A 57,671-nucleotide genomic window follows, 5' to 3' on the forward strand; every position below is an offset into this window, starting at 1 on the left:
CGGTGGAGTCGATGGTGATGTCGGGCGAGGGCGTAAAGCGGCCAGGGACATCGAAGTTGCGGCTGTTCTGGGGCTCGTCATCTTCGGTGAGGTGAAAGTCTTCGCGCTTGAGATCGGTGACCACGTTGCCCTTCTGGTCGAGCGCGACACCGTCGAGAATGACGAGCGCGACGTTGCGGGTGATGGTGTTGGCGGCCGTGGGCGGGGGCAGCGGCGCAGATTGCTGCGGCGCGCCGCGCTCGACCGGCGCCGGCGACACGGCGGGAGCGATGCCGGCATCAGGCGGGGCGGTCGTGGTGGCCGGAGCAGGCTGCTGCGCGTGAAGGGTCGTGGTGAGCGCGAAGGCAGCGATCAGGAGGAAAGGAACGAGCAGACGGCGCATAGGACCTCGGGCGTATACGTGGATGCTGGTTGAGACACGGTGCGATGGAGGAAGTTTCTCACGATTTCTTTGAATTTGTGTTATTTCAGGGCGTGAAGGCACAAAGACCCGGGCCTCGGCCCGGGTCTTTGTGCTTTGCTTTGGAGCAGCTCAGTCCATATAGGGATCGAATTCGTTGGCTCCCGCCATAGCTACGCCGACAGGCGTGAGCGTGTGCACGACTAAGGCTAGTCGTTTGTGATCGTCACTGTTCCAGTGCGGCCTTCATAGACCATCGTGTAATGCAAAAGGAAAGTTCTGCCTATTAGGGCGCTGTGGCGCTGGCCGCCCGCCTGTAAATCCACACCAATAAATTGACCGTAAACGGTGAATTTTAATGAGGGCACGTAGAGCTGCGCTAGGTATACGTTCGCTATGTGTTGACCACCTGCACCGCCGATAGGCTGGCGATCGACAATAGGCAGATTGAGTTGTGCAGCAAGCAAATTGTCAATACAACTGACACTTGCGCCGGTGTCGACCAGCGCTTCTACCCGTTCGATGCCAGCCACAGCTAGGATCTCCGGCGTCGTCACGTCATAGTTCGGATCAAACCCGATGTCTACAAGCAACGTTGGGCCACGACTGGATAGCAATTGCGCTCCAGTCGCGCCACCCGGAACATCGTTGAACCCACACTTGCAACTAGACATGTTGGGGCATGTACATGACGGAAGCCGGTAACGCCATAGATGTGGCACCCACCTGCCGAATTAGGTACGGTCCTCTCCCAAATTTCGACACCGCATCCTGAGCTGCTTCTTCAAAGCTTACATAGTTGCCAATGAGCGCTTGATCATGAATCAAAACCCATTGGCCCATATGTCTGGCTTCAAGTCCGGGACGCATTCCTTCAAATGCCGCCAACTCGCTGTCTAGGTCTGCCATATTTGCACCTTTTCCTCTGACCATTCCCAGTTGCAATCGGACGGCCAGAATCGCCCGTGTTTGATTAGACGCTCCTAATGCAGGTGGCGCTATCATACCTCTGCTCTGAGCAAGTTGAACCGACTGGCTAACTTATTAAGCCGCCTCTTCGGTCGCAGCCACCTTAGCCGAGGCGACCGTGTAGTTTGGCTCCCCGATCTTGAAGCGGGCAAAGCGGCGGACCGAGATGTTTTCACCGAGCTTGGCGATCTTCTGCGCGATCAGTTGACCGATGGTGAGCGAAGACTCCTTGATGAAGGGCTGCTCCAAGAGGCAGACTTCCTCGTAGAACTTCGACATCTTGCCTTCGAGCATCTTCTCGATGATGTTCGCGGGCTTGCCTGTGGCGGCGGCCTGGGCACGGTAGATTTCCTTCTCCTTCTCGATGTCGGACGGGGTGACTTCGTCCTTGCCGATGAAGCGAGGATCGACCGCGGCGATGTGCATCGCGATGTCCTTGAGCAGCTCCTGGAAGTCATCCGTGCGCGCGACGAAGTCGGATTCGCAGTTGAGCTCGAGCAGCACGCCGATCTTGCCGCCGGCGTGGATGTAGGTACCTACGGCGCCTTCATTGGTGGACCGGCTGGCCTTCTTGGCGGCAGACGCCATGCCGCGCTTGCGCAGCACAACGAAGGCTTCTTCCATGTCGCCCTTGGCTTCCTGGAGTGCCTTGAGGCAGTCGCCCATGGGGGCGCCGGACTTTTCGCGGAGTTCTTTGACGAGCTTGGCGTCGATCTTTACGGCTTCAGTGGTAGACATTGCAGTAATTCTTTCTCGTCCGCATTGCAGACGTGTAAATGCTGAGAAACGTGTAAAAAAGGGCGCGGGTTCGATGCCCGCGCCCCTGTTTTCCTTGAGGTAGCTTAGGCGGAGATGACTTCTTCGAGCGCGTTCGGGCTGGGCTCGTCGGAGGTCGGCGCTTTGCGGATACCGCCGCCAAGAGCTGCGTTGAGGTCGATGACTTCGTCTTCTTCAATGATGTCTTCGATGGAGGCTTCGGCGATGCCGGCAGACTCGTGGATGTCGCTTGAAACTTCTTCGTCGTCGCCGAGGAAGTGCGCTTCGGTCATGACAGGCTGCACATCGGAGAACTCGTTCGCGAAGGCCTTGTCGGAGATCATCTGCGTGCCCTCGTAAGCCGAATCAGCGATCTTCGTGGTGAAGAGGCGAATGGCGCGGAGAGCGTCGTCGTTGCCGGGGATCACGTAGTCAACAACCGTGGGATCGCAGTTGGTGTCGACGACTGCAACGACCGGGATGCCAAGCTTGCGGGCTTCGGCGACGGCGATGGCTTCGTTGTTGGAGTCAACGACGAAGAGGGCGTCGGGAAGGCGGCGCATGTTCTTGATACCGGAGAGGGAGGTCGAGAGAGCCTTGCGCTCGCGCTCGAGCTTGATGACTTCCTTCTTGGTCAGCAGGTCGTAGCGACCGTCGACTGCCATCTCATCGAGCTCCGCGAGGCGCTTGACGGACTTCTGGCAGGTGACCCAGTTGGTGAGGAGGCCGCCGAGCCAGCGGGAGTTGATGTAAGGCATGCCCGCACGCTTGGCCTCTTCGGCGACGGCATCCTGCGCCTGGCGCTTGGTGCCGACGAAGAGGATGACCTTGCCCGAGGAGGTGAGGTCGGTGACGTACTTGGACGCTTCCTTGAACATCTTCAGCGTCTTCTGGAGGTCGATGATGTAAATGCCGTTGCGCTCGCCGAAGATGTATTCCTTCATCTTGGGGTTCCAGCGCTTGGTCTGGTGGCCGAAGTGTACGCCGGCTTCGAGCAGTTCTTTCATTGTGATGCTGGCCATATGAGGCTCCTGTTTATAGACCGGGCCGGGGAAAGACAGCTTCTAGCCATTAGCTTCTAGCTCCTAGCTAAGAGCAACGTGCTAAGGGCAAAGCGCCGGACGCGGCTGGTCTGGATTGATCCCTGGCAATGAAGCGTCGGGAGATTGAGTTCCTGTCCCGGGCGGTGCGGTGATCCCGGGGTTGAAGCGGAGGCCGGAGTGAATAGTGAGTAGTGAACAGTGAGGTAAAGCCTTACTTCACTATTCACCTGTTCACTATTCACTCCGGCAAAGCGATTAGCGCTTGCTGAACTGGAAGCGAGCGCGAGCGCCCTTCTGGCCGTACTTCTTACGTTCCTTGCCGCGAGCGTCACGGGTAACCATGCCACCGGCCTTGAGGGCCTTGCGGAGTTCGATGTTGAACTCCATGAGCGCGCGGGCGATGCCGAGCTTGACGGCGTCGGCCTGGCCATTGACGCCGCCACCCTTGACGGTGGAGTAGACGTCGAAGGTCTCGTTGATCTCAGGAATGCCGAAGGGAGTCTTGGCCGCGACGCGCTGCGCCGGGGTAACGAAGTACTCCTCAAACTGCTTGCCGTTGACCGTGAACTTGCCCGAACCGGGGCGAAGGAATACGCGAGCGATCGCGCTCTTTCTGCGTCCCGTGCCGTAATACTGAACGAAATCCGCCATGTTGAATCCTCTTGTGGTGCCGGGGGTGGTGGCCCCCTCAAATCTTTGTGCTTCGAGAGCTGTTAGCTATTAGCTCTTAGCTGCCTCTTGCCGACCGTATCGCTCTGCCTTACCTGACAGCTAAGAGCTAACGGCTAAAGCTTGCCTGCCTACGCGAGCTCGAGCGCCTTGGGCTGCTGAGCGTGGTGCGGGTGCTCGGAGCCCTTGTAGACCTTGAGCTTGGTGCCCATCTGGCGGCCGAGCTTGGTCTTGGGGAGCATGCCCTTGATGGCTTCCTCGAGGATCTTCTCGGGACGGCGGGCGAGCAGCTTGACGAAGCTCTCTTCACGCAGGCCGCCGGGGAAGCCGGTGTAGCGGCGGTAGAGCTTCTGGCCGGCCTTCATGCCGGTGAGGTGGATCTTTTCGGCGTTGATCACGATGATGTGATCGCCCATGTCCATGTAGGGGGTGTAGAGCGGGTTGCGCTTGCCGGCGAGAATGCTCGCGGCGACCGAAGCCAGGCGGCCGAGGGTCTTGCCCGAGGCATCCAGCACAAACCATTTCCGCTCAACGTTCTGCACGCTGGGAATGGTGGTGGTCTCGTTCAGATTCACTGTTGATACTCCTTCGTTCTGCCGTCTTCGTCTCGCCGAGCCCGGCTTGAAGCGCGAAGACTATGTGGGCTCAAAAAAAACCGTTGGGCGGCAGCTGAGGAACAGGCGAGATGCCCGAGCCCCAAACAGCCGGAGTGCACTGCAAATTGCGCACAGAGACCCTTGAAGCTGGGTGCTGGGGAGTGAGGATTCGGCTGGCCTGTAGTCTTCCCTGTCCTGCAACTGCGCTGTTTCCAGCGCCGGAAGACCGCATCTGCCCCGGTGACTCACCACGGTGTCCCGGTCGCCTTCGCCTTCTCGACGCCCAAAGTACGGGCACACGGAGACGAGTGCGCAGGACTGCGCGAGTGTTCAGATTAGTGCAAGTGCGGGGCGGGAGTCAACCGTTCGGGAAGCGATGTTTTGATTTTACGGGCGGAACTACCTGACGTCGCTAGAAGCTGAGGTTAGTTCGGAGGAAGAGAATCCGGTTAGCGGCGCTGGTGGCGGCGAAAGTGGGGTCCTGGGCGAGGGATTTGCCGAAGAGGGTCGAGTTGAGCACGCCGACCGGGGGCGCGGCGTTGACGTTGTTGGTGAGGTTGTTGGCCTCCACGGTGAAGCTGAGCTGGACGCCGCCCTCGTGTTTCGCTGATTTTCCGGTTCCGGTGACGTGACCGCCGAGGGTGAAGGCCCGTGTCAACGACGTGGAAAGGTAGAGCAGGCCGGGGGCGGTGCCGTAGTTAATGGGGATGATGGCCTCTCCGGCGACGGGCGTGGTGTTGAAGGTCCCATAGCGGGTGACGACGACGGAGGCGGCGGGGCTGGCGCTGGTCGCGAAGGACGGGCGGTCGTTGAAGAGGGTGTCGCCGTTGAGGTCGGTGCCGGTGGTGATGTTGAAGGGCACACCGGACTGCCAGGAGAAGTACTCGCTGGCGGAGAGTCCCCAAGGGAGAGTGAGGATTGCGCCCGAGAAGAGCTGCTGGCGGCGCCCCGCAGGCAAGCGCCCGAAGTCCTGGCCGACATTGTAGGAGTTGGAGGCGAAGACGGTGGCGCCCTGCGCACTGCCCTGTCTGCTCTGCGCAACGTAGAGGCCATAGATCATGAGTTTTGGCGTGGGGGTGAGGCGCCACGTCAACTCCCCGACCTGGTCTTTCTCGATGCCGGGCGAGGCGAACTGGTAGACGTTGGTGTTCCCACCAAAGGGCCGAAGGCCGGTACCGGGCTGGGGAGCGTTGGCGTTCTCCGACAGATACTGGTGGACGCCGCGGGCCCAGAGATAGGTGGCGCCGACGGTACCGTAGTGGCCGATGCGGCGCTCGGCTGAGAGCGTGGCGATGTCGTCGTGCGCGACCTTGAGGTTGGGGTCGACGCGATAGATCATGGGCTGCGCAGAGGTGAGGGGTACGGGCGAGGCACAGGTGGGCGCGGTGAAGCCGCAGGCGTAGATGACTTTCAGCGTTGCGGGATCGGTGATGTAGCCGCTCTGCTCGCGGATGCCGTTTTCGTGCTCGGTGGTGAGGAGGTTGTCGACCTGGAAGCGATCGAAGAAGACGCCGGCTCCGCCACGGAGAGTGAGGATGGGGGTCCTGGCCCGTCCACGGTGCGGGGCCCAGGCGATGCCGAAGCGCGGTGCGGCGTTCAGGTGGTCATCGATGGCAGACTGCGATTCGAGACGGAGGCCGTAATCGAGGGTGAGGTCCTTGCGGACCTTCCACTCGTCTTCGACGTAGACACCGAGGTCGCCGGTGGCGGCGGAGGCGCGGGGGTCGCCGACGGTGAGGTTGAACTGCGAGGGCTGGGGCTGCGCGGCGGTGTAGTCCGCCAGCGAACTGAAGATGAACTGGCCGTTGAAGGCGGCAGTCGATGTGTTGGACTCGCGGGTCCAGCGGTAGCGGACGCCGGTGCGGAGGAAGTGGGAGCGCAGATCGAGGGAGAGGGAGTCTTCGCCTTGGAGGTGGTCGCGATGATCGTTGAGTACGCCCTGCGGATCGCCCCCACCGTTGAAGGAGCCCTGCACGATGACGGTGCAGGAGGCTGTTTGCGGGGTGATGCAGGGGCCGCTGGCGGTCTGCCCGGGGCGCTGATCGAGGCGGGCGCGGACGTATTCGAAGCGAACCTGGTTGACGGTACGGGCGTTCAGGATGCTCTCCTGGGTGAGCTGCACGGTCTGCGTGGTGGAGGTGCTGGCGTAGCCTTCCGATGGCAGCACGAGCTGGCCGACACCGCCGTTGGTCAGCGTGACGCGATCGAGCTGATAGCGCATGGTGAGCATGTCGCGCTGACTGAACTGGCGATCGGCGCGGGCGGTCGCGGATTCGGTCTTCTGCGGGTTGGGGACGGCCGCGGAATACGGTGTGGGAAGCAGAGCGTTGACCGCGGCGTTGTTCTGCTGATCGTTGTAGACGCCGCTGACGAAGAAGGTGCTCTTGCGGTCGATGGGCCCGCTGAGATTGCCGTCGGTGTTAAGCACGAAGTACGAAGGCTGCGGCGAAGGGGTGAAGGGATCCTGTCCGTTAAGGGCCTGCTGCGTTCCGGAGACGCCTACCGCGCCGTGCAGCTTCGGGCCGCCGGCCTTGGACTCAATCTCGATGCGCCCGAAGCCGAGGGCGTCGTACTGCGCGGAGTAGGGGTCGTGGCTGATGCGGACGCTGAGGATGGAGCTCTTCGGCGGGATCTTCGCTCCGCTGAAGCCATCGACGTAGACGTTGGGCGTTTCGCTAAGACCACCGGCCAGCGCGAGCAATTCTTTCTGGAAGGTGCCTTCATCGCCGGAGAGCGACATGAGTTCGCGGGCGCCGAGGATCGTCGCGGTCTGGTTGTCTGCGGAGGAGGTGCTGTTGGCATCGCGGTCCACCTCGATATGCTCTTCGATAGTCGCGATTTCGAGACGGATAGCGACGGGCCGGCCGGCCTCGAGCTGGGTGTGACTGATCTCCAACTTGGTGCGACGAAAGCCGGCCGCTTCGACGATGACGTCGTAGTCGCCATCCTGCAGCGGGACGCTGAATTCACCCAGCGCATTGGTCTGGATATCGATGTGGGAGGAGGGACCGAGGATGGAGACCGCGGCATGGCGCACCCTGGCGCCGCTGGGGTCTTCGACCTGACCATGCAGGGCAAGCTCGGGCAAAGGCTGCTGACCCCATACGCTGCCGGCCGTCAGAGATATGGCGCAAAGCGATATACAACCAGCAATGACCCGGGGAAAACTCAACATGAACCCAATCACCGAGGACGCCTCCAACGTGAAGCAGCGAGGCCCAGAGATATAACACTCGCGAGGAGGCTTGGGTTCATTGTGAAGGGTAGGCAAACATTTGACAAACGTTTCGCACGGTACTGAAGGCGAGTAATTATTGCCTCCTAAGGTTCTGGAAGGTGGAATGCGGCGCGCACACGCAGGCCTGGAGCGGCCCTAGCGCATGCCCAAGCCAGGGAGAGCGGGCGCAAAAAGGCGTCTGATTCCACCATGGTACCGCCGGGTACCGCCAAGCGGTAGGACGTTGTGCCGCATGCTGAAGTTGCGGCGATCTACGTTGCGTGTGCGGGAGTTCGGAGAAGCCGGCGGAGCGCCAGAGTCAGCAGCATGGCATAGCCGCAAAGCAGCAGGATCTCAAGCAGCATGAGCACCATGGCGGAGCGGCTGCCGTGCAGCAGCAGAGCGTGAAGCTGGACGGCGGTGGGCTGACTGAGGATCGAAGACCAGAAGCTGTGCTCAACTGCGGCGACAAAGAGAAAGAGCGCATAGCCCCAGAGGAAGACGCGGCGCGACTGGACCACCGTGAGGCAGATGGGGAACAACGCCATGAGCGTATAGGTGGACCAGGACTTCTTGGAGAGCAGAAGCAGCACCATGGTGATGGCGGTGGCGCCTTGTGCCAGGAGAAAGAGCTGCGCGGAGCGCGTGTGCTCGGGGTCGAGGCCTCGCAGGACTTTGCGCGCGGAGAAAAACAACACGGCCACCACGGCGAGAGCGGAGAGCGCGGTGAGGCCATCCCAGACGGGTCCGCTGATGAGCTTGCCCAGGATCGTCTCGACGAAGAACGGCACGCAGCCGGAGCCGCGATAGTCTCCTTCGACCGTGAGGGGAATGAGGACATTGGATCCGCTAAGAGCGAACACGCCGTAGACAGCAGTGAGTGTGGCGAAGAAGGCGAGAAGCCAGAGCCACCAGCGGCGCAGCACGACCACGAAGAGCGGAAAGTACAGCAGCGCGAGGAACTTTACAACGCAGACGGAGAAGCCATAGGCGACGCCTGAGAGCGCGGTGCGCTGCTTCAACAGGAAGTAGACCGCGAGCGCGAAGAAGAGGGCGATGAGCACGTTGTCCTGGCCATCGACGGTGACGAAGAGGATGCTGAGCGGGTTGACGAGATACAGCGTGAGGGCCTGGCGGCGCAGGCTTTCGCTGAGATAGCGCTCGGGGATGGCACACCAGACGAACATCAGGGCGAGCTCGAAGGCGATGGCGAGCAGGATGATGGACTGAGGAGCGTCATGCAGGCGGATGGCTGCTGCGCCGAGGTAGGCATGCAGCGGAGCATAGCTGGTGACGAAGTCGCGGTAGGGATGCAGCCCGGCGAGCACCTTCGCGGCTTCGGGATAGTAGTAGGCGGGGATGTCGCCCCGCGGAGCGATGTGCATCGCGCCGAAGAGCAGGCCGAAGACGAGCAGTCGCGAGAGGCCGAAGAGCAGAAGGAAGAGGCGATCCCAGGCCTTGCGTCCGGCTGCCGGAAAGAGCCGGTAGCGTCCGGCGAAGACTGTCGCCGCAGCCCCGATGAGTCCAAGCGCGCCGCGCGCAACCAGCGTCTGTGTTCCTGTCATGGGTCCTCCAAGAGACACTGTAACCGCCCGAATGAGAGTAGGCGGATTTAGTGCTGGAGCTGGCCGACGCTGGGCTGCTGGCCGAGGCGGGTGCGGAGAGCCCTGGGCAGCGGCCGGCCATGGCTCTTTACGGGCGGTGTCGCCTGCTTGGGATCCAGGCGGTAGACGATGAGGAGATTGCGGTCGGGATCGTCCATGGCGGGGAAGGCAGCGACGCGCTGGATGCGATAGATGGTGGCGAGGGCATCCATCTTGTCGTCGTCGAGCTCGTTCCAGGCGACGTACCAGCCGGGGCGGTAGGCCTTGACGCGGTCGGCGAGTTCCATGGTGCCGAAGTCATCGTCGATGGACTTGAGGCCGGTCATCATGGTGAGGTCGGAGCCGGAGATGGAGAGGATGAGCTGGGGGTGCGAGGGGTCGGAGTCGACGACGCTCTTCACCTCCTGCGCGGCGTGCAGGAGGGTGTACTCGGGATGGCGGACGTAGCCGATCATCTGCACGGCGTCGGGCACGGCGATGGCCAGCACGGCGCAGGCAGCGAGGATTCCTCCGAGGATGCTGGCGCGGCGGGCTGAGGCCTGGCGGAAGGCATCGATGCCGAGGGCCACCATGCCTGTGAGCGGAGCAGCCACGACGGTGTAGTACCGGGGCTGCAGATTGTTGTGGTAGCCGAGGAAGGCGAAGTAGCCGCCGGCCCAGAGGAGCAGAGCGACGAAGACGGGGTTCGCGAGCAGGCGCGGATGCCAGAAGAGCGCGAGGCCGAGGACGATGAAGAAGGCGGGATAGAGGATGGGGCCCATCCACATGCCGTCGGCCAGCGTGTTGAGGACGACCTTCTCCAGCGGCTGCAGCATGATGCCGGTGTAGGCGTTGGCGGAGAAGAGGTAGTGGAAGTCGGCGAGAAAGTGGGGCTTGACCAGAAAGAGGAAGTACGCAAGCCACAGGACCACCGCCAGAGTGGCGGGGAACGCGGCCAGCTTGATCGCAGGGCGGAGACGATAGCCTGCGCGGGCCCAGACCATGTAGGCGATGGCCGGCAGCAGGAAGACGGCAGTGGTCTTGGTGAGAATCATCCCGACGAGAAGCAGGCCGAGCGCGATGGAAGGGAGCCAGAGCTTCCACCGTCGCAGCTGAAGGGGATGGAGTGGCAGCGGGTGCAAGTGCGAGGCCGCGACGAGGGCCCAGACCGTCAGAGCGATGAGTAGAGGCTCGAGGATTGCGAGGCGCTCAAAGGCGAAGAAGTAGGGGCTGGCGCAGAAGAACAGCACGGTGATGGCTGCGGCCAGGGGCCTTCCGGAGGCTTCGGTGCGGGGCCGGGTGTGGCGGACGATGAGGCGGTAGAAGCCGAGGATCGCCGCGGCAAAGACGCACAGCGTGAGAGCTCGGGCTGCGACGACGCTGACGCCGGTGACTTTGAAGAGCGCGAGCTCCATGAGCGGCCAGATGGGGAGAGCGACGGCAGGGTTGAAGTCTCCCGGAAAGTACCAGCTGCCGAAGAGCACCTGCCGGGCGGCGGCGTCGCCGTACCAGCCTTCGTCGGTGTATTTGGACCAGTCGACCCAGGGGGAGTGGTTGGGGAAGTCGGCTCCGAGGTGGACGAAGTGCAACGCGAAGAGGACCGCGGCGGAGGCGAGCATGAGTGCGCCGAGGACGGCGGAGAGTGGCCAGCCAGCTCGGGAGAGCTGCGGTCGATCAGCGAAGCCGGGATGTTGCGCGTGCTCCGCGTCTTGTCGGTGCTCGTCCGCCATCTTCCTCGCAGGGTGGTTGCCAGCAGTGCGACGTTCCTGCCGGAACCCCGAAGAGGGTTCCGGTGTAGCAGAGGGACTCCGCGCCGAAGGGTGTAGGCGTTCGCTGGCCTCTTTGAGGGCCGTATGAAGCGAGATTATAAGGACTTAAACGGCGGGGTCCAAGCCAGGGGTCCGTTGCCGGCATGGGAGAGAAGGTCCGATCGAGTTTCGAGTGGTGAGTTTGGAGCGATGAGTTCAACTCGTTCCTGGGATTTCCGACAGGGATTGAGCCGGGCCCAGGGCTGAGATCTCTACTCATAGGACAGCGCGTCAATCGGGTCTTTGGCTGCGGCCTTGGCGGCAGGATACAACGCGCCCAGTAGGGCGCCTCCCATGGCGATGAGGACGGCCAGGGCGACCCAATGCGGGGTGACCTGGAAGCTCATGGTGGGAAAACGGTTGTGCAGCAGCGAGCGAAGGCCGTAGGTGGCGGCGACTCCTATGACTACCCCGGCGGAGGCGAGAATGCCGGTCTCGCGCAGCACGACAGAGACGATGTCGAGCTTGCTGGCGCCCATCGACTTGAGGATGCCGATCTCGCGGGTGCGCTCCATGACTGCGGTGTACATGGACTGGAAGATTACGAGGAAGCCGATGATGACGGCAATACCGATGACGACACGCAGACCGATGTTGAAGGCCGGGACGTGCTCGGGGGTGAGCATGGAGAGGTACTCCTCGGCGGTCTGGACCTGCCAGTCCCCGAGGCCGTCGGTGGCGAGGATCTCCTTGCGGACGTCTTCCTGGAACGTCGGGGAGTCCTCGGTCTTGAGGTAGAACATGGCGGCCTTGTTGGGCGTGCCGTCGAGGTCATCCATGGTCTTCAGGGGGATGAATTTGCGGCTGCCTTTGCCGTGCTCGACGATGCCGCAGACGTTGAAGTCGTGGCCGAGGACCTTGAGCTTGTCTCCCACCTTGAGGCCCTTGCCTGAGGCGGCCTGAAGGTCGTCGATGATGACGTCGTAGGTGTCGTGGAAGGGGCCACCGGAGAGGAAGACAAAGGGTCGCAGAGCGTTATAGCTGGCGAAGTCGATGCCGGCGATGTTCTCGACGTTGCTGCTGAGGGTGAGCTTGATGTTGGCGGGCGCGACAACCTGCACATGGGGAAGGCCGCGCAGCACATCGGCGACGCGAATGTCGGCCGATGCGGCGCTAAGGTTGGCGAGGGTTCCACCGGCGCCGGGGCGGACGATCATGTCCATACCGATGCCGGTGGTCTGGGCGCGGCTGCCGTTGAGTATGCCGAACATGACGCCGGCGATGGAGAGGATCATCACGACTTCAATCGCGACGGCGAAGGCCGAGATCATCGAACGCAGGGGCCGGTGCACGAGGTTGCCCACAATCAGTTTGTTCATAGTCTCCGTTATTCCATCATGTACCGGCGTGGCCGGCGAAAACTCAGGCCCGGCCGGTGGCAGCGGTCCGCAGGGAAGACTGCCGGGCCTCCCCCTCGAGGCTGCGCGTCAGAGGGGAGCCCAGTACGCTGCCCAGGAGCGGGGCCACGTACACGCAGAATAAGATGGCCAGGCAGAGGCTGATGTTGCCGTACCAGGCGTACCACATCAAGCCAGCGACCAGGCTTTCCGGCGCGAGGTGGGCGAAATACAGCATGGGCAGAAGGGCCCAGGGTCCAGAGCGGAGGCTGCCGGCCACCATATCGGTGAGCACGAAGAGGAATATCCAAAGCAATGGAGTGAGCACCAGCACGGCTTCCCAGCCGCCGATGGCATAGGACTCGCCGAGCACACCGAAGGAGATTCCGGTGGTGAAGTCCTCGGAACCCAGGAAGCCGCCCATGCGATGGGCATACCAGTTGCCGTTGTACTGGATTTCGCCCTCGCCCTTGCCGGGGAGGAAGATGCGCGGGATCCAGTTTTCGATGTAGAAGGCGATGGGAGCGTAGCCGACGGGCTCGTGGCGGGAGGTCCAGGTGATGAGGCCGTCGTCGAACTGGAACATGGCGAGGCGATCGCCGAGGCCCAGGTTGCGACTGAAGTAACCGTGATGTCCTTCGAGGGAGACGCTGACCTGGTAGGCCTCATCTTCCTGCGCCCGGGTGTCATTGAGCGTCGCGCCGAGCTGGGCAGCGATCTCTAACCGCTGGAAGAAGCCCGCGTCCTGCGTCAGCGAGCGGCCGACCTGAGAGATCGGAGTGAGCACGATCCACATGAGCGCTACAGAAAAGAGCACCGCGACCACGTGGATGGTCCGGAGTTTGAGGCGGGCATGGATGGCTCCGATGGCCCACGCCACGAAGGGAGTGAACATGCCTTGCTTGGAGAAGGTGCTGAGCCCGATGAAGAAGGCCAGGAGGAAACCGGGGATGGAGATGGCGTTAAGGCTGCGGCGGCCGCCGCTGCGCTGCACAGCATCGACCGTCGCGAGAATGAGCCCCAACGGAAGGAAGACGTTCAACTGGTTGATGGCACTGATCAACTGTCCCGGAATTCCCGTGGGCAGCATATCCATGATGAAAATGAGCAGACCGACGAGCATGCAGCCGATGGCGCTGAACGTGAGGTTGACCTGCCGCCAGCCGAGAATGGTCCCCAGACCTCTGACGTTGCCGGTAATCCGGCGAGAGATGATCACGGCTCCCAGCAGCAGCACGGAGCCGACCGTGTAGACCGACATGGTGAGGAGGGGATCCTCGAGGTTGGTGTCGGCGGGTTCGCCGACGAGCGCTTTGAGCGTCACGGCCCCAATGACGGTAAACAGGGAGAAGAAGAACACATAAGCCCCGGAGGGTCGTTCCAGGCCGCCCGCCACGTTGAATGTGATGGCGCTGACGACGGTGAAGGTGAAGAACAGGAGGCTGAACGCGACACCCGTGTGTTCAAACTGCTGCAGCACCACGATGGCTCCAGCGAAGAGGACCGTCTTGGGGAGCGAAACCCGGGTGGGAAATTGCAGACGCATTCCCTTCCATCCTTACATATCCCTTCCCCTTCCCGGAGTCTCACAAGCTGCTGAGAGGGGGAGGGGTCGAGGAGGGGACATGTGGCTGGGCAGGAGGTCAAGCCACGGGCTAAGATGGGGCGGAGCCGTGGCCTTCCAAATCGATAGCGCTGGCATTCGATGCCGGCGAGCCGATGCCGGGAGCGACTTCGTACCCCAGGCTCGCGGAGAGGCGCGTGTCGTTCGGCAGAGATCTGCAAGTGGAGCGCGAGAGGCGCGGCATCACGTTGGAAGCCGTAGCGGAAGGCACGAAGGTGTCTTCGCGCTACCTTCGGGCGCTGGAAACCGACGACGCCGGCAACATGCCCGGGGGGATCTTCAACCGCGGCATGGTGCGGAGCTACTGCCGGTACCTGGGGCTGTCCGAGGAGGAGTGGCTGGTGCGCTTCACGGTCATCGACCGGCCTGCCCCTGAACCCGACCTGGCTGAGTTCGCCGAAAATGTGAAGCGCAGCCGACCGTCGACAGTGCCCAACATGCGACGCCGGTGGCTGGTGGTGGTGCTGCTGCTCGCGGTGCTGGGCGGAGCGGGGTACGCGTCGTGGAAGTATGTGGTGAGGCCGCGGTTACATCTTCCTCCGCAGCAGCAGCCTGGATCCTAGGCCGCGTCCGGAGGCTGGCTGCAACACGGACTTGAGGCTGTCTCTCCCCCGCCGCGCGCCCAGGCCTGCGACGAAAGTTCTTCCGAAACCACGCCTGCCGGTGCATAATCTTTCGTTAACAGGACAAGCGACGTTTTTTCACATTTGATGGCAGCCCCATGCCCTGCGGCGCCATATGAGTGTCTCCTCCTTGATCCTGGCGGGCAATCGTTAGCCCTGACCGCTCGTCACCGCGTGGGAGCAGAGAAGACCCGCCCCTCCCGGGACGATTTTCCATTTTTCCCGAACGTTTCGTTCGCTTTTCGAGGAGGCAGTAATGAAGAAGTTCTTGTCTACGTGTACGTTCGCTGTGTCTCTTTGCACAGCCTCCGTGCTCGCCGGGTCGCTCGTCTGGGGTTCGTGCGCCTACGCGCAGACCGTGACGGGCTCCATCCGTGGCACCGTCATCGATCAAACCGGAGCCGCCGTCGCGGGGGCAGACGTCTCCGCCACGGAAGTCTCGACCAACGTCGTTACGAAGACCAGGAGCGATCGCAGCGGCACCTATAACTTTCAGTCGCTACCGATCGGCAGCTATGTTGTGACGGTTTCCAAGCAGGGATTTGGATCGGTTCGGAACAGGGCGTTTTCGCTCGAGATCGACCAGATCGCCAAGATTGACGTGAAGATGTCCGTGGGTGAGGTGAGCACGACGGTCGATGTGGCGGCAGACAGCGGGTCGTTGCTGCAGACCGAAGACGCGTCGCTGGGCACGACGATTACCGCGAGCACGCTGGAGAGCATGCCTCTACCGGGCCAGAATTTCGCGACAGCAACCGTATTGGTGCCGGGTGCGGTGCTTCCGACCTACAATGCGCTGGGAAGCACCCAAGGCACGGAGCGTGTCACGTCGTTTGCCTCGTCGACGGAGCCGTCGTTCAACGGCAACCGTATGCAGACCAATAACTACATCCTGGACGGAACGGACATCAACGAGCCGCTGCAGAACACCATTGCTTACAACCCGGCTCCCGAAGCGATCGGCCAGATGCGCATCATTACCGGCAACGCCGATGCGGAATACGGCAACGTCAACGGCGGTGAAATCCTGGTCGTGACGAAGTCTGGAACCAACAAGTTCCACGGCAGCGTTTACGAGTATTACGAGAACCAGCTCTGGCAGGCCAACACCTTTGCCAACAAGTATCTGACGCCGATTGCGCCCCGGGCCAACTTCCATCAGAGCCAGTTTGGCGCCACCTTTGGCGGTCCGATCTTTCACAACAAGCTGTTCTTCTTCGTGGACTATGAGGGCTTCCGGAATACCACGGCTACATCGACTTCGGTGATCTCGGTCCCTTCGCTCAGAATGCGCAAGGGCGACTTCTCGGAGCTGCTGGGAGCCCCAACGCTTGATTTCAATCAGTCGATTCCTGCTTCGCAATACAAGCAGCTTTACAACACCAGCACCGGGCTCAACACAGCCACACCGTATGCCAACAATCAGATTCCGGTCGCGAATCCCGTGGCTCAGTACGTCTTCGCTCATCCGGAGTTCTATCCGCTGCCGAACCGCCCCAGCTCGAACGTCAACTCGCCGGACACCAACAACTATGGCGGATATAACAAGTCTGCCTATGTGAATAATCAAGGCGACATTCGAGTGGACTATGCGCTTTCGTCGAAAGATACCATGTGGGCTCGCTACTCTCGTGGCGGCGCTTACGATGATCCGATCGTATCGGTCCTATCGTTCGAGTTTCCGGGTGGGGATGACTATCCGTTCCAGAACGGCGTCCTCAACGAGGTGCACACCTTTACCTCGAACCTCCAGAACGAGTTCCGGGCAGGCTACACGCGTATCGATGATCTTTCCGGTGTGCCATTCGATAGCACAGGTCAATTTCCGACAGGGAGCGATTCGAAGGTTGGGTATCCCTATGTCAGCCCGTACCCCGGCTTCACGGAATCGAACATCTCCACCGCTGAGAAGAACATCGGCACGCTGGGCGTGATTCAGAACTTCATCGACAATGTCTTCGATTATGGCGACACAGTGACCTGGCTGCACGGGAAGCACATTGTCAAGGGTGGCGTGCAGGTTCTGCGTTACCAGGAGAACTTCTACTACGGTGGCAACGCCGGCACGATGGGCGAGTTCGTTTACAACGGCATCTTCACCAAAGATTTGACGCTGAATCCCACCTATGGAACGGGCTACGGCTTTGCGGACTTCGTTCTCGACCAGTCGGAAAATCAGCAGGTGAATGGAACCGCAGGACGCGTCGGTCAACGCCAGTATCGTATGGCGTTCTTCGGCGAAGACGAGTGGAAGTTGACGCCGAAGCTCACGCTGAATCTTGGTCTGCGCTACGGCTATGATCAGCCGATCTACGAAGTTAACAACAAAGAAGTTAACGTCGACGTGAAAAACCCGCAGAACTGCCCCAACTGCCTGCTGACTGCCGGCAAGAATGGCGCCAGCAGGGCGCTGTACAACGCGTTTCACGACCAGTACATGCCGCGCGTGTCGTTCGCGTACCAGATCAATCCGCAGCAGGTCATCCGCGGCGGCTACGCGATCACGGACGACTTCGAAGGTATGGGCAGTGCACAGCGCCTGACGGCGAACCCGCCGTTCATTTCGTCCTACTACTATCAAAGCGGCTCACCTACTGCTACAACCCCCGGAAACCCGATCAAGGTAAGCCAGGGCTTCAACGCGGGCGGGCTTAATCTCGTTCAGAGCAAGTACAACGCTTGGGACCCGAACATCAAACCGGAACTGATCCAGCAGTACAACTTGACCCTCGAGACGGCCATGGGAACTCACTTCACATGGCAGGTTGGGTACGTCGGGAATGTGGCGCAACATCTCGTCATTCCCGAACCGATCAACCAGGAAACAGTTCCGGGCAACACGGCGTCTGAGCCGTTCAGTGGTCTCGTTGGTGTTGGCGGCCAGGTCTACATGACCTCGGCGGAAGGCTATTCGAACTACAACGCCATGCAGGTCCAGCTGCGCCAGCGTCAGTGGCATGGCCTGGAGTACACGTTGAACTACACATGGGCGAAGAACATGACCAACAACCCAGGCTACTTCGGTACCGGTGGCGTCGATGGTCCCGGCACTTACCTGCAGAATGTCTACAACCCACATGCCGATTACGGTGTAGCGGCCTTCGATACACGGAATGCGGTCAACTTTGTCGGCACGTATGCGATCCCGTTCGGCCACGGCCGCGACTTTGGTTCGCAGGCGAACCGATTTGTGGACTGGGCGATCGGGGGATGGAAGGTTTCCATGAATGCCGTTATGTATGAGGGCTTTCCCATCACCATCGGCAGCTCCCAAACCAACGTCACGAATAACGGCGGTGGCGCACGTGCCAACCAATACCGTCCGCTGATCATCAGGAACCGTACGCTCCATAACTGGTTCGGTAACGACGCGACTGCGACTCCCTGCTCTACGCTGCCCTCAGTTCCCGGCCAGAATCCTGTTTGCGCGTATGGCACTGAAGTGAGCTCGGCCAACTACGGAAATCAGTATGCCTTTGGTACAGCGCACGTGGGCACCGAGCGTGGACCAGGTTTCCGGGACGTCGATGTTTCCGCGTCCAAGCAGTTCCGCACGTATAAGGAGCAGTACCTCCAATTCCGCGCGGATGCGTTCAACGTCGGCAATATTTCTTCCTATGCGGCACCGGCTGCAACGGTTTCAACGACGGCGACGTTCGGCCAGATCACTTCCAACCTGTCCCCGCCTCGTCAAATCCAGATGTCGCTGAAGTACGGTTTCTAGGCTCGATCCAACCCTACCCAAACGGCGTCCGCAGTCTGCGGACGCCGTTTGGTTTTGGGCCGGGTGGGGGATGTGCAGACCGGGTTCGTGACTTCCCTGTAAAATAAAGTGGTTCCGCTGTATCGCTCCTTCACCGGGGCGCTTGCGGAACGACCGGCCCCCTCTTGCCAAGTCTGCCGCCGTTTTCTACGCGGCGAGCGTGTGCGGCGAGTTCCGGTCGTCGGGTCCTTCGACTTCGCTCAGGACAGGTGGAATGCCTGCCTCGGCGAGCTGGACGTCCGGCTATCTCACACAGGAGCACTACGCTTTGTCGATCACCGATCGTTTCCTCTTCACTTCGGAGTCCGTCACCGAAGGCCACCCCGACAAGATCGCCGACCAGATCTCCGACGCCATTCTGGACGCCTGCCTGGCGCAGGACCCGATGAGCCGCGTGGCCTGCGAGACGCTTACCTGCACCGGCCTCGTGGTGGTTGCCGGTGAGATCACCACCAATGCGTATGTGGACGTCCAACGGCTGGTGCGCGACACGGTTCGCGAGATCGGCTACGACGATGCGCTGAAGGGCTTCGACTGCAACACGTGCGGCGTGATCTCGACGATCAACTCGCAGTCGCCCGACATTGCGCAGGGCGTGGACACCGGCGGCGCCGGCGACCAGGGCATGATGTTCGGCTACGCCACGAACGAGACGCCGGAGCTGATGCCGACGCCGATTTCGCTGGCGCACAAGCTGGCGCACAAGCTGACGGACGTTCGCAAGGACGGCACGATGGCGTACCTTCGTCCTGACGGCAAGAGCCAGGTGACGGTGGAGTACGACGCGAACCAGAAGCCGGTTCGTGTGGACGCTGTCGTGATCTCGACGCAGCATGCGGAGTTTGCGGATAAGGATCCGAAGTCGACGCTGACCAACGAAAAGCTGCGCGCGGACATCCTGGAGAAGGTCATCAAGGCCGTGATCCCGGTCGAGCTGCTGGACGAGAACACGAAGTACCACATCAACCCGACGGGCCGCTTCGTTATCGGTGGACCGATGGGCGATACGGGTCTGACGGGCCGCAAGATCATCGTCGACACGTATGGCGGCATGGGCCGTCACGGTGGCGGCGCGTTCTCGGGCAAGGACTCGACCAAGGTAGATCGCTCGGCGGCTTATATGGCGCGCTACGTGGCGAAGAACATCGTCGCCGCGGGTCTGGCGGACCGTGTTGAGGTGCAGCTGGCCTACGCCATCGGCGTGGCCGAGCCGGTCTCGGTCCGGGTCGATACCTTCGGCACGGGCAAGGTCTCGGAGCAGCGCCTGATCGAGCTGGTTCGCGAGAACTTCAAGCTGACGCCGAAGGGCATCATCGAGAGCCTGAACCTGCGGCGCCCGGTGTTCAAGAAGACTGCGGCGTACGGCCACTTCGGGCGCTCGGGCGATACCTTTACCTGGGAAGCGACGGACAAGGCCGAGGCGCTGAAGGCGGGCGCGAAGGCGGAGTTGGCCGCGAAGTAGGGTAAGGCAGTAAGGCAGTGAGTAGTGAGTAGTGAGTAGTGAAGAGAAAGGCGGGCCGCGAGGTCCGCCTTTCTTCGTTACGGTCGCGTGACGCGTTAGTTGATCGTGACGCTGAACGTCGTCGTCACGGTGCTGACACCTGAGCCGCTGGCTGTCACGGTGGCGGTGTAGGTTCCGGCGCTGCTGCGGGTCGATGCGGGCGCGGGGTTGCTCTTTGAGCCGCATCCGGTGAGGGCTGCCGTAGCGAGGACACCGCACAGCATCACCGCCATCCACTTCAACTTGCGTCGGCGCGATGGAAGCACCACCAGCAGTAGTGTCGCGAAGGCCGTCGCGCCACTCCCCAGGCTGAATCTGCTTGGAGCAGCGTCCAGCATGGCCTGGGCGGTGGTCGAGGTGATCGTGACGGTCGAGGCTGCCGTTCCTCCCGAGGCCAGCGTGACGGGGTTTGGCGACGCCGCGCAGGTGGGCTGGAACGCCGCGCTGCTGGTGGACATTGCGCACGTCAGCGTGACCGCTCCGACGAAGCCATTCGCCGAACCTGCGGTCACGACGATGGTGTTTCCCGAGGTAGCTCCGGAGGTAAAGGTGAGCGAGGGGGACCCGGCGGCGATGGTGATCGCGGGCGGCGGCACCGTGGTGGTGACCACGATAGCGGGAGCCGTACTTGCCGCGAAGTAGCTGTCGCCAGAGTATGTCGCGGTGATGCTATAGGACCCGGCAGGGGAAAAGGCCTGCGGCGCACTCGTCGCCGTGTTGCTGCTGAGCGTGACGGCAGAGCCGAAGGCCGTCCCGTTGGCGTAGAACTGCACGGTGCCGGTGGGCGCGGCCAGCGAAGAAGCCGCAGGGGTAAGTGTGGCCGTGAAGGTCAGCGGCTGTGTGGTGAATGCGGACGTGGCACTGGGGGTCAGCGCGAGCCTGGTGGTGACAGGCGCGGCGACCGCCAGGAAGTTTGCGACGTCCAGCGATCCCCAACCGGTGACCTGGTCATAGCCGGTGGTCAGGAGGTAGCCGCTCTGTCCGCCGGTGAGACTCGTCTGCGCGGGAGTGCTGTTGTTGCACATGGAAGGCACGGTCAGCGTGCAGTTGCTGACGCCGGAGGAAGCGATGGTCGCATCGTGAAACGCATTGTTGGTTGAGGCGCTCGCTGCAAGCCGGTAAAGCGCCGGGTTGATGTTGCCCTGGGCCGAGCCGGCGCGCGTGTTCCAGAGCGCCTGGATGGCGGCCATGCCGGGCGCGGCAGCCGAGGTTCCATAGAAGTACTCAAAGTAGCCAGACTCGCAGTTGAGGTTGTAGCAGCCATAGTAGCCATCGTGTCCGGAAGCTGGCAGCGAGATGTCGGGCACATCGCGGAATCCATCCGCGGGCACTCCGGTTCCGGTCTGCCAGCTAGGCTTGGGGACGAACAGGCTCACGCCGCCGCCGGTCGCGTTGATGAGCGGCGACGCGGAGGTGCCGGGTTCATTCCACGCGCCTTCGGGGATGTACCCCAGTGCCGAGGTCAGCGTCGAGGAGTTTGTGGTTCCCCAGTACGACGTGGGATTCGCTGTATCGGCAAACTCGGTGCCACCGACGCAGGTCGCGTAGCTGGAGGCGCAGAATGCATTGATGGCGAGCCTCTGAGTCGCCGGCGGTGCACTGCCGTGCGTGTCGCAGGTGGCGGCGCCGGAGTCTCCCGCGCACACGAATGCGGTGATGCCTTCGGCTGCTCCCACGGACCACAGGTTGTCCCAAGTGGTGTCGGTCGCCTGCGACGCCAATGTCTCGCAGGTGAGCCAGGACATCGTCATCACGGGATCGCGCAGCGTGTTGACGTTGTAGGAAGCCGCCGCATACAGGCCGCCGTTGGCGGGACCGGCGACGACAAGGTCGCTGACGGCTCCTGGAGCGGTGCCCACGGTGCGAATCACATCCAGCGTCGATTCGACCTGCGACGACCCGAGGCCGGGATCCACGCCGGTTGCGAGGATCGTATTCAGCGTATAGCTGCTGATGCCGGTCTTCTGCGCAAAGTCCGCGATGTCCTTCGGCACAAGGTCCGACTCATCGACGATGGCGATATGCTGCAGCTTCGTTCCGATGGCCGCGCCGGTGTTGCCGGTCGCGTAGACGGGGTTGACATCGAAGATCACGGCGAAGTCGCCGGGGGTAAGAAAATGGCTCGTCCCGGAAGAGTTGGTGACGGTGTACCCCGGTTGGGCATGGATGCTTCGGTGCTGCACCTGCGGCTCGGCGGGGATGTCCGATAGACCATTGATGGCCGCGATGACCGGAGCGAGCGCGGCCGGCACGGAAGGCTCGGTGCTGGCCGAGAGCCGCGCCGTGCCCTGCAGATTGAAGTAGCCGAAGGTGGTGCGGAAGGCGGAGCTTGCCGTCGCTACCGAGGTGGTGAACTCGAGAAAGATGCGGCTGGGCGCGACCGACTGAAGCTGCAGCCCCTGCGCGATGGCCCACTGCTTGACTGCGTCCACGTCAGCCGGCGTGGGGCCGAAGAGTGTGCCTACCTCCTGCGGCGTGAGCCAGTGGTGATAGAGCGGCGAAGCGGGATCCTGCTGGTCGGCGAGAAGCTTTTCGAACGCCGCCTGCACTGCGGGGTCACGGCGCATGACGATGGTCAGCCGCAGCGATCCATTGAGGTCAACGCTCTGCGAGGCCTGGTTGTCCGCGCGAACCCACGAGGGAAGGTGCCCATGCAGCTGCATCTGGGCGCTCAGGTCCGCAGCCCTGGCAACTCGATTCGCCTGCGGCACGGGCTTGAGCACGAGCGGGGACTGCGCCTCACCCAGTTGCGCTCCAAGAGCGAGCACGAAGAAGACGTTTCCAAAGACTTGCCGCAAAAGCGATCGACGCACGCCGACACTCCTCAACTCAAATGTTTTCGGGTGAGGAAGTTGTATCACGCGGCAAGAGAAGGGGCAGATTCTCTTGCGGGAAAGACATCAAGAGAGACAACGAAGCGGCCTTTGCTCAGAATGACGGCCCCGGGCGCGACTTCGCGGGATTCCTTCATTCCTTCGCAGAGATGATGGTGACGCGTTTGATGGTGATTGGGGCGAGGGGTTTGTCGTGGTCGTCGCGGGGAACGCGGGCTATGGCTTCGACGGCCTTGACGCTGGCGTCGTCGCACTGGCCGAAGATGGTGTAGCTGCCATCGAGACGATGGATGGGGTGCTCGGTGACGAAGAACTCCGTGTTGTTGGTGTTGGGGCCGGCGTTGGCGTAGGCCAGGCGGCCGGGGCGGTCGAAGGTGAGGCCGGGAGCGATCTCGTTGCCGAAGTGGAAGCCGATGTCGTGATCGCCCTTGGGATCGAAGGGACGGTCGTTGTTCTGGATCATGAAGTCGGGGATGACGCGGGCGAAGTGGAGGCCGTCGTAGAAGTGGCGGCCCTTAACCTCGACGCCGGTGGTGGGATTCTTGAAGGACTTCGTGCCGCTGGCGAGGCCGACAAAGTTCGCGACGCCGATGGGAGCTTCCTTGTCGAAGAGCTTGCAGGTGAGGGTGCCCATGGTGGTCTCGATGACGGCGGTGGGGCCGGTGGGCTCGGGCGCGGGCACTGCAGGGGCAGGTAGTGGAGGGATGGTGAGGTCGGCTTCGCCTTCCATCGGTGGGGCGGGTGGCGGAAGCTCCTGGTCTGCCTCCACGATGGCGACGCGGCGCAGCACGATGGGATGCTGCGGACGGTTGTCGGCACTGAGCAGCGTGTGGGCGATGTCCGTGGTGACTGGAATCGAAGCGTCATCGCACTGGCCGAAGACCACGCCGCGCTTGCTGAAGTCGGCGATGGCGTGATCGAGCACGACAAAAGCGGAGACGTTCTGCTTGCCATCCTTCACGACCGCGACGAGACGGCCGGGGCGCTCGGTGTCGAGGCCGGTCTTCTCGGGCTCGACGGCAGGGCCCGCTGAGCCCTGGCTGAAGGCCTCGCGATCGCCGCCACGGAAGCCATCGGTGACGCCAATGAGCTGCGTGGCGTCATAGAACGGCTTGCCGTGCTGCGCGACGCCGGCAGCGTCGGTCCAATCCTTCTCACCCTTCGCAAGCGCGAGGAACGCGGCCCCGGTCAGTGGGGCCTGCTTGCTGAAGAGCTTGCAGGTGATGCGGCCTGCGGAGGTATCGAAGACGGCGGTGGGGCCGGTGGGGTCGACAGACGCAGCGGGAGCGGCGTGCGAGGACGCGGGGCGATGCGTCTGGGCGAGGAGCGAGGACGATGCGAGGCATGCGAGGGTGGCAATCAGCGAGGGACGCATGTACCCAGTGATACCACCCGACAGCGCTGCGCGTTAGCGGCTTCGCCTTAGCCGCTGCGCGGTTGGCGCTTCGCGTTAGCAACTGGGTAGAAACAATGGTTGTGGCTTGGACCTGCGGTGTGAGCGCGGGACGTTGCGGAAGCAAGATCAGAAGCGGATTCCCTTCGGGAATGACAACAAGAAAAGCAAAATACAGAGGCTGTTCTGTTCCGCTGTTCTGCTCCTCTGCTGTTCTGCTGTTCCGCTGTTCTGCTTCTCTGCTTCTCTGCTTCTCTGCTTCTCTGCTATCCAACGATGGTGCGGAGCATTGGCGCGTGGGTGAGCGTGTTGTGCAGGATGCACTTTGCGACGGCGGCCTCGACGCCCTTGCGGTGGGCTTCGGTGAGTGGCTGAGGTGTCGTCACATGCATGGTGATCTCGCCGAGGCGGGCGGGGTTCTTCACCTTGTCGGCGTGGGCGGTGACGTGGGTGCCTTCGAGCGGGAGCTTGTGTCGCTTGAGGTAGTCGACAGCGTAGTAGGCGGCGCAGGCTCCGAGGGCGCCGAGGAAGATCTCGGGCGGCGTCATGGCCTCGTCGTAGCCGTGGTTGTCCTCGGGCTGGTCGCTGTAGAGGACGTGGCCGCGGGTGGCGATGGAGAACTGCACGTCGCCCATGTGTTGGATTTCGATCTTCATCGGGTCTTTCCTTTACTTGCGTTCGCGAGGACCGCATCCAGATGTTGGCGCACCATTTGCCTTGCCCGGTGCAATCTCGACTTCATTGCGGCCAGTGTGATCCCTAGCTGCTCCGCAGTCTCTTCTCCGCTGTGTTCCTCGAGGTCGCGGAGCACGTAGACCCTGCTCAGGTCTTCGGGCAGCGTTTCGATGGCCGACCGGACCGCATGGCGAAGCTGCTCGGCGGAGGCTCGCTCTTCGGGCGAGCGCTGCGCGTCCTCAACCGGCTCCCATCCCTGCTCACTGAGCTCTTGCAGCGAGAGTGCCTCGTGGATGCGCTTCTGCGACTTGAGGTGGAAGCAGAGGCGGCGTGCGATCTGCGCGAGCCAGGCTCCGAAGGCGGCGCGCTCGCGCAAGGTTTCCAACCTACGGAAGGCGGAGAGCAGAGCGTCGGTGAGGACATCTTCGGCATCCTCACGGTTGCCGCAGAGCCGAAGCATCTGGCGGTAGACCTGATCGCGATGCTCTACCGCCAGACCCTCAAACTCTGCGTCCGATGCGTTTGTCATGTTCCTGAACGTATGCGGTTCCAGGGCATGCGCGCAAGCGCGTTGCCCATGAGACAGATATCCGTTGCGCCGGCGACGATAAGTCCACAGCCCACGAAGCCGGTGAGCAGCAGCCAGCGCGGGCTAACCAGCACGGCGAGGATTGTGCCGGCCAGCACCAACAGACCGGCTCCGAAGCGCACCTGGCGCTCCAGCGACCAGGTGGAATAGGTGGAATGTGAGACAGGCAAGTCCTCTCGCAGCCAGGCGTCCATACCGCCGTCGATGACTGCAGCCTGAATGCCGCGGCGGGCGAGGCGCCGTTGTGCGAGCCGCGCACGCGTGCCGCTCTTGCACAATAGCGCGATACCTCCCTTCGGCAGTTGCGCGAGGTCGCGGTCGATCGTCTCCAAGGGGCGGTGGAGGGAGCCCGGCACACATACGGCCGCGCGTTCGCTGGTGGATCGCACATCGACGACTGTCCACTCCGGACTTTTAGCTTGGGCTGGCTGAATCGAATCCATGGCACCGTCTCCGCGTATCTCTCTATGAGGGAAGAGGGCTGGCGGAGCGAAAAGGATTCATCGTGCGAAGATGCAATACGCCGGCGTTGGTGCTCAACGGGAGCTTCGCGTTCGCAATAGTTGAGGGAAAGCGGCGATTCCGTAGGATGGATCCCCATGACCCCGCTGATTTCGCATCTCACTGAAGAGTGCTCCGTTGTGAGCGCAGGGGTATTTTTGTGCTGATTCAATCCGAGTTCGATATTCAATTTCATCTTCCTCATGCGACCGCGATGATCGCGCTGCTGCATGTGCATCCGTCCATCGAGCCGATGCTGGTCACGGACGACCGCATCCTCGTGGAACACATTGGCCCCTCCAGCGAGGGCGACGCCGCGCGTGAGCTTGCCGTGAACGAGTACCTGGACAGCTTTGGTAATCGCTGCTCGCGCTTCTTTGCGCCGGCGGGAGCGATCCGGCTGAGCGGCAAAAACATTCTTCAGTCGTCCGAGATGCCAGACCTGCAGGGCTTCGGGCTGCTGGCGACTCCGGTGCAGGATCTTCCGGCGGAGACGCTGCAGTTTCTGCTCTCCAGCCGCTACTGCCAGGTGGATCAGTTTGGCGCGATTGCGCAGGACCTGTTCTCGCACATGGGCACGGGCTGGGCGCTGGCCGCGGCGATCCGCGACTGGGTGCACACGCATGTGGCCTTCGACTACAAGACGGCGCGGCCGACCAAGACGGCGATGGATGTCTTCACGGAGCGCATCGGCGTGTGCCGCGACTTCCAGCACCTGGCGGTGACGCTGACGCGCGCGATGAATATTCCGGCGCGCTATGTGACGGGGCAGCTCGGAGATATTCGCATACCCTACTCGGGCATTGGGGATTACAGCGCGTGGTACCAGATCTGGCTGGACGGCCGGTGGTGGAACATGGACGCGCGCCACAACCAGCCGCGCCTGGGGCGGGTGCTGATGGCTGTCGGTCGCGATGCGGCGGATGTGGCGATCACGACGAGCTTTGGGCGCGCGGACCTGAAGCACTTCTACGTGGAGAGCAACGAGCTGGACGCGGAGGGGCGCATTATTGTGGCTCCGGGCGCGCCTCCTCCGGCGATTGCTCCGGCGGCGTTGTAGCGGGCGGTTCGTCCAACGAGCCGAACCTCAGAAATTGAAACCGGCGTGCAGGGTGATATTGCGATTGGCGGAAGGGTTTCCGCCGAAGTTGTTGCCGATGGCGATGGACTTCCCAAAGTAAGGCGAGGTCAGGACGCCCACGGGTGCGGCGCGATTGACGTGGTTGAAGAGGTTGTCGGCCTCGACCCCGAAGCGCAGGCGGTATTTGGGATCCCCAGGCTTGGGGGGCTTTTCTCCGGCCTTGACCGCGGGCGGCGCAGGACGCGGGCCGAAGCGAAAGTCGCGAGAGATGCTGGCCTCCGTATAGACCACACCCGGCGCCCTGAATGCGTTGAAGGGGATGATGGTTTCGCCGGGCTGGGGCGCGATGTCGAAGTTGCCCCAGGGCGTCTGACGCAGTGAAGCCGCCGGGGTCGCACTGGTGGCGAACGACGGGCGGTCGTTGTAGATGGTGTCGCCGTTGTTGTCCGAGCCCGTGGTGATGTTGAAGTAAGAGCGCGAGCGGACGGCGAGGAACATGTTCACATTGAAACCCAGGCCGGGATGCGCATTGAAGCCGGTGTAGAGCTGGTGCGGCGAGTAGCCTGTGATGGGGCCATAGTCCTGGCGCACATTGTAGGAGTTGGAGACGAAGCTGGAGCTCGCGAAGCTGCCGGTGTCGCTCCTCTGATCGCCGTGGCCATAGAAGCCCCAGGCATTGAGCCTGGAGCCGATGTTGAGGTTGCCGTTGATGCTGAACGAGTGGCCGTCGGAGATGCCGTCGGACGAGTACTGGTAGATGTTTTGCGTGCCTCCCATCGGGCGGACACCTGTGCCGGGCTCGGGAGCGTTGATGTTCTCGGAGTCGAACTGGTGGATGCTGCGGCGGCGGTAGTAGGAGACGTTGAGGCTTCCATACTTGCCGAAAGCGTGCTCGGCCGAGATCATGCCCTGGTACGTGACGGGCGAGGTAAGATTGGGCGCGATGCGGTAGGGCGTTGAGGTGCTGGCGTTGAGATTCTTCACAGAGTCCGCACCGGCAGCGAGGTTGGTGAAGTAGAAGTTCACCGGGCTGGGGTCGGTGGAGCTGGCAGCCGAGAGATTGTAGGTGGTCTGCGTGACGCCGTTCTGGCGCAGGGACTGGAGCAGATTGCCTGCGGGGAAGCGGTTGTAGAAGAGACCGAAGCCTCCGCGCACGACGGCCAACGGCGCTTTGGCTTTGGGCCTGGTGATGGCATAGGCGAAGCCGAGGCGCGGGGCGGGATCGAAGCTGTCGGGGATGGCGGTTTGCGACTCGAGGCGCAAGCCGTAGTTCAGCGTGAGGTTCTTGGAGGCTTTCCACTCGTCTTCGGCGAAGAAGCCGAAGTCGGCGGTGGAGAGCTCCGCGGCGGCTGTGCCCTTGGCGTACTGGAAGAGCGTGGGCCGGGCGGCGGGGAGGAGACCCGTCACACTGCTGTTGGAGCCAAGGGCAGCAAGGGCTTGGGTGTAGGTGGCGATGTCCGGAAAGGTGAACTGGCCGTTGTAATTTGCGTTGGAGAAGTTGGCATCGCGGGAGTCGCGGAAGCGCATGCCGGCGCGGATGAAGTGCTTGCCTTCGGAGATGGAGAAGTACTGCTGCACCTCCCACTGGTCCTGGTGGTCGTGGGTTTCCTGGGACTGCGCTCCGCCGCCGGTGAAGGAGCCCTGCACGGTGACGCTGGGCGCGGTGGAGTTGGGGCTCTGGTTCGTCACGGTGCGGATGTATTGCAGTGCTGAATCGAGCACGACGTGTGCGTTGAAGATGTGTGTGTCCGAGAGCTGCAGGATCTGCCGGTGTATGGTGCTGCTGGTTCCTGCCTCCGCGAGGACGAGCTGGCCTACGCCGCTGTTGATCGTGGAGGTGTTGTTGAACTGATAGCGGCCGATGAAGGTGTCCTTCTTGCCGAACTGGTGGTCGATGCGCTCACGATAGCTCTGCCAGTGGTTCTGCGTGGGCACGGCCTGCGTGACCTGCACGGGCAGCAGCGTGGAGGGATCGACCGTGGTGGCGTTGATGCTGGCGTTGCTGTTGGTGTTCTGTACGAGGACGTTGAGATAGAACGAGGTGCTCTTGTTGATGGGGCCGGTGAGCGAGCCGAAGAGGTTCTGGGTGTCATACGCGGGCAGGTTGCCGACGATGTAGGGATTGCGCGAGTTGAACGCGGAGTCGCCCCAGTCTGTGTCGAGATTGCCGTGCAGCTTGCTGGCGCCGGGCTTGGTGAAGATCTCGATGCGCCCCATGCCGAACTGGTCATAGGCCGAGGAGAACGGATTCTGGTTGATGCGGATCTCGCGGATCTCATCCTTGGGCGGCATCTGTCCACCGGAGAAGCCATCGACGTAGAGCTGCGGAGGATTGCTGGGATCGCCGCCGGACATGGATTCGAGCTGCTGCTCCATCACGTTGGGATCGTCGGAGAAGGTGTCGAGCTGCTCGTTCTTGAAGACCAGCGCGGAGCGGTTGGCGTCGGAGGATGTGTCCGCTGCTTGCGAGGCATCGACTTCGACCTCCTGATCCGAAGCCGCGAGGAGCTTGAGCGAGAGCGTGGTGTTGCGGCCGGCGGCAATGACGATGTTGCTGCGATTCAAGGTGCGGAAGCCATCCATTGAGACCGTCAGCGAGTACGTGCCGGGGACGACCGCGATGCTGAAGTGACCGAGAGCGTCGGAGACTGCATCGGCATCAGCCTGATCGGAGTGGAGATGGATCGACGCGTTGGGAATCGCTGCGCCGGTCGCGTCGAGGACATCGCCGGAGAGTACGGGGAGCTTGGCCGCGGCTGCGGGCAGAGCAGAGGCCAGGACTGGGGGCTTGGCCGTCTGCGCTGGTGCAGGCGGCGGAAAGTGGCAGGAGAAGGCACACACCAGCAGCAGCGCGCGGGGAAGACGCGTGGGGAGGTTCATAGGTGGTCCAGGCACCGTTTCTGGAAGCTCGTTGCTTCCTGCTTAGACCTCAGTGCCCGTCACACGTTAGTCCGATGAATAAGTCTTTTTACGGGCGAATCCTCTGCCCGGTTCCCAAGCGCTCGGGTTTATTTTGCGCTCGCATTTCTTTTCCGTGAACGCGGCGCTCGATCAATCGGCGGTGGCCGAAGGCGCCTTTGCATTGATGGAGAACTCCGCCCAGGGACCGGCCTTCATGTCATGCAGGATGGGCTTCTGCCAGGCGAACTCGGGATGCGCGGCGAAGAATGGCGCGGCGAGGAAGTCGTCGCCGCAAGGATGGCCGGCGCGCACGACCATGGTCATCTTCGCGGCCATGGCATCGTCCATCACCTCGCCGGTGACGGCGCCTGACGCGGAGTAAGGAGGATTGCCCCAGACCTTCTCGCCCTCGGCAGAGAGTTCCTCGTGCCCACAGAGACTGCGCTTGCCGATGCCGATCTTCTTCTCGTAGCTGTCGTAGTGGTCGGAGAGGAATGCCTCGGCGAGCGTGGCGTCGAGCTTGCCGTGGTGCTGCTGCATGAACTCTTCGGCGCGAACGCGGCGGGCGTTCATGCTGCTGGTGAGGTCCTTCGGGTCGAAGCCTGGCGTGTCGTCGCGGACCAGCTCGGGATCGGCTGCGAAGTTGGAGCTAACGAAGTAGCCATCCTTGCGGCGGGTGAGCGGGGTGTGCTTGAGGCCGAGCTCGAGATAGGCGATCTCGCCGGTCTTACGATCGCCGACGAGCCAGGAGTTAGCATAGCCGCCGTTGTTGCCCTTACGCATGATGGCCGCGTAGTCATCGATCGTGTTGGCATACTGCAGCGCCTTGCGCGAGCGATCGAACTCTGCGATGCCCTTCGCATCGAAGCCAGCGGCCATGGGCAGCGTGGTCTCGGTCATCATGATGCCGGAGGAGTTGACGCCGAAGTCGTCCTGGCTGGTGATGACGCCTGGAAGGCCATCCATCAGGATGCGATTGCCGTGCTGCGGCTGGATATCGAAGACGACGGTCCAGCGCTCGCCTTCGGCGTAGCTTGACCAGTTGGAGTGCGCGATGACGATCTTGCCGTCTTTCGTGGCTGAACCTGTTGCGATGAAGGCGCTGCACTTGCCCGGAGCTGTGGCTGCGGGAGGATTGGGCTTGTTCTCCTTCTTGTTGAGCGTGGGGATGTAGTAGCCGCCGATTTCGATATCGCCGTTGAGCGCGACGAGGTCCCAGAGGTCGAGGCTGGAGCCGTGGGCCTTGAGGCCGGCGGCGATACCCTTGAGCTCGTCCTTGTACTCGGCATCGAGATGCGGCCAGAGCACGGTGCGGCCGGCTTCGCGGAAGAAGGTCCAGTCGCGCTGATACTCATGTGGAGCTTCGACCTTATAGACGTTCACGTTGTCCTCGATTTGGCGGGCGAGGAGATAGCCATGCTGGAAGCCGACCTGCTCGGGCGTGCCCTGGAGGTGCACGTAGGTCCAGCCATCGTGCTGGAAGGTGTAGCCGCCCTTGAGGCGCGCGTCGTCGATTGAGGTTTTATCAGCGCGAGAGGTAAGCGAAACGAGGCAGAGGACACCGACGGCGAAAACGAGCGGGAGTCGCATGAGAGAACCTCAAGGGCGCGAGGCGCCGGGGCAAAGCTGAGCAGCGTGCCCGAAGTATATCCGGGGGCTTCTGGAGTTCGTGTGGAGTTCATGTGGAGGCGAGTGGGCCCGCTAGTAACTTTGAATGCACCTACTTTGTTTAACGCACCTACTTTGAGTGCAAGGGGCGGAGTGTGGCGCGGCGTGGGCTCGCGCAGGATACTGGGTATGGCGACCGCGATCCTCTTCCCTCACCTGCTGACGATGCCCAATCCTCGACAGATCTCGCCCGATGAAGACCGCGCCTGGCAGCAGGTGCTGGCCCGCGATGCGGGCGCAGAGGGCAGCTTTGTCTATGCCGTTTCTTCCACTGGTATCTTCTGCCGGCCAACCTGTCCGAGCCGCAGGCCGCTGCGGGAGAATGTTCGCTTCTTCGCGTCGACCAGCGATGCAGAGGCTGCGGGCTTCCGCGCCTGCCAGCGTTGCGAGCCAAAGCGCGAGGGAGCGAAGGAGGATCCTCATGCGGCAGAGGTGAAGCTTGCGGCGAAGCTTCTTTCCAGCAGCGGCGGCGAGGCGTTTTCGCTCGACGAGCTGGCAACGAAGGTTGGGCTGAGCCGCTTTGCGCTGCTGCGGAGCTTTCAGCGCGTGCTGGGAGTGACTCCTGCGGAGTATGCGCGGGAACAGCGACGCGAGCTGCTGCGCGACACGCTGCAGAGCGGGGAGCGCAGCGTGACGGAGGCGGTGTATGACGCGGGCTTCGGTTCGGCGAGCCGGGTGTATGAGTCGGTCGACGCCACGCTGGGGATGAGCCCCACGGCGATGAAGGCCGGCGGCGCGGGCGAGACGGTTCGCTATGCGCTAAGTGATTCGCAACTGGGCCGCGTGCTGGTGGCTGCTACCGAGCGTGGGTTGTGCGCGGTGCTGTTTGCCGACGACGATGCTGGTGCGATTGCCGAGCTTCGCGAGCGCCTGCCGCAGGCGACGTTGATCCATGACGATGCGGCGCTGCAGGATGCACTGGCGACGGTGCTCGCGCGACTCAGCGAGTCGCCCACGGCGGCGACGCTTCCCTTCCACGTGCGCGCGACGGCGTTCCAGCAAAGGGTGTGGCAGGCGCTGCTGGCGATCCCGCGGGGCGAGACTCGAACGTACGCGCAGGTGGCTGAGGCGATTGGATCTCCGAAGGCGGTGCGGGCCGTGGGCACGGCTTGCGGAGCGAATCCGCTGGCCGTGGTGGTGCCGTGCCACCGCGTGGTGGGGGCAACGGGCGAGCTGACGGGCTATCGCTGGGGCAAGGAGCGCAAGCGGAAGCTGCTGGCGATGGAACGGGACGAGTGAGGGCGATTCGGCTCCGTCGCGCACGGCCGGGGAGGCAAGGGACTGCGCGCCGCAGCTACAATCTGTAGCGTGCGCAGCCTGCGCGCCAATCTCTAGCGCGCACGGCGCGTGAGGGTCCCTCCCCGATGAAGCTTCGCCCTGTTCTGCTTGTACTCGTGATCCTCAGCGTCTTCTACTACCTCTCCACGCGGCTGTGGCCCAGCGGTGCGCTGGCCGGGCTGGTGCACCACGGCAACGGCACGGTGACCAACGCGGTGGCCGGCCCGCTGGGCAGCTTCTCCCTCACCGAGGCTTCTGCCGCGCCGGAGTTCGACAGCGAGGAGCAGCAGAACATCGCCGTGTACAAGCGTGGCACGCCCTCGGTGGTGAACATCACCAGCGTGCAGGTGGCGTGCTGCGACTTCTTCCTGCGGCCTGTGCCCGAGGAGGGCCAGGGTTCGGGCTTCATCATCGACAAGGACGGCCACATCCTGACGAACAACCACGTCATCGAGGGCGCGCAGACCGTCGAGGTGACGCTGTGGAACAAGAAGAAGTACAAGGCCACGGTGGTGGGTGTGGACTCGAACCATGACCTGGCGTTGCTGCAGATCAAGGGAGTGCCCGACCTGCAGCCGGCGGTGCTGGCGGAATCGCACAACCTGATGGTGGGCCAGAAGGTGTACGCGATCGGCAACCCGTTTGGCTTTTCGGGCACGATGACCAGCGGCATCATCTCGGCGATCCGGTCGGTGGCGATGCCCTCGGGCAACAAGATCGAGGATGCGATCCAGACGGATGCGAGCGTGAACCCGGGGAACTCGGGCGGGCCGCTGCTGAACTCGCGCGGCGAGGTGATTGGCGTGACGACGATGATTGCCTCCAACCCCAATGGCGGCGCGGAGCAGTCGGCTGGCATTGGCTTTGCCATCCCCATGTCAACCGCGAAGGCGGTGCTGGAGGACTTTGCGAAGTATGGCCGTGCGAGGCGGCCTTCGCTGGATATCGTAACGCTGCCGATCGGCCCGGATCTTGCGGCGCAGATTGGGCTGCCTGCGGATAACGGCATCCTGATCGAACGCGTGCTGCCGGGAGGCGCTGCGGACAAGGCCGGACTGCGCGGCGGCATGCAGCGGGCGATCATGGGCAACACGATCGTGATGCTGGGCGGAGATCTGATTGTGGGCTTCGATGGCCAGGCGATCGAGTCACCGCAGGATCTGCAGGCGGCGATGAACTCGCACCGCGCGGGCGATACGGTGACGCTGACCGTCTTCCGCGGGAGACAGAAGGTGGAGACCAAGGTGACACTGAGCGAGGCGCGTGAGGTGCTGAGCGGGCATAGCACTTAGACAGCAGAACAGCAGAACAGCAGAACAGCAGAACAGCAGAACAGCAGAACAGCAGAACAGCATTGGACGAGGTACTGCGGTGATTGCGCTGCCTCCACGGCGATGTTGTTCGCAGACGTAGAACGGCCCGGACGATTGCTCGTCCGGGCCGTCTTATTGCTGTGTGGAGGTTAGAAGAACAGCTTCGCCGAGAACTGCATCTGGCGGGCCGTGTAGAGGCCGTTATTGGTGCCGGAGACAGCGCCGAACGTCGATAGGCCTGTTGCGGTGGAGGGAACGATGCAACCTTGCTCCACAGACCCTGTCGGGATCGTGGTTGCAACGCACTTCGCCGTTGTGCCGGACGTGTTGCCTACACCGCTGATGTAGGTGGAGTACTGACCCTGAACACCGGTGACAATCTTGTGATTGAGCAGGTTGAAGGCATCTGCCGAGAACTGCAGGTAGATCTTCTCGTAGATGGGGATGTTGCGCGACAGGCGGGCATCGAAGTCATTGAAGCCGGGTCCGATGAGGCTGTTGCGTCCAATCTGCGGAGGACGGCCGGTGGTTGCGCTGCCGGAGCTGGAGCTCATGGCGCCGCCATAGATATTGCCCAGGTCGCCGTAGCTAGACGCCACGGTATTGCCCGAGTAGACCGTACCGCTCATGCTGGCAAAGATCGGCTGGCCGCCAGAGGCAATCTCCGAGCCGGAGAACGTCCACTCATCGAGAGCGTACTTGACGATCTTGTTGTTCTCGAAGAGGTGGGGTTGATAGACCATGGTGAGCGTGAAGCGGTTACGGATGTCGATATCCGAAAGACCGTTCTCGCCGCGGACATTGTTGGGATCCAGGACCGTGTTGCCACCGTAGAACGTTCCGCTCGATCCTTCCACCTGATTAGTGTCGCTGGCGTGCGCCCAGGTGTAATTCAGGATGGCTTCGAGGCCGTTGGAGAAGGGCCGGCGCACGGTTGCCGCCAACGAGTTGTACCAGGTATTCGCCACTGAGAAGCCGGTGTTGAAGCTGGACAGTGACGTATTGATGCGATCCGATTGCAGATAGACCGGGACAGTGAGGACGCTGGTTACGTTGTTGTTCGCGTCTTCGACGGCGTAGGAGCGGATGCCGTGCGGGGTTTGTCCAACGAGGTTGGCGTCAAGGAAAACGGGAAGGCGCATACCGCGCGTCGCGACCCAGCCGACCGAGAGCGACATTTTGCCGGGCAGAGCCTGCTCAACCGACAAGTCCGCTTCGTGCGCGTAGGGCGGAACGAAGTTGGGATCCAGGCCGTGGAAGCTGTACGACGGGGTCGCACCGAGAGCGGTAACTGCCGGAGCGTTGCTGCCGGCGGGATGGAGCGCGGTGGACAGTGACGGACCCGTGGGCTGGAAGGGAAGGTTGGGGAAGAGCAGCTTGCTGCCTGCGGCAGGAACCGAAGAGCAGTTCTGGGTCGGGGTCGTTGTACCGACGTAGCTGCAACCGCCGTAGTTGTAGTTCAGTTGGACGACGCCGTTTTCCACGCGATCCGCGTAGTAGGTGCTGCCCTGGTTGAGAGCTGAGAAAAGTCCATATCCACCGCGAACAACGGTTCCGGTGTAGGGAGACCAGCTGAAGCCAACGCGCGGCTGGACGCGGCTGGTGTTCTTGATGGTCTGGGTGTACTTGGTGGACAGGGGAGCGAACAGGTTGTTAACCAGTCCGGGAGGAGGCGTGACCTGGATGTCATAGCGGACACCGGCCACGATCTGGAACTTCGGGCTGATCTTCCAGGAGTCCTCGGCGAAGCCGTCGTACATCTTCATCCAGAAGTCGTCCTTACCTTGGGTGCCAGCTGCTGTATTCACCTGATCGACGGTCTGCACCAGGGTCGAGTAGTGATAGCCGGCGTAGGGATCGGTGTCGCCGGGCTGTCCGGCGTAGGAGTCCAGCAGCCACGACTGGAAGTTCTGCGTGGAGCTATTGCCGCCGTAGGAGTAGATACCGCCGCCCTGGAAGAGGTTGATCATGACTTCGTGGACGAAGTTGAGGTCACCACCGAACTTGAAGGTGTGATGGCCGATGGTGGTGGAGAAGACATCGGTGAACTGGATGCGATGCTCATCGGGCTCGGCGATACGCGGCAGAGCGTTGGGCATACCGTAGGTCGCGACACCCATGCCGACCGAGGGGCCGGAGGCATTGGCGCCCGCAGTCTCGAGATCACGGCCCCACTGGGCGTGGATCTGGTTGACCGAAGCCTTGCCGATCTGGGTGGTGAGGCCGCCTACGAGGAAGCGCTCGTGATAGCTGGTGGGACCGTTGGTCGAGGGCGAGCTGTTGGAGAAGGTGTTGGCCGTGTTGTAACCGTAGGTCGAATCGAAGTCGACAAAGTTGAAGTCGACAAAGAGGTCATTGCGCTTGTCGAGGTGATAGTCCACCCGCGGGAAGAAGAGATTTTCCTTCTGGAAGCGTGAGGGAGCTCCAATGGCGTTGGCCAGGAGAAAGTTGATGCCCGCAAGGCACTGCGTGGGGGTGATGCCGGTGGTTCCGTTGTAGCCGTAGATCGTATTGCCGGCGATGGGGCATTGCGCCGGGCTCACTACGCTGGTGAGGGCATAAGAATTGGCGCTGACCGTAGCCGTAACCGGTGTTGTGGAGATCGTGTTGGCGTCAGTGTAGAGGGCCTTGCCGACGCGACGGAACCCGTCATAAGTGAAGAAGTAGAAGAGGCGGTCCTTGATGATGGGTCCGCCGACCGAGCCGCCAAACTGTTGCTGCTGGTGGGTGGGCTGGGTCAGCAGGAACGGGTTGCCGCCGTTGTGCAGCGCCTGGAACTTGTTGTACGGATCGAGAGCATTCAAATCCGGGTAGCGGAGCATGTAGAACAGGTCGCCGTGGATGGCATTGGTGCCCGACTTGGTGATGGCGTTGACCTGACCGCCGGCGGCCTGGCCGAACTCGACGGAGTAGTTCGAGGTTTCGGCCTGGAACTCCTTGATCGAGTCGATCGAGTATACGTACGGTGCGCCCGAAGAACGGCCGCGGGCTTCGGAGAACAGCATCTGGTTGTTGTTCGAGCCGTCCACATAGTTCTGGTTGTAGAGGCCGCTGATGCCGTGGAAGCTCACGAGGCCGGAGCCGCCGTCCTGCACCACGTTCGGGGTGTTGAGGACGAATGCGCTCCAGTTGCGGGTCGCAACGGGAAGATTCTGCAGAAGCACGGGATCGAAGGTCTGCGAGACTTCGGTCTTCTCGGTGTCCAGGATCGGGGTGTCCGCGGTGACGTCGACTGCGGTCGAGACCGAGCTCGTGGTCAGCTTCGCGTCGATGGTGAGGATCTGACCAACGGTCAGCTGGAGGTTCTTGCGGTCCAGGGTTCCAAACGACGGCGCAGAGATGATGACTTCGTAGCGGCCGGGGATCAGAAAGCTCGCGGTGTAGATACCGGCCGAGTCCGTGGTGAGGCTGCGGACGATACCTGTGTCGATGTTCTTGACGGTCACGCTGGCATTGGGCACCACAGCGCCCGAGGGGTCAGTGACGGTGCCGACGATATTGCCGTTACCGGAAGTCTGGGCGTGGGCGGCGAACGTGGCTACAGCAGCCAGCGTCAACGCCGGCAGAACCGCGCGCAGTCGTTTCGTGAAAGATAGGGACATAGTTGGAGGGACTCCTGTGAAACTGGCGTAAGACTGCAAAGGCGAAAGCCAAAACATTACTGCCGAAGTCGAAAGTTCGCTTCGGCAGGTAAATGCGATTTAGTGATTAGTTAAGAGCTTCGCCGACGTGAGAGGGCTGTGTCAAGAAGGAACAGACCGCATGAGACGAAGATTGTCCGGCTTTTGATTCAACTGCAAAAAACAAGCGGAGAACTTGCGGAATCGACAGTTCCGGTCGTTCCGGAGTTCGGGAACGGGCTGAATGCCAACCTGTCTGCCTGGGGGGGCGATCGGGAGCGTCGGACTGCGAGGAGAGTTACTGCAGCGTCTTAGGAATTACCGCGAACTGCAGCAGGATCTCGAAGGGGACGACCTCGAGGGTCGCTTCGTGGGTCGCTTCGAGCACCACGGGGCAGGCCGCGCCGGCACGTTGCACCTGCAGCCAACGAGCGGCGCATACGCACCAGCGGTCGCCGGGCTTGAGGCCGGGAAATCCAAACTGCGGAGCCGGGGTGATAAGGTCGTTGCCGAGCCGGGCAGAGGCTTCCAGAAACTCCTGCGTGACGACGCAGCAGACGGTATGCATGCCCACGTCGGCGGCACCGGTGTTGCAGAAGCAGTCGCGGTAGAAGCCCGTTACGGGGTCGGAGCCGCACTGCTCCAGCGGCTGACCGAGCACGTTCTTCTGCGTTGAGATTGGCTGCCTGGTGGCTTCCATGATGAATCCTGGCCGCACAGCGGCGCGAGCGCCGGAGATGCGGCGAAATACCCTAAAAGTGCGGCTGGAAAAAGATAATGCCGAGAACACAGCTGATGCCAAACGCGATCAGCAGAAACATCCAGTTCTTATCCAGCCAAAGCTTCTTGTCGGCCTCGTGACCCATGCAAATCCTCCGATGGAACTCCGATGGTTTGATGCTACCTGAGTCTGCTCTCGCGCTCCAAGTGTGAAGCTCAGGAACCCGCCTTTGCGACTGGCGTTAGACTTTCGCGCGGAAACGGTTGGCGATGGCGAACTCATCGCGCAGTTCCGGCGTGCGGAGGTTTTCGCGCAAGTGGGCGAGGCGCTGCTCTAGGGCCAGCAGCGTGGCGGCGATGTTGTCCGTGTTGGTCATCGCGATGTCACGCCACATGCTGTAGGGGCTAGAGCCGAGGCGTGTGGTCTCGCGCAGCGCACGGCCTCCGATGGCCTGGACGGCGGCCATGCCTTCGGGGTCTTCGGCAAACTGATCCTGCAGCATGGCTGCGAGGGCGGTCGAGAGCATTTGCGGCAGATGCGAGACCCAGGCGCAGGTGATGTCATGTGTGGCGGGGCCAATGTCGCGGACGGTCGAGCCGATCTCGGCAACCCACCTTCTCCAGACCTGCTGGAGTGGGCCTTCGTCGCCAAGGGGCACGAACAGCCAGGTCGCGCCGCGAAAGAGTTCCGCTTCCGCCAACGCTGCGCCGCCGGACTCCTTGCCGGCCATCGGGTGCCCGGGCAGAAATCGCCCGCGGCCGGGCCCGTTGTAGAGCGTTGCTGCAAGCTCGCAGACCGTCAGCTTGGTGCTGCCGACGTCGGTGACGAGCTGGTGTTCGCCGAGGACGGGTGCGAGGCGCTTCATCCAGTCGAGGATGGGAAGCACGGGCGTGGCGAGCACGTAGATGTCGGCGGCGTTGGGCTGGAGGGCTTCGTCGCTGGAAGCGAGCACGCGATCGAGTGCGCCAATCTCAAGCGCCTTGGCAGACTCGGAGGGATTGGCGTCCCAGCCGATCACTTCGCCCTCGAACGACGCGAGACTCTTTAGCGCCAGCCCAAGGGACGCGCCGATGAGGCCGGTGCCGAGGATGAGAATGCGGGCCATCAGAGGTTCCTCAACACATCACGGCGAGGGATACATTTATGCTCAGCGACGGAGCGCACGATGCCGTTGAGCGTTCCAACCTTCAGAGGCTTATGCGCAGGTACTGAGATCGTGTGTCCAGCAGGAGTTTGTGTTCTAAGGACGATATGGCTACCAGTCTGATGGACGATGGTGTACTCCCAGTGCCGAACCAAGTGATCCGCAAGGTCGGCGCCGAAGATGTTGCGAGGAGTCTTCACGCGACGGCGAGAACCTCATTCTTGCGCAGCATGAGGCGGACCGTGGAAGCCCGCTCGTCGGCGGGGGCATCGAAGAAATGCGCCTTCGTCGCGTCGAGCACATTTTCTCGAAGCTCTTCCCAGGTGTCCCCTTGCGTGAAGATGCTCTCGCCGACGGCCTCGGCGCTGTAACCGCCCTCCGGTTCTTCTGTCACTTCGAAGACGAGCTCTCTCATAGCAATCATCTTATTCCGCGTTTCGCCTATGAGTGAACTTGCGCGCGTCGGCTCCGCGGTAGTCGCCGGCGGTGTGGCCTGCGCCGCGGAGGACGTACTTGTAAGTGGTGAGGCCTTCGAGGCCGACGGGACCACGCGCGTGGAACTTCGAGGTACTGATGCCGACCTCGGCGCCGAAGCCGTAGCGGAAACCGTCTGCAAATCTTGTGGACGCGTTGTGGAAGACCCCCGCCGCATCGACCTCGCGCAAGAAGCGCTCCGCGGCCTCGGGATCTTCCGTCAGGATGCTCTCGGTGTGCGAGGAGCCGTGTGCGTGGATGTGGCCGATGGCGTCGTCGAGCGAGCTGACGACGCCAAGCGAGAGCTCGAGCTCGCCGTACTCGGTGTGCCAGTCGTGCACGGGCGATACCTCCATACCGCGCAGGATCTGCTGCGCGATGGCGTCGCCATGAAGCGTGATGCCGTGGGCGCGGAGGTGCTCGGCGAGCTTCGGGAGGAACTCGGTTGCGATCTCGCGGTGAACGAGGACGGTCTCGACGGCGTTGCAGGCTGCGGGGTAGTCGACCTTGGCATCTTCGATGACGCGCAGCGCGAGCTCTTCGTTGGCGGCGCGGTCGACATAGATGTGGCAGACACCTTCGCTGTGGCCGAGCACGGGGATGCGTGAGTTGGCCATCACGTACTCGACCAGCTGCTTGGAACCGCGAGGGATGACGAGGTCGACCAGGTCGTGCATCGCCAGCAGCTCATTGGTGCGTTCGCGGCCGAGGACGAGAGCGATAGCGTCGGCCGGAAGGCCAACGCTGGTGAGCGCACCACGAAGTACATCGACGATGGCCGAGGCGGTGTGCTCCACTTCCCTGCCAGGCTTCAGAAGAACAGCGTTGCCACTCTTGAGCGCGAGTGAAGCGATCTGGGTGACGGCGTCGGGGCGGGCTTCGAAGATGACTGCGAGCACGCCGAGGGGGACGGAGATCTTGGTGAGATGAAGACCGTGGGCGGAGCCAACGAGGGGATCGGCGTCGTCTAGTTCGATGGCATCGAGGGTGCGGCCGAGGGGATCAGGCAGCGCGGCGACGGAGCGCACCTGGTCAACCATCTCGGCGAGCTTGCCGGCGTTGAGTTTGAGTCGCGAGAGCATGGACGCGGGTATCTGCGCTGCTGCGTCCTCGGCAAGGCGGATGTCTTCTGCGTTGGCCGCGATCAGAGTCTCAGCGTTTGTGACAAGGGCATCGGCCATGGCTTCAAGGGCTTGGTTGCGCTTGTCCGTGCTTAGAGGGGCGAGGATTCGCGAGGCGCGCTTGGCGCCCTCGGCGACCGCGCGCGTGGTCGCGAGGCCACCGGAGTTCTTTGCGGCGGTGATCACCACGGATCTCCTTCGAACGCTCCCACCGGCAGCGCGGCGAAGCGTGTGCCGATGTTGCGGCCAGCGACGATCTGATCCAGAACGCCCGGAGTGCGGCCGTTGGCGATGACCACCTGCTTGCCTGCGCGGAGGACGATGCGTGCGCTCTCGAGCTTGGAGGTCATGCCTCCGCGGCCACGGCCGTTGCCACCGTCTGCCAGCGCGAGGATCGAGTCGTCGATGACGTCGACATGCTCGATCAGCGTTGCGCCCTCGGCGTCGGGGTTGCGATCGTAGAGGCCGTCGACATCGGAGAGCAGCACGAGCATATCCGCACCGATGTGCTTGACGAGCAGCGCGGAGAGCTTGTCGTTGTCGCCAAAGATCCGCTCGGGCTTCGCAGCGCTGCTACCCTGCTCCAAGGGTCGATCGAGCTCGATGGTGGAGACGGTATCGTTTTCGTTGACGATAGGAATGACGCCCATGGTGAGCAGAGCGTCCAGCGCAGCGCGCAGGTTGGCGTGCCGCAGCGGATCGCGGAAGTCATCCTCGGTGAGCAGGACCTGCGCGATGGGGCAGCTGAGCCGATCGAAGACGCTGTCGTACAGCGCCATCAGGCGCGACTGACCGATGGCTGCGCACGCCTGCACCTGCGCCACCTGCGTGGGCCGCTTGTGGAGACCCAGGCGCTCCATGCCAAGACCGACGGCTCCGGAGCTGACGACGAGGACTTCGAGGCCATCGGCGCGCAGGGCGGCCATCTGCTCGACGAGCCCGCAGAGCAGACCGAGGGCCACGCGGCCATCGGGCCGCATGATGACATTGGTTCCGAGTTTGACGACGATGCGGCGCATAAGAGCTAAACTTCTTCCTTATCCAACAAGATCTTGATTAGCTTATGAAAGCTTTAGACGAACGGACACTCCGATGTGGTCGCTAAGCTGGGGGACGTGGAGCTTCTTTTCTTGATTCCAGATGTACGTCTCTGAGTGCAGAGCGCTTTCGAGAAATCGGTTCGATATTGCTATGTGGTCTATGTTCTCTGCGATACCGCACGTCAAATTGGTGATTCCTAATTCCAGAAAACAAGCGAGGATCTTATCCTTGCTTGTTTTCGTGAAGTTATCCAGCCTGTTGAACTGAACATTGAAATCTCCAGCGATGCAAACACCCTTGGATCCTGATTCACTTATCCGTCGCCAATCATCTATTTGGTCGTCCACATTTTGGCTGGGATGTCCAAGGATCCCGACTACCGTCCCATAAACAAGAAGTTCTCCCTGTTCAGTATTGACGCTGACACAGGCGCTAGTAAAAGCATTAGAGACTTCTACCTTAGTCGCGGAATGTGTTCTCTTTACCCACACTGTAGCCCGATTTTCACCAGTGGTGTATTCGCCCTCTTTGCAGGGCACCAATTCTTCTGAACGGAAGCCTATGAAATCGTCTCCGGGGTTGATGCAGCTGTTGGTTTCGGTCAGAATCAGGATATCGGCATTTATTTCTTTCAGCTTTTCGAGAATCAATTCATTCTTTCTCGAAAAAGTCTTGGGCTGCTTTGGCCGCTCAAGGTTCCATGTAGCAATTTTCATTGTGCGCCCTCACCCTCGCGATCTCGCCGCCGCCTAACGAATCGTCGCAACCGCGATGGAACTCTTACCTCAGCGGCTAAAGCCGCACTCCATTAGAGCTCCGGTGTCACGGCTGAAGCCGTGACCTACCGTCCGTGCCACGCGATTGAGCAGGACCGCATGTTATGCATGAACCTTTTCGACTGCCGGAGCGAGCTTGCGATCGACGATCGGCGCGAGCTGCTTGAGCTTGCTCATCAACTGATTCAGCTGCTCGGGGAAGAGCGACTGGGCGCCGTCGCTCATGGCCTTGTCGGGATTGGGGTGCATTTCCATGAGCAGGCCATCTGCGCCGGCGGCGACTGAGGCGAGCGCCATGGCGGGCACGAACTCGCGTTTGCCGACGCCGTGCGAGGGATCGCCGAGCACAGGGAGATGCGTGAGCTTCTTGAGCACGGGGATCGCCGAGATGTCGTACGTGTTGCGGGTGTAGGTCTCGAAGGTGCGGATGCCGCGCTCGCAGAGCATGAGGTCGTAGTTGCCGCCGGAGAGGATGTATTCGGCGGAGAGCAGCACCTCCTCGATGGTGGCAGCGATGCCGCGCTTCATCAGCACAGGCTTGCGCACGTTGCCGAGCTCGCGGAGCAGGTTGAAGTTCTGCATGTTGCGTGCGCCGACCTGGAAGCAGTCGATGTACTCGAGCATGGGCTCGATCTGCGAGATCTCCATGACCTCGGTGATGACGAGCAGGCCAAACTCATCGGCGGCCTCGCGCATGAGCTTGAGGCCTTCAATGCCCATGCCCTGGAAGCTGTAGGGCGAGCTGCGCGGCTTGTACGCTCCGCCGCGAAGGAACTGGCAGCCTGCAGCTGCAACCTGCTTCGCGCTGAGACGGATCTGGTCGCGCGACTCGACCGAGCATGGGCCGGACATGACGACGACTTCTTCGCCGCCGACGACTACGCCGTTGGGGAAGGTGATGCGTGTACCTTCGGGGCGGAAGCCACGGCCTGCGAGCTTGTAGGGCGAGCTGATGCGATAGGCCTGATGCACGCCGGGGAGCACCTGGAACTCGGTGACCTCGAAGTGCATGGGGGTGCCCACGCCAGCAAGAATCGTCTGCGCTTCGCCTGTAGTGCGGTGCACGTTGAAGCCCAGCTCCACCATGCGCTCGATCACCGTTGTGATTTGTTCATCCGTTGCCTGGTCGTGCATTGCGACGATCATTGCGTTGTCCTTTTCTTTCTGTACCTCAGCGGCTAACGCCGCGATCTCGGTTTCGGCGTTTGTGTCACGGCTGAAGCCGTGACCTGCCGTTCGTGCTGGGGTCGGCGCTGACACCTAGCGCTGGTTCTGGCGGGGGATGTAGGGCTGCTGCGGATGGCGCTTGTCCTCGCCAGGCTTCTGCAGCGTGCGCATGACGTCCATCACGCGCTCGTAGATGTCCTGGATCTGCGTGCCGGAGAGCGATTCGGGCTGGCGGCTGGCGGCCTTGGCACGGGCACGGTCATAGACGACCTGTTCGCGCTTGGGCTCGTAGACGGGCGATGCGGCCTGTGCTTTGAGCTTGCCGATCTCGATGGCGGCAGCGGCTCGTTCGCAGAGCAGGGCCACGATCTGCTCATCCAGTTCATCGATCTTGTTACGCCAGTCTGCGATCTCCATGCCGTTCCTTGCCTCAGAGCCTTCGTGGCTCGCGGTGTGATGGCGCGGGCGGTGCCGCGCGAAGGTTGTTGCTGTGATTCGAGGATACGAGGTCTGACTGCTCAGGACGTGGACTTTCGCGTCCTGTGGCGTACTTCGAGCGATCATACGGAACCTCCGCGAAGGCTGGCGACAAAGGCGCCGACGGCTGCGGGTGCTTCCGCCGCGGGAGTCTTCTCGATGAGCCCAACGATGGCGGAGCCGATGACGGCGGCGTCGGCGAACTCGCCTATGGTCTTCACGTGCTCGGGTGTAGAGACGCCGAAGCCGAGCGCGACGGGCAGCGTGGTGAACTGCTTGATGCGCTGGACGAGTTCCTTCGCGCCAACGGCGAGCTCCTGCTGCGTGCCCGTGATTCCGGTGCGGGAGATCGCGTAGACGAAGCCGCCGGAGTTTTCGGCGATGGCTTTGAGGCGGGCGTCGGGCGACGTGGGCGCGGCGAGGAAGACGGGCGCGAGGTTGTGCTCGTGCATGACGCGGAGGTAGTCAGTGGCTTCCTCGACGATCATGTCGGTGAGGAGGACGCCATCGGCTCCGGCTTCTTTGGCGGCTTTCGCGAATGCGTCCATGCCCATGCGAACTACAGGGTTGAGATAGCTGAAGAGGATGAGGCCAGCGTTGGGGCGCGCGGCGCGGATCTCTTTGCAGATGCCGAGGACGTCGGTGAGGCGCGTACCTTTGGCTACGGCACGCTCGGACGCGCGCTGGATCACAGGGCCGTCGGCGAGAGGATCGCTGAAGGGTACGCCGAGCTCGATGACGTCGGCGCCGTTGTCGATGGCGGCGATGGCCATGTCGCGCGTGGTGGCGAGGTCGGGGTCACCGGCAGTGAGGTAGATGACGAGGCCGGGTTTGTTTGCAAAATTGATAGGCATAACCGTGCAAGCTCTTAGCTGTTAGCTCCTAGCCTTTAGCTAGAAGCTAGGAGCTAAAGGCTAGAAGCTCCTTCCAAACTCATCTCACTGCGCAGAATCCCAATGTCCTTATCACCCCGCCCGCTGACGTTGACCATGAGGATCTTGTCCTTACCCATCTTCGGAGCGAGCTTCATGGCTTCGGCTACCGCGTGGGCACTTTCAAGCGCGGGGATGATGCCTTCGGTACGGCTGAGTACCTTCACGGCTTCGAGCGCTTCGTGGTCGGTGGCGGAGGTATAGGTCGCACGGCCGGAGTCGTGCAGCATGGCGTGCTCGGGGCCGACGCTGGCGTAGTCGAGGCCCGCTGAGACGGAGTGCGTTGCCGCAATCTGTCCGGCGTCGTCCTGCAGCACGTACGAGAACGTGCCCTGCAGCACGCCGGGGACGCCGCCGGAGAATCTTGCTGCGTGCTCACCGAGCGCTGTGCCTCGGCCACCGGCTTCTACGCCAATGAGCTGCACGTTCTTGTCGGGGATGTACTCGTAGAAGGCGCCGATCGCGTTCGATCCACCGCCGACGCAGGCGACGATGGCATCGGGCAGGCGGCCTTCGTGCTCGAGGATCTGACGCTTGGACTCCTTCGAGATGACGCGATGGAAGTCGCGCACCATCGTGGGATACGGATGCGAGCCGAGCGCGGAGCCGAGGATGTAGAACGTCGAGCGGACGTTGGTGACCCAGTCGCGCATGGCTTCGTTGATGGCGTCCTTGAGGGTGGCGGAGCCGGAGTTGACGCCGCGCACCTCCGCACCGAGCAGGCGCATGCGGTAGACGTTGGGCTCCTGGCGGCGCATGTCTTCTTCGCCCATGTAGACGACGCACTCGAGGCCGAAGAGCGCGCAGACCGTGGCCGTGGCGACGCCGTGCTGGCCCGCGCCGGTCTCCGCGATGATGCGCTGCTTGCCCATGCGGCGCGCGAGCAGAGCCTGCCCCAGGGCGTTGTTGATCTTGTGCGCTCCGGTGTGGAGGAGGTCTTCGCGCTTGAGGTAGATCTTCGCGCCGCCGAGGGTTTCGCTCAGGCGCTTGGCGTAATAGAGCGGCGTGGGGCGGCCGACGTAGTCCTTGAGCAGCCCATCCAGCTCGGCGTGGAAAACAGGATCGGCCTGGGCGACCGCGTATGCCTGCTCAAGCTCCTGCAGTGCGGCCATGAGCGTCTCGGGGACGTAGCGGCCGCCATAGATGCCGAAGCGGCCAGGCGTGCTGGCAGAAGGGAGAGAGACCGGACTGGTGAGCTGGGCGATGCTCATTGCGTACCTCAGGGGCTGAAGCCCCGATTTATTGGCCGGCTGAATGTCACGGAGACCCTGGGCTAAAGCCCAGGGCTACCAGCCGTGACCTGCCGTTCTTGCGTCCACGGGATGAGCGTGAGCGACGTTCGTTGATGCAAAACAAAAGCCGCAACCTTGGAGGGGTCGCGGCTCGGGGGCTTGATACAGAATCCTTGCTGAGAACTTGTCAGCGCAGGTTCAGACCGCCGCGGCCGCTACCGGAGGCCAGTAGCGGAACGGAAAGAAAAACGGGCTGAACGTCTTGCACATTGCGAGTAGCCTACACCCGAGCCCCGAAACACGGCAAGAGGTTGCCCCGGAAATAAGTGTTTTTGGTGCATCCGGCGCGGCAAAGGCGGGCATCGGACTCTACTGTTGCGGCCGTCGCCAGAGGCGCCCCAGGAAACAAGAGGCGCCCGAGAAAGACAACCCACGACCGCCGCATGGAGGGTACTCCGATGAAGATTTCTCTTGTTGCAAAACGAACCTTCGCCATAGCCGTGGCTTCGGCCACGTTGGCGCTGCCTATGACGATGAACGCGCAGGAGTCGCACGAGGATGCCGTCGCGCAGACTCATCGCCACGATGCACGACATCACACCAAGGCCAAGTTTGTGGCCGGCGGCGCGGTGGGTGGCGCGCTTGTCGGTGCGAAGGTCGGCGGTCCGGTGGGCGCGCTGGTGGGTGCCGGCGCTGGCGCGGGTGCGGGCTTGGCCCTGAACAAGGCACATCGCCACCACGAGGTTAAGCAGCGCGAACACTACGGTGATCCGTATCAGCGCTAATTGCGGCCTGGTTCTTGAGTACTGAAAAGCCCGACCGCGCATGAGGCGCTGCGGCAATCGAGTGGCGGTTTCCTAAGTCTTTAGGAGCCGCCATTCGCCGTTTGTGAGCTCGACGTTCATGGTCTCGGTATTCTTCACGCGATGCGCGTCGTCGTAGGCGCGGAAGTTCGCCATCTTCTCGCGAGGCGTCCACTCTGGATAAAACAGCGTGTGGCGCAACGCCTGCATGAAGTGGCCGTGTGTGAAGAGCAGCACATGCTGTGCGTCATCGCGCGCGGCGAGTTTGGCCAACGCGGCCTCCGTGCGGCCGAGGAGGTCGCGGAAGTTCTCCGTGCCTTCGGCGTGACGGAAGTCGGGATCGGCCCTGCGCCAGAAGCGCTCGACCATCTCGAAGGTGTCCTCAGCGCTATCGGAGCCCCAGTAGGCCGGATCCCAGAAGGTAAATTCGTGGATGGGCCAGGTCTCGACGGGGACGTCGGGAAACCGCGCGATGGTGGGCGCAGCGGTCTGCTGCGTGCGCAGGTACGGCGAGACCACGATGAGGTCGGGCGCGGCAGGCCACTTGGCGGCCAGAATCTCCGACTGCTTTTCACCCAGGTTGGTCAAGGGGATCTCAGCGAAGCCGCCATCCCATTGGCCGATGTTGGCCATGCTCTCGCCATGGCGGATAAACGTTGCGCGGCGCGTCAACGCGCTGGCCGCACCGGAAGCCCGGTCCATATCAATCATCACAGCTTCAAGTTTACGACGCGGGCTTTACGACGCGTAGCCGACCTATTTTGCGTGACGCGCGTTCACGAGGAACTCGCGCAGCTTGGAAGGGTCTTTCTTGCCGGGGGTGATCTCGACTCCGCTGGCAACGTCCACGCCCCAGGGAGCGAAGGCGCGAATCGCATCCGCGACGTTCGCGGGGTTGAGGCCGCCGGCGATGAGGATCTGGCCGCCAGTCTGTGTCTGGACCTTGCGCACCAGCGCGGCGGTGGCGTCCCAGTCGAAGGTCTTACCGGTTCCACCTGAGGTGCCGCCGTGCGAGGCATCGAGCAGAGCGGCGGTGATCGCTGGATGTGTGAGCGCCTGATGCAGTTTTGCGCGCAGCTCTTCCGGCGTGGTGTCCGCAGCGACGTCGATGACCTGCAGCAGCTTGAGCTTGCCCTCGGTGCGTGTGGCGATGGCGTCGAGGAGTTGCGGATCGAATGCACTGTGGAGCTGAACCATCGTGAGACCGGAACGCTCGGCGGCATCCACGATCTCGTCAGCGTCGGTTGTGGTGAAGACTCCGACCTTCTCCAAGTTGTCGGGCAGATGCGGCGTGATCGCCGCGACCTGATCGACCGTGACGATGCGCTTGCTGGGAGCGAAGACGAAGCCGACGGCGCTCGCGCCCAGCTCAGCGGCGAGGGCGGCATCTTCGAGGTTGGTGTTGGCGCAGATTTTTATGAACATGGAATGCGAGATGCGAGATGCGAGATGCGAGATGCGAGATGCGACCAAAGCTAGAGGCTAGGAGCCAGCAGCGAGAAGCTCCTTCAGTCCTTCGCCCGGGTGCTCCCGTCGCATGAGGGATTCGCCGATGAGGAAGGCTTCGTAGCCGGAGGCGATGAGGCGGTCGACGTCGGCGCGGGTGCGGATGCCGCTCTCGGCGACGCGAACGACGTCGGAGGGGATGTGCTGACCGAGTTCGCACATGCGGTCCATGGAGACCTCAAAGGTGCGCAGATCGCGGCTGTTGACGCCGATGCACTCGCAGCCGAGGGCCTTGGCACGCTCGAGCTCGTCGGCATCGTGGACCTCGCAGAGCGTGTCGAGACCATAGCGGCGCGCGGCTTCGCGGAGGGTGAGAAGTTCTTTGTCCGTAAGTGCGGCGACTATGAGGAGGATTGCGTCGGCATGGTTGGCGCGGGCTTCGAGGACCTGGAACTCATCGACCATGAAGTCCTTGCGCAGGCACGGGATCTTGACCGCGGCGCTGGCGAGACGGAGGTTCTCGAGCGAGCCCTGAAAGAACTTTTCGTCGGTGAGGACGCTCAGCACGGCGGCTCCGGCGGCTTCGAGTTCCTTTGCGAGAGCTGCAGGATGGAAGTCAGCTCGGATGAGGCCTTTCGAGGGTGAAGCTTTCTTCAGTTCGGCGATGACGCCGATGCCTTCGCTCGCAGCCTTGGCGCGGAGGGCCTTCGCGAAGCCGCGCGGGATGTGGGCCGCGGCGGCGCGTTCCATCGCGGCGAGATCGGCGGAAGCCTTGCGCGCGGCGACGACCTCGCGGGTGTGCGCGAGGATCTCGGGCAGGTACATGGTCTTCGCCGGGTTCGGAGCTGCGGTCGCGGAACTCATCTCTTCGATGCTACGGCAAGCTGGCGTCTGAGTGCAGCCCCGGGCCTTTGAGGGATCCGGGCACTCGGTGTTGGCGGAGGCAAGGGCAAGAACAGTTGCTGTAGAGGTACGAGGTATCGAGCGAAGAGCCAGGAGTGAGGTGTTGTTGAGCGGCGAGGTTTCAAGCTATGAGCTGCGAGGAAAGCCGAAGCGGCGAGACAAAAGAACGCGGCGAGCTTGTGGGCTCGCCGCTGTTGCTTTCACTACTCTGTGTCCTGCTACTCCGCCGTTGTGCTGCCCTTAGGCCTTGCCGGCGAGCTGGCGGAGGACGTACTGCAGGATGCCGCCGTGTTGGTAGTAGAGGATCTCCTGTGGGGTGTCGATGCGGACGGTGGCGTTGAACTCCGTGGTCTTGCCGGCTTCGTTTTCGGCGAGGACGGCGATGGTCTTGCCGCCGGCGAACTTCGAGTCGAGCATGTCCTTGAGGCCGACGACCTCGAAGATCTCCTCGCCGGAGAGTTGGAGGGACTCGACGTTCTGGCCAGCCTCGAACTGCAGAGGCAGGATGCCCATGCCGACGAGGTTGGAGCGGTGGATGCGCTCGTAGCTTTCGGCGATGACGAACTTGATGCCGAGCAGGCGCGGGCCCTTCGCAGCCCAGTCGCGCGAGCTGCCTGAGCCATATTCCTTACCGGCCAAGATGCAGAGCGGTGTGCCGCGCTCGGCGTAGATCACGGAGGCGTCATAGATCGACATCCCTTCGCCCGAGGGCAGCAGGCGCGTGACGCCGCCTTCGGTGCCGGGAGCGAGCTTGTTCTTGAGGCGGACGTTGGCGAAGGTACCGCGCACCATCACCTCATGGTTGCCGCGACGCGAGCCGTAGGAGTTGAAGTCGACGGGCTTGACGCCGTGATCGGAGAGGTACTTGCCGGCCGGACCGTTGGCCTTGATGGAGCCTGCGGGCGAGATGTGGTCGGTGGTCACGGAATCGCCGAGGACAGCGAGCACGCGAGCGGCCTTGATCTCCTGGACTGCGGTGGGAGTAGCTGGCATGCCGTCGAAGTACGGTGCCTGGCGGATGTAGGTGGAGTCAGGCTCCCAGCCATAGGTGTCGCCTGAAGGAAACTTCAGGTTCTGCCAGTTCTTGTCGCCATCGCTCACGGTCGCATACTGCTTGTGGAACATCTCGGAGTCGATGCAGCTGGCGACGGTCTCGGAGACCTCCTGCTGGGTCGGCCAGATGTCCTTGAGGTAGACGGGCTGGCCATCCTTGCCCTTGCCGAGGGGATCCTTCTCGAAGTCATGCGAGATGTGACCAGCGAGAGCGTAGGCCACGACCAGCGGGGGCGACATCAGGTAGTTCGCGCGGACCTCGGGCGAGATGCGGCCTTCGAAGTTGCGATTGCCGGAGAGCACCGAGACAGCGACGAGGCCGTTGTCTTCGATGGTCTTCGATACGTCGGTGGGCAGTGGGCCGGAGTTGCCGATGCAGGTGGTGCAGCCGTAGCCGACGGTATTGAAGCGGAGGGCGTCGAGGTACTTCGAGAGGCCGGCGCGATCGTAGTAGTCGGTGACGACGCGGGATCCGGGCGCGAGCGAGCTCTTGACCCAGGGCGGCGTGGTGAGGCCTGCCTCAACAGCCTTCTTCGCGAGCAGGCCGGCGGCCATCATCACGTAGGGGTTGGAGGTGTTGGTGCAGGAGGTGATCGCGGCGATCACGACGGAGCCATCGGAGAGGTACTTGTCGGGATCGACGCCGAAACGCTTCTCGACGGAGTTGATGAGGGCTTCCTTCGGACTCTCTTCCACAGCAACGCCGACGGAGCTGGTGATGTCGCCGTTGGCGGAGGCGTGTCCACCCTCGCCTTCCCAGCGGACCATCTGGCGCGCGACGCCCTTGTTGGCGTTGGGACCCTGGAGCGCGGGGAGTTGCTTCGCGAAGCTTGCCGCGGCGCCCGAGAGCAGCACGCGGTCCTGCGGACGCTTGGGGCCGGCGACAGAGGGCTCGACGGTGGAGAGATCGAGCTCGAGCGTCGAGCTGTACTCAGCCTCCGGCGCGTCAGCGGTGTGGAACATGCCCTGCGCCTTGTAGTAGTCCTCGACGAGTTGGATCTGCTCGGCGGGGCGACCGGTGAGGCGGAGGTAGTTGAGGGTTTCCTTGTCGACCGGGAAGATGCCGCAGGTCGCGCCGTACTCGGGCGCCATGTTGGCGATGGTGGCGCGGTCGGCGAGCGGGAGTTCCGAAATGCCGGAGCCGAAGTACTCGACGAACTTGCCGACGACGCCGTGCTTGCGCAGCATCTCGGTGACGGTGAGGACGAGGTCAGTGGCCGTGGTGCCTTCCTTGAGCTTGCCGGAGAGCTTGAAGCCGACGACCTGCGGGACGAGCATGGAGACGGGCTGGCCGAGCATGGCAGCCTCTGCCTCGATGCCGCCAACGCCCCAGCCGAGGACGCCGAGACCATTGACCATGGTGGTGTGAGAGTCGGTACCGACCAACGTGTCGGGATAGGCCGTGGTTACGCCGTCGACGGTGTTGGTGAACACGACGCGAGCGAGGTACTCGAGGTTGACCTGGTGACAGATGCCCATGCCGGGAGGCACGGCGGAGAAGTTGTGGAAGGCGGTCTGGCCCCACTTGAGGAAGGCATAGCGCTCGCGGTTGCGGGTGAACTCCAGCGCGGCGTTGAGGTCGTACGCGTTGGCCGAGCCGTACTCGTCCACCTGCACGGAGTGGTCGATGACCAGCTCAGCGGGGACGAGAGGGTTGATCTTGTCGGTGTCGCCGCCGAGGGCCTTCATGGCATCGCGCATGGCGGCGAGGTCGACGATGGCGGGGACGCCGGTGAAGTCCTGCATGAGGACGCGGGCGGGCATGTAGGCGATCTCGCGGCTGGGCTCGGCCTTGGCTTCCCACTTCGCGAGGAACTTGATGTCGTCGGCGGTGACGGTCTTGCCGTCCTCGCAGCGGAGCAGGTTTTCGAGCAGCACACGCAGCGAGAAGGGCAGGCGGCTGAGCTTCACGCCGTCCTTCTCGAGCGCGGCGAGGGAGAAGTACTTGACGGTGCTGGCGCCGGACTTGAGTTCGGCGGCTGCGCCAAAGCTGTTGAGGTGGTTCGTGGTTGCCATCGGGGATTTATCTCCTGTTGCGCCCTCAGCTCTCTTGTCGGGATGCGACGCGCGCCTGGGTAAGGCGAGTCGTGGCGAATCCAGCGGCAAAGATTGAGCCCGGGCCAGCTTGGGCCACCGTCCGCGCACGCAACGTGCGTGTGCCGCGGGCAGGGGCCGATTTCCGTCTTGGTGGTTCCAGTTCCTGCGAAAAGGGGTGGAGGGGAGCCTGAACGTCGAGAGAATCAACGTCCGCGGTCGTGGCGGCCACGACGAAAGCGCTTGATGGGAGCGCACTCCATGCGGTTGATTCTACTCCGGAGCATTGTGCGCCTTGAAGAGGATTCTGGCGATTCGCGGACGATGCGGACCCGGATGTGACTCGCGGGCAACCTTTTCGGGACGCGACCTTGGTAACGCATTGGTGTTTCTGTATCCAGCCCATGCGGCTTGGGCGGCATCTGAGCAATGAGCAGCAGGATTGCCCGCGCCAACCCTCGATCGGCCCGCGCGGAGCAGGAGCGAAAGTATGAGAACGATCAAGAGAAGTTTCCAGCGGATGGCCTTTACGGGCGCAGCGTCCTTGCTGGCCCTTGGCCTGGTGGCCTGCAAGAGCCAGGATCCGCAACAGGCAGCGGTCATTCAGCAGGCCAGCACGGGCGCGGACCCGGCCATGGCGAATGTGTACGCCGGCAGTGGCGCCACCACCACTCCCGTGCCGGCAAGCACCAGCGGAAGGGCGCCGATCGTGCGCGTCGAGGGCCAGAGCTCTGCCTACACGCCACAGCAACAGGGCGAAGCGTACCCGCAGCAGCCGGCTGCCAACCAGGACTATAGCTACAACAACGAACAGACGTACTCCGACCCCACGTACAACGACGTGGACTACGCTGCGCAGGCCGATCAGGCTCCGCCTCCGCTGCCGGAGTACGACCAGCCACCGGCTCCCGGCCCGAACTACTACTGGACTCCGGGCTACTGGGGCTGGGGCGATAACGGCTACTACTGGGTGCCGGGCGTGTGGGTCGCACCGCCGTACTACGGCGGGCTCTGGACGCCGCCTTACTGGGGCTGGTACGGCGGCCATTACCGCTTCCATCGCGGGTACTGGGGCCACCATATCGGATTCTATGGCGGCATCAACTATGGCTTCGGCTATATCGGCGTGGGCTACTTCGGCGGCTTCTGGCGCGGGAACGACTTCTATTACAACCGCTCCGTGACCAACGTAGGCCATCTGAATAACGTGTATGACCGTCCCGTGATCTACAACAACGTCCACTATGGCGCACAGCCCACGATTCGCGTGAGCTACAACGGTGGCCGCGGCGGCATCAATCGCGCTCCGGCTGCGTTCGAGCAGCAGGCGATGCGCGAGCAGCACGTCAGCGCTGTCCCCGCGCAGATGCAGGCTCACCGCTTCGCCGCAGCGGACCCGCAGCAGCGCTTCGCCACCAACCAGGGACGTCCGCAGCAGACCGCGTTCAACCGTCCGGAAGCTGTGACCGAGGCCGCTACGCGCAACCACATCGACGTGACGCAGCCGGTGAATGCTCGCGGAGGTGCGGTGAATCAGCCGGCCATTGCCAACCGGCCGGGGGAACCCAATCGGGCCGTCGAGCCGAACCGTGGCGCGGGGATCAACCGCCCTGGACAGCCGGCGGTGCAGCCCAACCGCGGCGTTCAGCCCAACGTCCAGCCGAATCGCGGCGTTGAGATGAATCGCCCTGGCGAGATGAACCGTCCGGGCGCGCCGAATGCGATCGCTCGCCCCAACACGCCGGCGAATCGCGGCGGGTTTGAGGGCCGTCCGAACACGCCGGCAAACCAGCCTCACGCGCAACCCGAGACGACACGCGGCGGCTTCAACAATGCGCGTCCGCAGCCCACCACCCAGCCGCAACGCACGGCTCCGGTAGCGCAGCCGCAGCGGGCTCCTGTGGCTCAGCCCCAGGCACGTCCGCAGCCGGAGCGCGTCGCTCCCCAACCGCGGCAGGAGGTGCAGCGTCCTGCGCCGCAACCGCATGTGGAAGCTCCGCGCCCGGCCCCTGCTGCCCGTCCGGCTCCGGCTCCGCAGCAACACGCCGCACCTGCTCCCCGCCCGGCGCCGGCCGCTCATCCGGCTCCCCCTCCGCATGAGGCTCCGCGTGGCGGCGGCGATCGTGGTCACCGGTAACTCCTAACCAGCAGCACGAACAAGAAGGCCCACCGTGATGGTGGGCCTTTCTGTTTGCCGCCATGTAGGGCGAGGCTCAGCCCATCGCCAACTGGACGAGCAGCACGACGTTGAGCGCAACGATGATGCTGGCGACCGTCCAGCCTGCAATGCTCGTGCGCAAGGAGCTGGCAAACTCGCCCCCCATCACGTCACGCCGTGCCGTGAGCAGCAACAGCGGGATGAGCGCGGCGGGCAACGTGAAGCTGAGCAGCACCTGCGAGTCGTTGAGGATGCGCAGCGGATCCCAGCCGACGGCCATGACGATGAGCGCGGGAACCACCGTGATGAAACGGCGCAGGAAGATGGGGAACTTGATCTCGAGGAAGCCTTCGATGATGACCTGCCCGGCCATTACGCCGACGGTGGAACTCGACAGCCCCGAGCAGAGCAACGCGACGGCGAAGACTATCGCGGCGCCACGGCCCAACAGCGGCGCGAGGGTGTGGAAAGCGTCCTGGATGGTGGGAGAGTAGCTTGGGCCATGGAACATGGCGACGGCGGCCATGACGATCATCGCGGAGTTGATGATCCAGGCTCCGTTCATCGCGACGAAGACGTCCACCAGCTCGTAGCGGAGGTACTCGCGGACGATGGCGGGGACGATGCGCTTGGGCGGCGGCGGGGCGAGCTGCTTGAGCCGTGGCTGCACCAGTGCGGAATGCAGGTAGATGACATGCGGCATCACGGTTGCGCCCAACATGCCGACGGCGGCGTAGACGCTCTCCTTCATCGCGCCGTGCTGGAAGGTGGGGATCAGCGTGTGGTAGAAGGCTTTCTGCCAGTCGGGGTGGACGAGGAAGACCTCGAAGCCGTAGCACAGGCCGATGACGCCGACGAAGCCCATGATGCCGCGCTCCAGCCACTGGTAGCCGGCGAGATCGAGCGCGAGGATGGCAAAGACCAACGCAGTGGCGATGGCCGCCGAGACAAATAGTGCAACCGTGTGGCTGAGGCCGTGCGCGAGCAGCGCAGGGCCGATGAGCAGGTCGAGCCCCATGGCCGCGCCCAGGAACTCAGCGAGATCGGTGGCGACGGCGGAGATCTCCGCGCAGATCCAGAGCGCAACGCTGGTGCGCCTGGAGAAGTGCTTGCGGCAGTTCTGCGGCAGCGTGCGGCCGGTGACGATGCCCAGCTTGGCGCTGAGGTACTGGATGAGGATCGCCATGGCGTTCGACCACAGCAGCACCCAGAGCAGGCGATAGCCGAACTGGCTGCCGCCGAGGATGTTGGTGGAGAAGTTGCCGGGATCGATGTACGCGACGGAGGCCACGAAGGCGGGGCCGAAGTAGCTCCACATCTGGTCGCGACGAAAGCCGGGGATCTTCTGACCGGGCTTAACAGCCGGGACCAGCCCGGAGGATCCGACGGCCGCGGTCGCGGGCGAAAGCACCGCGTCCCGCGACGCGGCGTCAGACACACTGCTCCCCGGTTGAGCGGCCTCCTCGGGCCGCGGATCTGATTCCGCCATGACTGGTTAGTGTACAGGCCGGGCGATTGCCGGACGGTGACGACTTAGAGCGTTTCTCCTGTGGGTGTCCTTCGGGGGCTCGATTCCCATGGGCGTCTTCCCAAAAGAAGACGCCGCCGAACGCTACTTCCGGGATGCCCCTCAACAGGGGAAACGCTCTAGATGCCGGTCGACCCGAAGCCTCCCGCGCCGCGCAGGGTGCCGTCGATCTCGTGGGTCTCCTCGAAGACTGCCTGGATGCGCTCCACGATGCGGAGCTGCGCGATGCGGTGGCCGGGCTCGATGACGAACGGCAGCGCGGAGAGGTTGCTGACGATGATCTTGAGCTCACCGCGATAGCCAGGATCGATGACGCCGGCGAGCGTGGTGATGCCCTTGACGGCGAGGCCGGAGCGGTCCTCGACCAGGGCGCCGTGGGTGGAGGGAAACTCGAACGCGAGCCCGGTACGGATGAGGGCGGTGGAGCCCTGGTGGCCTGCGGCGGCGAGGGTTGCGGGCTCGGCGGCGAAGAGGTCGGCAGCGAGATCGCCGTAGTCCCCCACATGGGCATAGCGTGGCACCTGCGCGTCGGGCAGCAGGCGCTGCACTCGGATGCGAGGGGTGGGCTTCTCGGTGGGCGTGACTTCGCTCATGGTTGTTCCTTCCGGTTGATGCGGCGGCTTTATGAGATCCACTTCAGCAGGCGAATGACGCCCATGGGCGCGGCTTTGGAGTGTGCAGAGACGTCGCTGCGACCGTGAATCTGGCGGCGGTTGTCGCGGTAGTAGAGGAAGGCGCGCAGCATCATCTGCTCGTTGGTGAGCGTGGGCTGCCAGCCAAGTTCGCGCTTGATGCGGGTGGTGTCGAACTCGAAGGACTTCGAGATCATGCGGTAGTGGTACGGCCCCAGCGGCGAGACGCCAAGCCTGTGCGCGAGCTGCATGAGCGCGAGCGTGGGAGCTTCGGGCAGCGTGGCCAC

At 62.8% G+C, this 57,671-nt stretch carries 45 protein-coding genes and 1 pseudogene (1 of these 46 running past the window's edge); 8 read left to right on the forward strand and 38 right to left on the reverse strand.

Annotated elements, in window-relative coordinates; genetic code table 11:
* From AC5E6W_RS13345 to AC5E6W_RS13400, 12 genes and pseudogenes are all read right to left on the reverse strand, one after another.
* A pseudogene (locus AC5E6W_RS13345) lies at positions 1-382 on the reverse strand (VWA domain-containing protein); the annotation flags it as partial.
* A gap of 227 nt (positions 383-609) precedes the next feature.
* A complete protein-coding gene (locus AC5E6W_RS13350; protein WP_491752808.1) occupies positions 610-933 on the reverse strand; it encodes a retropepsin-like aspartic protease in 324 nt (107 codons plus the stop codon).
* Between the two features lie 133 nt (positions 934-1,066).
* Positions 1,067-1,309 (reverse strand): hypothetical protein, encoded by a 243-nt coding sequence (locus AC5E6W_RS13355; RefSeq protein WP_491752809.1) that lies wholly within the window; start codon positions 1,307-1,309, stop codon positions 1,067-1,069.
* 135 nt (positions 1,310-1,444) lie between these two features.
* On the reverse strand, positions 1,445-2,107 hold the full coding sequence (tsf, locus tag AC5E6W_RS13360; RefSeq protein ID WP_491752810.1) for a translation elongation factor Ts: 663 nt from the start codon (positions 2,105-2,107) through the stop codon (positions 1,445-1,447).
* A 104-nt stretch (positions 2,108-2,211) separates the two neighbouring features.
* Positions 2,212-3,147 (reverse strand): 30S ribosomal protein S2, encoded by a 936-nt coding sequence (gene rpsB / locus AC5E6W_RS13365; RefSeq protein ID WP_491752811.1) that lies wholly within the window; start codon positions 3,145-3,147, stop codon positions 2,212-2,214.
* 276 nt (positions 3,148-3,423) lie between these two features.
* Positions 3,424-3,819, reverse strand: a complete 396-nt coding sequence (gene rpsI, locus AC5E6W_RS13370) for a 30S ribosomal protein S9 (protein WP_491752812.1) — start codon at positions 3,817-3,819, stop codon at positions 3,424-3,426.
* A 149-nt stretch (positions 3,820-3,968) separates the two neighbouring features.
* Complete coding sequence (rplM, locus tag AC5E6W_RS13375) at positions 3,969-4,412, reverse strand: 50S ribosomal protein L13 (protein ID WP_491752813.1); 444 nt, start codon at positions 4,410-4,412, stop codon at positions 3,969-3,971.
* 433 nt (positions 4,413-4,845) lie between these two features.
* Positions 4,846-7,521, reverse strand: coding sequence for a TonB-dependent receptor (locus AC5E6W_RS13380; protein WP_491752814.1), 2,676 nt, complete (start codon positions 7,519-7,521; stop codon positions 4,846-4,848).
* A 401-nt stretch (positions 7,522-7,922) separates the two neighbouring features.
* Complete coding sequence (locus AC5E6W_RS13385; protein ID WP_491752815.1) at positions 7,923-9,215, reverse strand: glycosyltransferase family protein; 1,293 nt, start codon at positions 9,213-9,215, stop codon at positions 7,923-7,925.
* A gap of 47 nt (positions 9,216-9,262) precedes the next feature.
* A complete protein-coding gene (locus AC5E6W_RS13390; RefSeq protein ID WP_491752816.1) occupies positions 9,263-10,963 on the reverse strand; it encodes an ArnT family glycosyltransferase in 1,701 nt (566 codons plus the stop codon).
* 290 nt (positions 10,964-11,253) lie between these two features.
* Complete coding sequence (locus AC5E6W_RS13395; protein WP_491752817.1) at positions 11,254-12,360, reverse strand: ABC transporter permease; 1,107 nt, start codon at positions 12,358-12,360, stop codon at positions 11,254-11,256.
* A 43-nt stretch (positions 12,361-12,403) separates the two neighbouring features.
* The gene (locus AC5E6W_RS13400; protein ID WP_491752818.1) at positions 12,404-13,924 is read right to left on the reverse strand and encodes a hypothetical protein; all 1,521 of its coding nucleotides are present in this window, start codon (positions 13,922-13,924) and stop codon (positions 12,404-12,406) included.
* Between the two features lie 215 nt (positions 13,925-14,139).
* Here AC5E6W_RS13400 and AC5E6W_RS13405 point away from each other — a divergent pair, with 215 nt between their 5' ends.
* The 3 genes from AC5E6W_RS13405 to metK all read left to right on the forward strand — a co-directional run bounded on the left by AC5E6W_RS13405 (position 14,140) and on the right by metK (position 19,850).
* Entirely contained in the window at positions 14,140-14,565 is a 426-nt protein-coding gene (locus AC5E6W_RS13405; RefSeq protein ID WP_491752819.1) for a helix-turn-helix domain-containing protein, read from the forward strand.
* Positions 14,566-14,881: 316 nt separating this feature from the next.
* Complete coding sequence (locus AC5E6W_RS13410) at positions 14,882-18,349, forward strand: outer membrane beta-barrel protein (protein ID WP_491752820.1); 3,468 nt, start codon at positions 14,882-14,884, stop codon at positions 18,347-18,349.
* 307 nt (positions 18,350-18,656) lie between these two features.
* A complete protein-coding gene (metK, locus tag AC5E6W_RS13415; protein WP_491753261.1) occupies positions 18,657-19,850 on the forward strand; it encodes a methionine adenosyltransferase in 1,194 nt (397 codons plus the stop codon).
* 95 nt (positions 19,851-19,945) lie between these two features.
* Here metK and AC5E6W_RS13420 read toward each other — a convergent pair whose 3' ends face one another.
* The 5 genes from AC5E6W_RS13420 to AC5E6W_RS13440 form a co-directional block, all read right to left on the reverse strand.
* Positions 19,946-22,702 carry a protease pro-enzyme activation domain-containing protein gene (locus tag AC5E6W_RS13420; RefSeq protein ID WP_491752821.1) on the reverse strand — a complete coding sequence of 919 codons (2,757 nt, stop codon included), beginning with the start codon at positions 22,700-22,702 and terminating at the stop codon, positions 19,946-19,948.
* 154 nt (positions 22,703-22,856) lie between these two features.
* Positions 22,857-24,098, reverse strand: coding sequence for a peptidylprolyl isomerase (locus AC5E6W_RS13425; RefSeq protein ID WP_491752822.1), 1,242 nt, complete (start codon positions 24,096-24,098; stop codon positions 22,857-22,859).
* A 284-nt stretch (positions 24,099-24,382) separates the two neighbouring features.
* Positions 24,383-24,772, reverse strand: coding sequence for an OsmC family protein (locus AC5E6W_RS13430; RefSeq protein ID WP_491752823.1), 390 nt, complete (start codon positions 24,770-24,772; stop codon positions 24,383-24,385).
* On the reverse strand, positions 24,769-25,320 hold the full coding sequence (locus AC5E6W_RS13435) for an RNA polymerase sigma factor (RefSeq protein ID WP_491752824.1): 552 nt from the start codon (positions 25,318-25,320) through the stop codon (positions 24,769-24,771). The genes AC5E6W_RS13430 and AC5E6W_RS13435 overlap by 4 nt, the downstream gene beginning before the upstream one ends.
* Positions 25,317-25,823 carry a rhodanese-like domain-containing protein gene (locus AC5E6W_RS13440; RefSeq protein ID WP_491752825.1) on the reverse strand — a complete coding sequence of 169 codons (507 nt, stop codon included), beginning with the start codon at positions 25,821-25,823 and terminating at the stop codon, positions 25,317-25,319. The genes AC5E6W_RS13435 and AC5E6W_RS13440 overlap by 4 nt, the downstream gene beginning before the upstream one ends.
* A gap of 218 nt (positions 25,824-26,041) precedes the next feature.
* Here AC5E6W_RS13440 and AC5E6W_RS13445 point away from each other — a divergent pair, with 218 nt between their 5' ends.
* Positions 26,042-26,941 carry a transglutaminase-like domain-containing protein gene (locus AC5E6W_RS13445; protein ID WP_491752826.1) on the forward strand — a complete coding sequence of 300 codons (900 nt, stop codon included), beginning with the start codon at positions 26,042-26,044 and terminating at the stop codon, positions 26,939-26,941.
* A 27-nt stretch (positions 26,942-26,968) separates the two neighbouring features.
* Here AC5E6W_RS13445 and AC5E6W_RS13450 read toward each other — a convergent pair whose 3' ends face one another.
* Both AC5E6W_RS13450 and AC5E6W_RS13455 read right to left on the reverse strand, forming a co-directional pair.
* The gene (locus AC5E6W_RS13450; RefSeq protein WP_491752827.1) at positions 26,969-29,842 is read right to left on the reverse strand and encodes a TonB-dependent receptor; all 2,874 of its coding nucleotides are present in this window, start codon (positions 29,840-29,842) and stop codon (positions 26,969-26,971) included.
* A 171-nt stretch (positions 29,843-30,013) separates the two neighbouring features.
* On the reverse strand, positions 30,014-31,453 hold the full coding sequence (locus AC5E6W_RS13455) for a C45 family autoproteolytic acyltransferase/hydrolase (RefSeq protein ID WP_491752828.1): 1,440 nt from the start codon (positions 31,451-31,453) through the stop codon (positions 30,014-30,016).
* Between the two features lie 207 nt (positions 31,454-31,660).
* Here AC5E6W_RS13455 and ada point away from each other — a divergent pair, with 207 nt between their 5' ends.
* The gene (gene ada / locus AC5E6W_RS13460) at positions 31,661-32,770 is read left to right on the forward strand and encodes a bifunctional DNA-binding transcriptional regulator/O6-methylguanine-DNA methyltransferase Ada (RefSeq protein ID WP_491752829.1); all 1,110 of its coding nucleotides are present in this window, start codon (positions 31,661-31,663) and stop codon (positions 32,768-32,770) included.
* Positions 32,771-32,895: 125 nt separating this feature from the next.
* Positions 32,896-34,101 carry a S1C family serine protease gene (locus AC5E6W_RS13465; protein WP_491752830.1) on the forward strand — a complete coding sequence of 402 codons (1,206 nt, stop codon included), beginning with the start codon at positions 32,896-32,898 and terminating at the stop codon, positions 34,099-34,101.
* 170 nt (positions 34,102-34,271) lie between these two features.
* Here the strand turns inward: AC5E6W_RS13465 and AC5E6W_RS13470 are convergent, their stop codons facing one another.
* From AC5E6W_RS13470 to trpB, 12 genes are all read right to left on the reverse strand, one after another.
* Positions 34,272-37,724 (reverse strand): TonB-dependent receptor, encoded by a 3,453-nt coding sequence (locus AC5E6W_RS13470; RefSeq protein ID WP_491752831.1) that lies wholly within the window; start codon positions 37,722-37,724, stop codon positions 34,272-34,274.
* Between the two features lie 316 nt (positions 37,725-38,040).
* Entirely contained in the window at positions 38,041-38,442 is a 402-nt protein-coding gene (locus AC5E6W_RS13475; RefSeq protein ID WP_491752832.1) for a DUF2237 family protein, read from the reverse strand.
* Between the two features lie 262 nt (positions 38,443-38,704).
* Complete coding sequence (locus AC5E6W_RS13480) at positions 38,705-39,568, reverse strand: prephenate dehydrogenase (RefSeq protein WP_491752833.1); 864 nt, start codon at positions 39,566-39,568, stop codon at positions 38,705-38,707.
* A complete protein-coding gene (locus AC5E6W_RS13485) occupies positions 39,568-39,807 on the reverse strand; it encodes a type II toxin-antitoxin system HicA family toxin (protein ID WP_491752834.1) in 240 nt (79 codons plus the stop codon). The genes AC5E6W_RS13480 and AC5E6W_RS13485 overlap by 1 nt, the downstream gene beginning before the upstream one ends.
* On the reverse strand, positions 39,804-40,022 hold the full coding sequence (locus AC5E6W_RS13490) for a type II toxin-antitoxin system HicB family antitoxin (RefSeq protein WP_491752835.1): 219 nt from the start codon (positions 40,020-40,022) through the stop codon (positions 39,804-39,806). The genes AC5E6W_RS13485 and AC5E6W_RS13490 overlap by 4 nt, the downstream gene beginning before the upstream one ends.
* A gap of 10 nt (positions 40,023-40,032) precedes the next feature.
* Positions 40,033-41,388 carry a glutamate-5-semialdehyde dehydrogenase gene (locus tag AC5E6W_RS13495; protein ID WP_491752836.1) on the reverse strand — a complete coding sequence of 452 codons (1,356 nt, stop codon included), beginning with the start codon at positions 41,386-41,388 and terminating at the stop codon, positions 40,033-40,035.
* The gene (gene proB, locus AC5E6W_RS13500) at positions 41,385-42,221 is read right to left on the reverse strand and encodes a glutamate 5-kinase (protein WP_491752837.1); all 837 of its coding nucleotides are present in this window, start codon (positions 42,219-42,221) and stop codon (positions 41,385-41,387) included. Before proB ends, AC5E6W_RS13495 begins: the two co-directional genes overlap by 4 nt.
* Positions 42,222-42,263: 42 nt before the next feature.
* Positions 42,264-42,959, reverse strand: a complete 696-nt coding sequence (locus AC5E6W_RS13505) for an endonuclease/exonuclease/phosphatase family protein (RefSeq protein WP_491752838.1) — start codon at positions 42,957-42,959, stop codon at positions 42,264-42,266.
* Between the two features lie 162 nt (positions 42,960-43,121).
* The gene (gene aroF, locus AC5E6W_RS13510) at positions 43,122-44,165 is read right to left on the reverse strand and encodes a 3-deoxy-7-phosphoheptulonate synthase (RefSeq protein WP_491752839.1); all 1,044 of its coding nucleotides are present in this window, start codon (positions 44,163-44,165) and stop codon (positions 43,122-43,124) included.
* Positions 44,166-44,279: 114 nt separating this feature from the next.
* A complete protein-coding gene (locus tag AC5E6W_RS13515; RefSeq protein ID WP_491752840.1) occupies positions 44,280-44,603 on the reverse strand; it encodes a chorismate mutase in 324 nt (107 codons plus the stop codon).
* Between the two features lie 143 nt (positions 44,604-44,746).
* A complete protein-coding gene (trpA, locus tag AC5E6W_RS13520) occupies positions 44,747-45,517 on the reverse strand; it encodes a tryptophan synthase subunit alpha (RefSeq protein ID WP_491752841.1) in 771 nt (256 codons plus the stop codon).
* 53 nt (positions 45,518-45,570) lie between these two features.
* Complete coding sequence (trpB, locus tag AC5E6W_RS13525; protein WP_491752842.1) at positions 45,571-46,806, reverse strand: tryptophan synthase subunit beta; 1,236 nt, start codon at positions 46,804-46,806, stop codon at positions 45,571-45,573.
* Between the two features lie 479 nt (positions 46,807-47,285).
* Between trpB and AC5E6W_RS13530 the strand changes: the two genes are divergently transcribed.
* Positions 47,286-47,612 carry a hypothetical protein gene (locus AC5E6W_RS13530; protein ID WP_491752843.1) on the forward strand — a complete coding sequence of 109 codons (327 nt, stop codon included), beginning with the start codon at positions 47,286-47,288 and terminating at the stop codon, positions 47,610-47,612.
* A 72-nt stretch (positions 47,613-47,684) separates the two neighbouring features.
* Here AC5E6W_RS13530 and AC5E6W_RS13535 read toward each other — a convergent pair whose 3' ends face one another.
* From AC5E6W_RS13535 to acnA, 4 genes are all read right to left on the reverse strand, one after another.
* Entirely contained in the window at positions 47,685-48,341 is a 657-nt protein-coding gene (locus AC5E6W_RS13535; RefSeq protein ID WP_491752844.1) for a histidine phosphatase family protein, read from the reverse strand.
* A 45-nt stretch (positions 48,342-48,386) separates the two neighbouring features.
* Positions 48,387-49,055, reverse strand: a complete 669-nt coding sequence (locus AC5E6W_RS13540) for a phosphoribosylanthranilate isomerase (protein WP_491752845.1) — start codon at positions 49,053-49,055, stop codon at positions 48,387-48,389.
* Between the two features lie 57 nt (positions 49,056-49,112).
* The gene (trpC, locus tag AC5E6W_RS13545; protein ID WP_491752846.1) at positions 49,113-49,940 is read right to left on the reverse strand and encodes an indole-3-glycerol phosphate synthase TrpC; all 828 of its coding nucleotides are present in this window, start codon (positions 49,938-49,940) and stop codon (positions 49,113-49,115) included.
* 279 nt (positions 49,941-50,219) lie between these two features.
* On the reverse strand, positions 50,220-53,048 hold the full coding sequence (gene acnA, locus AC5E6W_RS13550; protein ID WP_491752847.1) for an aconitate hydratase AcnA: 2,829 nt from the start codon (positions 53,046-53,048) through the stop codon (positions 50,220-50,222).
* A gap of 508 nt (positions 53,049-53,556) precedes the next feature.
* Between acnA and AC5E6W_RS13555 the strand changes: the two genes are divergently transcribed.
* A complete protein-coding gene (locus AC5E6W_RS13555) occupies positions 53,557-55,203 on the forward strand; it encodes a YXWGXW repeat-containing protein (protein ID WP_491752848.1) in 1,647 nt (548 codons plus the stop codon).
* Between the two features lie 76 nt (positions 55,204-55,279).
* Here the strand turns inward: AC5E6W_RS13555 and AC5E6W_RS13560 are convergent, their stop codons facing one another.
* From AC5E6W_RS13560 to AC5E6W_RS13570, 3 genes are all read right to left on the reverse strand, one after another.
* On the reverse strand, positions 55,280-56,662 hold the full coding sequence (locus AC5E6W_RS13560; protein ID WP_491752849.1) for an Nramp family divalent metal transporter: 1,383 nt from the start codon (positions 56,660-56,662) through the stop codon (positions 55,280-55,282).
* A gap of 209 nt (positions 56,663-56,871) precedes the next feature.
* Positions 56,872-57,345 (reverse strand): dUTP diphosphatase, encoded by a 474-nt coding sequence (dut, locus tag AC5E6W_RS13565; protein WP_491752850.1) that lies wholly within the window; start codon positions 57,343-57,345, stop codon positions 56,872-56,874.
* Between the two features lie 29 nt (positions 57,346-57,374).
* Positions 57,375-57,671: the end of an NAD-dependent epimerase/dehydratase family protein gene (locus tag AC5E6W_RS13570; RefSeq protein WP_491752851.1), read on the reverse strand. Its footprint extends 768 nt past the window's final position; 297 of the gene's 1,065 nt are visible here — the last part of the coding sequence; its start codon lies off the right edge, out of view; it ends in the stop codon at positions 57,375-57,377.

It is taken from the genome of Bryocella sp. (genome assembly GCF_058498515.1).

Excerpts from the sequence above, each read along its gene's own strand:
- AC5E6W_RS13355 (WP_491752809.1), bottom strand. The coding sequence starts at position 1,309 with ATGGCAGACCTAGACAGCGAGTTGGCGGCATTTGAAGGAATGCGTCCC.
- tsf (WP_491752810.1), bottom strand. The coding sequence starts at position 2,107 with ATGTCTACCACTGAAGCCGTAAAGATCGACGCCAAGCTCGTCAAAGAA.
- rpsB (WP_491752811.1), bottom strand. The coding sequence starts at position 3,147 with ATGGCCAGCATCACAATGAAAGAACTGCTCGAAGCCGGCGTACACTTC.
- rpsI (WP_491752812.1), bottom strand. The coding sequence starts at position 3,819 with ATGGCGGATTTCGTTCAGTATTACGGCACGGGACGCAGAAAGAGCGCG.
- AC5E6W_RS13385 (WP_491752815.1), bottom strand. The coding sequence starts at position 9,215 with ATGACAGGAACACAGACGCTGGTTGCGCGCGGCGCGCTTGGACTCATC.
- AC5E6W_RS13390 (WP_491752816.1), bottom strand. The coding sequence starts at position 10,963 with ATGGCGGACGAGCACCGACAAGACGCGGAGCACGCGCAACATCCCGGC.
- AC5E6W_RS13395 (WP_491752817.1), bottom strand. The coding sequence starts at position 12,360 with ATGAACAAACTGATTGTGGGCAACCTCGTGCACCGGCCCCTGCGTTCG.
- AC5E6W_RS13400 (WP_491752818.1), bottom strand. The coding sequence starts at position 13,924 with ATGCGTCTGCAATTTCCCACCCGGGTTTCGCTCCCCAAGACGGTCCTC.
- AC5E6W_RS13410 (WP_491752820.1), top strand. The coding sequence starts at position 14,882 with ATGAAGAAGTTCTTGTCTACGTGTACGTTCGCTGTGTCTCTTTGCACA.
- AC5E6W_RS13425 (WP_491752822.1), bottom strand. The coding sequence starts at position 24,098 with ATGCGTCCCTCGCTGATTGCCACCCTCGCATGCCTCGCATCGTCCTCG.
- AC5E6W_RS13430 (WP_491752823.1), bottom strand. The coding sequence starts at position 24,772 with ATGAAGATCGAAATCCAACACATGGGCGACGTGCAGTTCTCCATCGCC.
- AC5E6W_RS13435 (WP_491752824.1), bottom strand. The coding sequence starts at position 25,320 with ATGACAAACGCATCGGACGCAGAGTTTGAGGGTCTGGCGGTAGAGCAT.
- AC5E6W_RS13440 (WP_491752825.1), bottom strand. The coding sequence starts at position 25,823 with ATGGATTCGATTCAGCCAGCCCAAGCTAAAAGTCCGGAGTGGACAGTC.
- AC5E6W_RS13450 (WP_491752827.1), bottom strand. The coding sequence starts at position 29,842 with ATGAACCTCCCCACGCGTCTTCCCCGCGCGCTGCTGCTGGTGTGTGCC.
- AC5E6W_RS13455 (WP_491752828.1), bottom strand. The coding sequence starts at position 31,453 with ATGCGACTCCCGCTCGTTTTCGCCGTCGGTGTCCTCTGCCTCGTTTCG.
- ada (WP_491752829.1), top strand. The coding sequence starts at position 31,661 with ATGGCGACCGCGATCCTCTTCCCTCACCTGCTGACGATGCCCAATCCT.
- AC5E6W_RS13465 (WP_491752830.1), top strand. The coding sequence starts at position 32,896 with ATGAAGCTTCGCCCTGTTCTGCTTGTACTCGTGATCCTCAGCGTCTTC.
- AC5E6W_RS13470 (WP_491752831.1), bottom strand. The coding sequence starts at position 37,724 with ATGTCCCTATCTTTCACGAAACGACTGCGCGCGGTTCTGCCGGCGTTG.
- AC5E6W_RS13475 (WP_491752832.1), bottom strand. The coding sequence starts at position 38,442 with ATGGAAGCCACCAGGCAGCCAATCTCAACGCAGAAGAACGTGCTCGGT.
- AC5E6W_RS13480 (WP_491752833.1), bottom strand. The coding sequence starts at position 39,568 with ATGGCCCGCATTCTCATCCTCGGCACCGGCCTCATCGGCGCGTCCCTT.
- AC5E6W_RS13490 (WP_491752835.1), bottom strand. The coding sequence starts at position 40,022 with ATGAGAGAGCTCGTCTTCGAAGTGACAGAAGAACCGGAGGGCGGTTAC.
- proB (WP_491752837.1), bottom strand. The coding sequence starts at position 42,221 with ATGCGCCGCATCGTCGTCAAACTCGGAACCAATGTCATCATGCGGCCC.
- AC5E6W_RS13505 (WP_491752838.1), bottom strand. The coding sequence starts at position 42,959 with ATGAAAATTGCTACATGGAACCTTGAGCGGCCAAAGCAGCCCAAGACT.
- aroF (WP_491752839.1), bottom strand. The coding sequence starts at position 44,165 with ATGATCGTCGCAATGCACGACCAGGCAACGGATGAACAAATCACAACG.
- AC5E6W_RS13515 (WP_491752840.1), bottom strand. The coding sequence starts at position 44,603 with ATGGAGATCGCAGACTGGCGTAACAAGATCGATGAACTGGATGAGCAG.
- trpA (WP_491752841.1), bottom strand. The coding sequence starts at position 45,517 with ATGCCTATCAATTTTGCAAACAAACCCGGCCTCGTCATCTACCTCACT.
- trpB (WP_491752842.1), bottom strand. The coding sequence starts at position 46,806 with ATGAGCATCGCCCAGCTCACCAGTCCGGTCTCTCTCCCTTCTGCCAGC.
- AC5E6W_RS13530 (WP_491752843.1), top strand. The coding sequence starts at position 47,286 with ATGAAGATTTCTCTTGTTGCAAAACGAACCTTCGCCATAGCCGTGGCT.
- AC5E6W_RS13535 (WP_491752844.1), bottom strand. The coding sequence starts at position 48,341 with ATGATTGATATGGACCGGGCTTCCGGTGCGGCCAGCGCGTTGACGCGC.
- AC5E6W_RS13540 (WP_491752845.1), bottom strand. The coding sequence starts at position 49,055 with ATGTTCATAAAAATCTGCGCCAACACCAACCTCGAAGATGCCGCCCTC.
- trpC (WP_491752846.1), bottom strand. The coding sequence starts at position 49,940 with ATGAGTTCCGCGACCGCAGCTCCGAACCCGGCGAAGACCATGTACCTG.
- acnA (WP_491752847.1), bottom strand. The coding sequence starts at position 53,048 with ATGGCAACCACGAACCACCTCAACAGCTTTGGCGCAGCCGCCGAACTC.
- AC5E6W_RS13555 (WP_491752848.1), top strand. The coding sequence starts at position 53,557 with ATGAGAACGATCAAGAGAAGTTTCCAGCGGATGGCCTTTACGGGCGCA.
- dut (WP_491752850.1), bottom strand. The coding sequence starts at position 57,345 with ATGAGCGAAGTCACGCCCACCGAGAAGCCCACCCCTCGCATCCGAGTG.